Source organism: Xanthomonas sp. JAI131, from assembly GCF_013410075.1.
In the GTDB taxonomy this organism is placed as follows: domain Bacteria; phylum Pseudomonadota; class Gammaproteobacteria; order Xanthomonadales; family Xanthomonadaceae; genus Xanthomonas_A; species Xanthomonas_A bonasiae.
The window spans coordinates 803258-860928 of record NZ_JACCCN010000002.1; the positions used below are offsets into that span (position 1 = coordinate 803258).

At 69.6% G+C, this 57671-nt stretch carries 48 protein-coding genes (2 of these 48 running past the window's edge); 23 read left to right on the plus strand and 25 right to left on the minus strand.

Going from position 1 to position 57671, the window contains the following annotated elements; all coding sequences use genetic code 11:
• Positions 1-436 carry the 3' portion of a S1/P1 nuclease gene (locus HDC36_RS10150; RefSeq protein WP_179566837.1) on the plus strand. 377 nt of this gene lie to the left of the window's left edge, so only the last 436 of its 813 coding nucleotides appear in the window; the start codon falls outside the window, past its left edge; the stop codon is at positions 434-436.
• Positions 437-568: 132 nt separating this feature from the next.
• On the opposite strand, the gene trxC is transcribed toward HDC36_RS10150, so the two are convergent.
• The 4 genes from trxC to HDC36_RS10170 all read right to left on the minus strand — a co-directional run bounded on the left by trxC (position 569) and on the right by HDC36_RS10170 (position 5884).
• On the minus strand, positions 569-1006 hold the full coding sequence (trxC, locus tag HDC36_RS10155) for a thioredoxin TrxC (RefSeq protein WP_179566839.1): 438 nt from the start codon (positions 1004-1006) through the stop codon (positions 569-571).
• A complete protein-coding gene (locus HDC36_RS10160; protein ID WP_179566841.1) occupies positions 1003-1482 on the minus strand; it encodes an OsmC family protein in 480 nt (159 codons plus the stop codon). The genes trxC and HDC36_RS10160 overlap by 4 nt, the downstream gene beginning before the upstream one ends.
• A gap of 99 nt (positions 1483-1581) precedes the next feature.
• Positions 1582-4800 (minus strand): efflux RND transporter permease subunit, encoded by a 3219-nt coding sequence (locus HDC36_RS10165; RefSeq protein ID WP_255432673.1) that lies wholly within the window; start codon positions 4798-4800, stop codon positions 1582-1584.
• A 1-nt stretch (position 4801) separates the two neighbouring features.
• Positions 4802-5884 (minus strand): efflux RND transporter periplasmic adaptor subunit, encoded by a 1083-nt coding sequence (locus tag HDC36_RS10170; protein ID WP_179566845.1) that lies wholly within the window; start codon positions 5882-5884, stop codon positions 4802-4804.
• 137 nt (positions 5885-6021) lie between these two features.
• On the opposite strand from HDC36_RS10170, the gene HDC36_RS10175 reads away from it, so the two are divergent.
• From HDC36_RS10175 to HDC36_RS10205, 7 genes are all read left to right on the plus strand, one after another.
• Positions 6022-6384, plus strand: a complete 363-nt coding sequence (locus tag HDC36_RS10175; protein WP_179566847.1) for a rhodanese-like domain-containing protein — start codon at positions 6022-6024, stop codon at positions 6382-6384.
• A 5-nt stretch (positions 6385-6389) separates the two neighbouring features.
• Complete coding sequence (locus HDC36_RS10180) at positions 6390-6740, plus strand: metalloregulator ArsR/SmtB family transcription factor (protein WP_179566849.1); 351 nt, start codon at positions 6390-6392, stop codon at positions 6738-6740.
• Entirely contained in the window at positions 6737-7570 is an 834-nt protein-coding gene (locus HDC36_RS10185) for an MBL fold metallo-hydrolase (RefSeq protein ID WP_179566851.1), read from the plus strand. The genes HDC36_RS10180 and HDC36_RS10185 overlap by 4 nt, the downstream gene beginning before the upstream one ends.
• Before the next feature lie 117 nt (positions 7571-7687).
• Positions 7688-8464: a molybdate ABC transporter substrate-binding protein gene (modA, locus tag HDC36_RS10190; protein ID WP_179566853.1), complete on the plus strand. Its 777-nt coding sequence runs from the start codon at positions 7688-7690 to the stop codon at positions 8462-8464.
• A 10-nt stretch (positions 8465-8474) separates the two neighbouring features.
• Positions 8475-9170 carry a molybdate ABC transporter permease subunit gene (modB, locus tag HDC36_RS10195; protein WP_179566855.1) on the plus strand — a complete coding sequence of 232 codons (696 nt, stop codon included), beginning with the start codon at positions 8475-8477 and terminating at the stop codon, positions 9168-9170.
• An 85-nt stretch (positions 9171-9255) separates the two neighbouring features.
• Entirely contained in the window at positions 9256-9873 is a 618-nt protein-coding gene (locus HDC36_RS10200; RefSeq protein WP_179566862.1) for an ATP-binding cassette domain-containing protein, read from the plus strand.
• A gap of 68 nt (positions 9874-9941) precedes the next feature.
• A complete protein-coding gene (locus tag HDC36_RS10205) occupies positions 9942-10499 on the plus strand; it encodes a flavin reductase family protein (protein WP_179566864.1) in 558 nt (185 codons plus the stop codon).
• A gap of 197 nt (positions 10500-10696) precedes the next feature.
• On the opposite strand, the gene HDC36_RS10210 is transcribed toward HDC36_RS10205, so the two are convergent.
• Genes HDC36_RS10210 through HDC36_RS10220 form a run of 3 tightly spaced genes read right to left on the minus strand, consistent with a single transcriptional unit; the run spans position 10697 to position 13177 of the window.
• Positions 10697-11281 (minus strand): hypothetical protein, encoded by a 585-nt coding sequence (locus HDC36_RS10210; protein ID WP_179567992.1) that lies wholly within the window; start codon positions 11279-11281, stop codon positions 10697-10699.
• Between the two features lie 2 nt (positions 11282-11283).
• Positions 11284-12792, minus strand: coding sequence for a TonB family protein (locus HDC36_RS10215; protein ID WP_255432674.1), 1509 nt, complete (start codon positions 12790-12792; stop codon positions 11284-11286).
• Positions 12793-12808: 16 nt separating this feature from the next.
• Positions 12809-13177 (minus strand): BlaI/MecI/CopY family transcriptional regulator, encoded by a 369-nt coding sequence (locus tag HDC36_RS10220; protein WP_179566868.1) that lies wholly within the window; start codon positions 13175-13177, stop codon positions 12809-12811.
• 110 nt (positions 13178-13287) lie between these two features.
• On the opposite strand from HDC36_RS10220, the gene HDC36_RS10225 reads away from it, so the two are divergent.
• The 12 genes from HDC36_RS10225 to HDC36_RS10280 all read left to right on the plus strand — a co-directional run bounded on the left by HDC36_RS10225 (position 13288) and on the right by HDC36_RS10280 (position 31570).
• Positions 13288-15234, plus strand: coding sequence for an acetyl-CoA hydrolase/transferase C-terminal domain-containing protein (locus tag HDC36_RS10225; protein WP_179566870.1), 1947 nt, complete (start codon positions 13288-13290; stop codon positions 15232-15234).
• Positions 15235-15508: 274 nt separating this feature from the next.
• On the plus strand, positions 15509-16573 hold the full coding sequence (locus HDC36_RS10230; RefSeq protein ID WP_255432675.1) for a glycerophosphodiester phosphodiesterase family protein: 1065 nt from the start codon (positions 15509-15511) through the stop codon (positions 16571-16573).
• A 263-nt stretch (positions 16574-16836) separates the two neighbouring features.
• Complete coding sequence (locus HDC36_RS10235) at positions 16837-17907, plus strand: phosphatidylinositol-specific phospholipase C1-like protein (protein WP_255432729.1); 1071 nt, start codon at positions 16837-16839, stop codon at positions 17905-17907.
• Between the two features lie 111 nt (positions 17908-18018).
• The gene (locus tag HDC36_RS10240) at positions 18019-20736 is read left to right on the plus strand and encodes a TonB-dependent receptor (RefSeq protein WP_179566876.1); all 2718 of its coding nucleotides are present in this window, start codon (positions 18019-18021) and stop codon (positions 20734-20736) included.
• A gap of 357 nt (positions 20737-21093) precedes the next feature.
• A complete protein-coding gene (locus HDC36_RS10245; RefSeq protein ID WP_343204343.1) occupies positions 21094-22164 on the plus strand; it encodes a phosphatidylinositol-specific phospholipase C1-like protein in 1071 nt (356 codons plus the stop codon).
• 136 nt (positions 22165-22300) lie between these two features.
• Positions 22301-25024 carry a TonB-dependent receptor gene (locus tag HDC36_RS10250; protein ID WP_179566880.1) on the plus strand — a complete coding sequence of 908 codons (2724 nt, stop codon included), beginning with the start codon at positions 22301-22303 and terminating at the stop codon, positions 25022-25024.
• 176 nt (positions 25025-25200) lie between these two features.
• Positions 25201-26160 carry a L,D-transpeptidase gene (locus tag HDC36_RS10255; RefSeq protein ID WP_179566882.1) on the plus strand — a complete coding sequence of 320 codons (960 nt, stop codon included), beginning with the start codon at positions 25201-25203 and terminating at the stop codon, positions 26158-26160.
• Positions 26161-26164: 4 nt separating this feature from the next.
• Positions 26165-26875 (plus strand): M23 family metallopeptidase, encoded by a 711-nt coding sequence (locus HDC36_RS10260; protein ID WP_179566884.1) that lies wholly within the window; start codon positions 26165-26167, stop codon positions 26873-26875.
• Between the two features lie 269 nt (positions 26876-27144).
• A complete protein-coding gene (locus HDC36_RS10265) occupies positions 27145-27876 on the plus strand; it encodes a DUF3348 domain-containing protein (protein WP_179566886.1) in 732 nt (243 codons plus the stop codon).
• Between the two features lie 10 nt (positions 27877-27886).
• A complete protein-coding gene (locus tag HDC36_RS10270) occupies positions 27887-30223 on the plus strand; it encodes a DUF802 domain-containing protein (RefSeq protein ID WP_179566888.1) in 2337 nt (778 codons plus the stop codon).
• The gene (locus HDC36_RS10275; RefSeq protein ID WP_179566890.1) at positions 30220-30870 is read left to right on the plus strand and encodes an OmpA family protein; all 651 of its coding nucleotides are present in this window, start codon (positions 30220-30222) and stop codon (positions 30868-30870) included. The genes HDC36_RS10270 and HDC36_RS10275 overlap by 4 nt, the downstream gene beginning before the upstream one ends.
• Entirely contained in the window at positions 30860-31570 is a 711-nt protein-coding gene (locus tag HDC36_RS10280) for a DUF2894 domain-containing protein (RefSeq protein ID WP_179567994.1), read from the plus strand. Before HDC36_RS10275 ends, HDC36_RS10280 begins: the two co-directional genes overlap by 11 nt.
• A 221-nt stretch (positions 31571-31791) precedes the next feature.
• Here the strand turns inward: HDC36_RS10280 and tkt are convergent, their stop codons facing one another.
• The 13 genes from tkt to HDC36_RS10345 form a co-directional block, all read right to left on the minus strand.
• The gene (gene tkt / locus HDC36_RS10285; protein WP_179566892.1) at positions 31792-33792 is read right to left on the minus strand and encodes a transketolase; all 2001 of its coding nucleotides are present in this window, start codon (positions 33790-33792) and stop codon (positions 31792-31794) included.
• 132 nt (positions 33793-33924) lie between these two features.
• Positions 33925-35238 (minus strand): dicarboxylate/amino acid:cation symporter, encoded by a 1314-nt coding sequence (locus tag HDC36_RS10290; protein WP_179566894.1) that lies wholly within the window; start codon positions 35236-35238, stop codon positions 33925-33927.
• A 119-nt stretch (positions 35239-35357) separates the two neighbouring features.
• Positions 35358-37076, minus strand: coding sequence for a BatD family protein (locus HDC36_RS10295; protein WP_255432730.1), 1719 nt, complete (start codon positions 37074-37076; stop codon positions 35358-35360).
• A gap of 47 nt (positions 37077-37123) precedes the next feature.
• On the minus strand, positions 37124-38938 hold the full coding sequence (locus HDC36_RS10300; RefSeq protein ID WP_179566896.1) for a tetratricopeptide repeat protein: 1815 nt from the start codon (positions 38936-38938) through the stop codon (positions 37124-37126).
• The gene (locus tag HDC36_RS10305; RefSeq protein WP_179567998.1) at positions 38935-39951 is read right to left on the minus strand and encodes a VWA domain-containing protein; all 1017 of its coding nucleotides are present in this window, start codon (positions 39949-39951) and stop codon (positions 38935-38937) included. Before HDC36_RS10305 ends, HDC36_RS10300 begins: the two co-directional genes overlap by 4 nt.
• A gap of 11 nt (positions 39952-39962) precedes the next feature.
• Positions 39963-40418 carry a DUF4381 family protein gene (locus tag HDC36_RS10310; protein ID WP_179566898.1) on the minus strand — a complete coding sequence of 152 codons (456 nt, stop codon included), beginning with the start codon at positions 40416-40418 and terminating at the stop codon, positions 39963-39965.
• A complete protein-coding gene (locus HDC36_RS10315; RefSeq protein WP_179566900.1) occupies positions 40415-41344 on the minus strand; it encodes a DUF58 domain-containing protein in 930 nt (309 codons plus the stop codon). Before HDC36_RS10315 ends, HDC36_RS10310 begins: the two co-directional genes overlap by 4 nt.
• 122 nt (positions 41345-41466) lie before the next feature.
• The gene (locus tag HDC36_RS10320; protein ID WP_179566902.1) at positions 41467-42486 is read right to left on the minus strand and encodes a MoxR family ATPase; all 1020 of its coding nucleotides are present in this window, start codon (positions 42484-42486) and stop codon (positions 41467-41469) included.
• A gap of 178 nt (positions 42487-42664) precedes the next feature.
• Positions 42665-44557 (minus strand): type IV pilus secretin PilQ family protein, encoded by a 1893-nt coding sequence (locus HDC36_RS10325; RefSeq protein WP_179566904.1) that lies wholly within the window; start codon positions 44555-44557, stop codon positions 42665-42667.
• 20 nt (positions 44558-44577) lie between these two features.
• Entirely contained in the window at positions 44578-45117 is a 540-nt protein-coding gene (locus tag HDC36_RS10330; protein WP_179566906.1) for a pilus assembly protein PilP, read from the minus strand.
• On the minus strand, positions 45114-45788 hold the full coding sequence (locus HDC36_RS10335) for a type 4a pilus biogenesis protein PilO (protein ID WP_179566908.1): 675 nt from the start codon (positions 45786-45788) through the stop codon (positions 45114-45116). The genes HDC36_RS10330 and HDC36_RS10335 overlap by 4 nt, the downstream gene beginning before the upstream one ends.
• Complete coding sequence (locus HDC36_RS10340; protein WP_179566910.1) at positions 45785-46573, minus strand: PilN domain-containing protein; 789 nt, start codon at positions 46571-46573, stop codon at positions 45785-45787. The genes HDC36_RS10335 and HDC36_RS10340 overlap by 4 nt, the downstream gene beginning before the upstream one ends.
• Positions 46573-47631, minus strand: a complete 1059-nt coding sequence (locus HDC36_RS10345) for a pilus assembly protein PilM (protein ID WP_338123791.1) — start codon at positions 47629-47631, stop codon at positions 46573-46575. Before HDC36_RS10345 ends, HDC36_RS10340 begins: the two co-directional genes overlap by 1 nt.
• Before the next feature lie 217 nt (positions 47632-47848).
• Here HDC36_RS10345 and HDC36_RS10350 point away from each other — a divergent pair, with 217 nt between their 5' ends.
• The 3 genes from HDC36_RS10350 (at position 47849) to HDC36_RS10360 (ending at position 52014) form a co-directional block, all read left to right on the plus strand.
• On the plus strand, positions 47849-50284 hold the full coding sequence (locus tag HDC36_RS10350; protein WP_179566914.1) for a penicillin-binding protein 1A: 2436 nt from the start codon (positions 47849-47851) through the stop codon (positions 50282-50284).
• A 208-nt stretch (positions 50285-50492) separates the two neighbouring features.
• Positions 50493-51140 (plus strand): hypothetical protein, encoded by a 648-nt coding sequence (locus HDC36_RS10355; RefSeq protein ID WP_179566916.1) that lies wholly within the window; start codon positions 50493-50495, stop codon positions 51138-51140.
• A gap of 55 nt (positions 51141-51195) precedes the next feature.
• Positions 51196-52014: a DUF4375 domain-containing protein gene (locus HDC36_RS10360; protein ID WP_179566918.1), complete on the plus strand. Its 819-nt coding sequence runs from the start codon at positions 51196-51198 to the stop codon at positions 52012-52014.
• 372 nt (positions 52015-52386) lie between these two features.
• Here the strand turns inward: HDC36_RS10360 and HDC36_RS10365 are convergent, their stop codons facing one another.
• From HDC36_RS10365 to HDC36_RS10385, 5 genes are all read right to left on the minus strand, one after another.
• Positions 52387-53676 (minus strand): citrate synthase, encoded by a 1290-nt coding sequence (locus HDC36_RS10365; RefSeq protein ID WP_179566925.1) that lies wholly within the window; start codon positions 53674-53676, stop codon positions 52387-52389.
• A gap of 288 nt (positions 53677-53964) precedes the next feature.
• Positions 53965-54207, minus strand: coding sequence for a type B 50S ribosomal protein L31 (locus tag HDC36_RS10370; protein ID WP_046977672.1), 243 nt, complete (start codon positions 54205-54207; stop codon positions 53965-53967).
• A 163-nt stretch (positions 54208-54370) separates the two neighbouring features.
• Positions 54371-55309, minus strand: a complete 939-nt coding sequence (locus HDC36_RS10375) for a nucleoside hydrolase (protein ID WP_179566927.1) — start codon at positions 55307-55309, stop codon at positions 54371-54373.
• A gap of 132 nt (positions 55310-55441) precedes the next feature.
• Positions 55442-57592, minus strand: coding sequence for an ATP-dependent DNA helicase RecG (gene recG, locus HDC36_RS10380; RefSeq protein WP_179566929.1), 2151 nt, complete (start codon positions 57590-57592; stop codon positions 55442-55444).
• A gap of 9 nt (positions 57593-57601) precedes the next feature.
• Positions 57602-57671 carry the end of a RidA family protein gene (locus tag HDC36_RS10385; protein WP_053842173.1) on the minus strand. 314 nt of this gene lie beyond the right edge of the window, so only the last 70 of its 384 coding nucleotides appear in the window; the start codon falls outside the window, past its right edge — the gene reads right to left on this strand; the stop codon is at positions 57602-57604.

Here is a 57671-nt window from a genome sequence, read left to right on the forward strand (position 1 = left end):
GCAGGCCGCGCGGGCCCAGGCGCTGAAGTTCGTGGTGCATTTCGCCGGCGACATCCAGCAGCCGCTGCACGCCGGCTACGCCCACGACAAGGGCGCCAACACGTTCCAGATCCAGTTCGAGGGCAAGGGCAGCAACCTGCATTCGCTGTGGGACAGCGGCCTGCTGCGCAGCCGCGGCCTGGACGAGGCGCACTACCTGGCGCAGCTGCAGGCGCAACCGCTGCCGGCCCCCTCGCCTGCCGGCAGCGCGTTGCCGCCGCCGGCCGCGGCCTGGGCCGAAGCCTCGTGCCGGATCATGCTGCGCCCGGGCTTCTACCCGCCCGGCGCCAAGCTGCCGGCCGACTACGTGGCGACCTGGCGCCCGGTCGCCGAAGCGCAACTGCGCCAGGCCGGCGCGGATCTGGCGGCGACGCTGAACGCTGCGCTGGGGAAGTAACGCGCGGTCCCTGCTTTTTGTAGGAGCGGCTTCAGCCGCGACAGGCCTTCCCGATAGAGCCTGTCGCGGCTGAAGCCGCTCCTACAGGAATACAGGAATACAGGAATGCTGCGGGATTGCGCGGGGCCGGACCTAGCCGGCATGCCCTTGCGCCCAGCGCACGATCTCGGCAACACCGATCGCACCGCTGTGCCGCGCCAACTCGCGGCCATGCCGCAGCAAGGCCAGGGTCGGAATGCTGCGGATGCCGAAGCGCCCCGCCAGCGCCGGCTGCGCCTCGGTGTCCAGCTTGCCCAGGCGCATGCGCGGTTCCAGGTGTGCGGCGGCGGCCTCGAACTGCGGTGCCATGGTCCGGCACGGGCCGCACCACGGCGCCCAGAAGTCCACCAGCAGCGGAATATCGCTGCGCTCGGCATGGGCGGCGAAGGTGTCCGCGGTCAACGCCACCGGCGCGCCGACGAACAGCGCACGATGGCAACGCCCGCATTGCGGTGCCGCCGCCAGGCGTTCGCCCGGCACCTGGTTCAGCGCCTGGCAGTGCGGGCAGGCGATGTGCAGCGGATCGCTCACGCGCCGGCCTCGATGCTCTTGTCGCCGAGCAACACATTGCCGTGCGCGTCCTTGACCGTGACCTGCACGTCGATGCCCTGGCGCACGCTCTGGGTGACCACGCAGAACTGCTCGAACTGGTCGAGGATGCGCTGCAGCTGCGCGTAGTCCTGGTTGCCATCGGGCAGTTGCAGTTCCACCGATGCCTGCGGAATGCGCCAGAACCCTTCCGCGTTGCGCATCGGCGTGGCGGTGATGTGCGCGACCACCCCGACCGGATCGTTCTTGAACTTGCGCAGCGCGAACAGCAGGCTCGCCGCCAGGCAGTTGGCGATGCTGGCCAACAGGATGCGCGAAGGGTTGGGCCCGCGCTCGTGGCCCAGCGGCGCGGTCTCGTCGCCCAGCCACGGCGCCAGATCGGTTTCGTCGAACTGGATGCGGAACGCGAAATCCGCCTCCTGTTCGAGGGTGACGCGGATCGGATCGCCGATGCTCATGCAGAACTCCTCATGCAGGTCTCCAGTGACGCAGACAGGGGGAATGCCGACTCTACGCCGGCGCCGGAAAGACCGCGTGGACGCGCATGCGCATCTCGCTCACGCCGGCTTGGCAGCGCGGCGCGCCAACGGGTAGTACAGCAGCGGGATCACCAGCAGGGTCAGCGCGGTACTGATCAGGATGCCGAAGATCAGCGCCACCGCCAGGCCGTTGAAGATCGGATCGTCGAGGATGAAGAAGGCGCCCAGCATCGCCGCCAGCCCGGTCAGCACGATCGGCGGCGCGCGCACCGCGCAGGCCTCCACCACCGCCTGCTCGGCGCTGCGGCCCTGCGCCAAGGCCTGGCGGATGAAATCCACCAGCAGGATCGAGTTGCGCACGATGATGCCGGCCAGCGCGATCATGCCGATCATGCTGGTGGCGGTGAACTGCGCGCCGAGCAATGCGTGCCCCGGCAGCACCCCGATCACCGTCAGCGGAATCGGCGCCATGATCACCAGCGGCACCAGATAGCTGCGGAACTGCGCCACCACCAGCAGATAGATCAGCAGCAGGCCGACCGCGTAGGCGATGCCCATGTCGCGGAAGGTCTCGTAGGTGATCTGCCACTCGCCATCCCACTTGACCGCAAAGTCGCCGCTGTCGAGCGGTTGCGCGATGAAGGACTGCGCCACTGCCTGCCCGCCGACGCGCTGTCGGCGCAGCTGCCCGACCAGGTCGAACATGCCGTACAGCGGGCTGTCCAGGCGCCCGGCCTCGTCGCCGGTGACGTACACCACCGGCCGCAGATCCTTGTGCCAGATCGCACTGTCCCACGGCAGCCGCTGCACTGCGACCAGTTCCGACAACGGCACCAGCTGGCCGTCGCCGCCGCGCACATGCAGCGCCAGCATGCGCGCGACGCCGGCCTGCGCGGCCGCGGCCAGGCGCAGCCGCACCGGTTGCGGGTACTTGGAAGCGCCATCGTGCAGCCAGGTCGCGTCCACGCCCTGCACCGACGCCGCCAGCGCATCGGCGATCGCCGACTGGGTCACGCCCAGCCGCGCCGCGCGCACCCGATCGACCACGAGCGCCTCGCGCGTCGCCGCGCTTTCCACGCTGGTATCCACATCGACCACGTTCGGCGTGCGCAAGAAGCGCCGCTCCAATGCCAGCGCCAGCTGGCGGCTGCGCGCGTAGTCCGGGCCGTACACCTCGGCCACCAGCGACGCCAGCACCGGCGGGCCCGGCGGCACCTCCACCACCTTCAGCGCCGCGCCGTGGCGGCGCGCGATCGCCGCCAATGCCGGACGCAGTGCGCGCGCAATGGCGTGGCTTTGCCGCGTGCGCAGTTGCTTGTCGACCAGGTTCACCTGCAGGTCGCCGACGTTGTTGCCGCTGCGCAGGTAGTACTGGCGCACCAGGCCGTTGAAATTGACCGGCGCCGAGGTACCGGCATAGCCCTGGTAGTCGTGCACGTCCAGGGTGCGGTCGAGCACGCCGGACAGTTCGACCAGCAGCGCATCGGTGTCCTGCAGGGTGCTGCCTTCGGGCAGATCGACCACGATCTGCAATTCGGACTTGTCGTCGAACGGCAGCATCTTCATCACCACCCATTGCAACCCGACCAGCGACACCGCCAGCACCAGCAGCGCGGCGATGCCGGCGAACAGCCAGCCGCGCCGCCGCGCGCCGCGCTCGGGGGCGAGAAAGGGGTGCAACAGTCTCGAGAAGAAGCGCTGCAGGCGCGGCGATGCGGATGGCGTGGCGCCGTCGGCAGCGGCTGGCGCCGGCACATGCCGCGCCAGCAGCTTCAGCGACAACCACGGGGTCACGATCAGCGCGATCGCCAGCGACAGCAGCATGCCGACCGAGGCGTTGATCGGGATCGGCCGCATGTACGGCCCCATCAGCCCGCTGACGAAGGCCATCGGCATCAGCGCCGCGATCACGGTGAAGGTGGCGAGGATGGTCGGCCCGCCGACCTCGTCCACCGCCGGCGGGATCGCCTCGCGCAGGGTCTTGCCGCCGGCGCGCATGTGCCGGTGGATGTTCTCCACCACCACGATGGCGTCGTCGACCAGGATGCCGATCGAGAAGATCAGCGCGAACAGCGACACCCGGTTGAGGGTGAAACCCATCGCCCACGACGCGAACAGGGTCAGCGCCAGGGTCAGCACCACCGCGCTGCCGACCACGACGGCCTCGCGCCAGCCCAGCGCGAACAGCACCAGCAGCACCACCGAGCCGGTCGCGAACACCAGCTTGTGGATCAGCTTGGCCGCCTTGGCGTCGGCGCTGGCGCCGTAGTCGCGGGTCACCTCGGCGTGCACGCCTTGCGGGATCGTCTCGCCGCGCAGCTGCTGCAGGCGCGCGGCGACGGCGCGGGTGATCGCGGCGGCATCGCTGCCGGGCTGCTTGGCGATGGCGAGGGTCACCGCCGGCGCACGGCCCTGCGCCGGACCGCCGCGGCCCGCCGGTGCGCCGTACCAGACATAGCTGCTCGGCAGGTCGGCGCCGGCGCGCACCTGCGCCACGTCGCGCAGATGCAGCGGCTGGCCGTCGTGCACGCCGATCACCAGCCCCGCCACCGTGTCGGCATCGGCAAGGAAGGTGCCGGCGGCGACCGGGACCGCGCGACCGCCGCCGATGCGCTCGCCGAGCTGGCGCACCGCATTGGCCGCCTGCAACGACTGGCTCAGGTCGGACACGGTCAGGCCATAGGCGGCCAGCCGCGCCGGATCCAGGGTCAGCGTCAGCACCCGTTGCGGCGCGCCGATGCTGTAGATGTCGCGCGTGCCGGGGATGCGCTTGAGTTCGCTTTCCAGGGTGTGCGCGACCTCGCCCAGGTCCACCGCGCTGCGCTGCGGATCGTCGCTCCACAACGTCACCGCCATCACCGGCACGTCGTCGATGCCCTTGGGCTTGATCAGCGGCGTGCCCACGCCCATGCCCTGCGGCAAGGCATCCAGGTTCGAATAGACCTGGTTGTACAGCCGCACCAGCGCCGCCTGGCGCGGCACCCCGACCTGGAACTCGACGGTCAGCAGCGCCTGCCGCGGGCGGCTGACCGAGGTCACGTGCTTGACTCCTTCGATCTCGGCCAGCTTCTGCTCCAGCGGCGTGCTCAGCAATTGCTCCACTTCGCGCGCATCGGCGCCGGCGAAGGCCACCGACACGGTGGCCATGGTCACGTCGATCTGCGGCTCTTCCTCGCGCGGGGTGATCGCCACCGCGACCAGGCCCAGCAGCAGGCCCAGCAGCGCCAGCAACGGGGTCAGCGGATTGGCCTGGAATGCCGCTGCCAGACGCCCGGACACGCCCAGTCGCGCCGCCATCTCAGCGCTCCGCCAACGCGCGCCGCTGCGCGGCCAGCGCCTGTCCGGCGGCGACCGGATCGCGCGCCACGCGCTCGCCGGCCTGCAATCCAGCCAGTACCTCGACCCGCTGCGCATCCTGCCGGCCCACGCGTAGCTGGCGCAGGCTCAGCGTGCCGGCGGCGAGCACATAGGCCGCGCTGAGTTCGCCACGCTGCAGCAACGCCGCGCGCGGCATCCACAGCGTGGCCGTGGCCGCGTCGGCGCCAGCGTCGGGGACCGCGAACGCGACCTTGGCGGTCGTCCCCGGCGCCGGTGCCGGCGCCAGCGCGGGCAACGGCACGCGCACCGTCACGCTGTGGCTGTTCGGATCGGCGGTGGGGAACACCACCACCTGCGGCACCGTCAGCGCGCGGCCATCGTCCAGCCGCACCTGCGCGCGCGGCGCGGCGCGGATCGCCGCGGCGTCGGACTGCGGCACCTGCACGTCGATGCGCTGCGCGCCAGGCGCGTACAGCGACAGCAGCGCCTGGCCGGTCGCCACCGCTTCGCCCGGCTGCACCTGGCGCGCGCTGACCACGCCGGCGAACGGCGCGCGGATCACCGTGTAGTCGGCCGGCTGCCGCGCCTGCGCCAGTTGCGCAGCGGCGGACTGGCGCGCCGCGACCGCGGCATCGCGGGTGGCCCGGGCCTGGTCCAGTTGCGCACGCGACACGTACTGCGCGCCGGCCAGCGCGGCATAGCGGCGGTAGCTGGCCTCGGCCTCGTCGGCGCTGGCCGCGGCCGAACGCAACTGCGCCTGTGCGCTGTCCACGCTGGCGCGCTGCTCCACCGCGCTGAGCCGCAGCAGCACCTGGCCGGCGGCGACGCGATCGTTGACGTCCACGCGCACTTCGAGCACCCGCCCGTCGGTCTGCGCCGACAGGTCGGCATGCTCCACCGCGGCGACCACGCCGTCCCAGGCGCGCGCGGCGGGATCGGCGAACGCCACCGGGTCGGTCTGCAGCGCGGGCAGCGGCGGCGGCACCGCCGAGGCGGATTCGTGGCGGCACGCCGCCAGCGACAGGCTCGCGGCCAGCGCGATCGAGAGGGCAAACGGCTTCACGCGGCGGCTCCAGGACGAGGGTTCGACGGAACCCGGTCGGTGCCAGCGAACCGTCGCTGGCTGCGAGATAAATTAGAATTTTCTTATATTAGAGTCAACTGATATTATGAGCATCGTTCATCCACCGGAGCCCCCCAATGCCCCATTCCTCCGCACAAGCCCTGGTCGACAAGGCACGCCCGCAGATCCACGAGGTCGATACCGACGCCGCCGCCACGCCGCTGCCCGGCGAATGGATCATCGACGTGCGCGAACCCGGCGAGTTCGCCGTCGGCCACCTGCCCAACGCGATCAACATTCCGCGCGGCATCCTCGAATTCCGTCTCGACACCGACCCGGCGCTGGCCCGGCGCGACCAGCCGATCCTGCTGTACTGCGCCAGCGGCGGCCGCTCCACGCTGGCCGCGCTGAGCCTGCAGCACCTCGGCTACAGCGCGGTGCGCTCGTTGAACGGCGGCTTCCTCGGCTGGACCGCGGCCGGCCTGCCGGTCGCCTTCTGAGTCCAATGGCCCGCCGTCTGCAACCCGCGATGGATCCTGCGGCGATGCGCGCGCATGCCGGCGAGGCCGCGCGCCTGCTGAAGGCGCTCGGCAACGAGAAGCGGCTGCTGTTGCTGTGCCTGCTGGTGGACCACGAACACTCGGTGGGCGAACTCAACACGCGCCTGGACCTGAGCCAATCGGCGCTGTCGCAGCACCTGGCGGTGCTGCGCGAGGACGGCCTGGTGCAGACCCGCCGCGACGGGCAGACCATCTATTATTCGCTGGTCCCCGGCCCGGCGCAGCGCATCCTCGATACCTTGCACGGCATCTATTGCAGCGCCGGCCCTTCCTCTCCCGCCAAGGCAGGCCCATGAGCCAGGTTCCCCACGTCCACCCCTTCCACCACGCCGGTTCCGGCACCTGGAGCTATCTGGTCGAAGACGGCCACGACGCCGCGGTGATCGATCCGGTGCTGGACTTCGATGCGGACACCGCCACGCTGCGCGACGCGCCGGTGCAGGGCCTGGCCGAGCTGCTGTCCGCGCGCGGCCTGCAACTGCGCTGGATCCTGGAAACCCACGCCCATGCCGACCACGTCTCCGCGGCGCAGTGGTTCAAGCGGCGCTGGCCGCAGGCGACGCTGGCGATCGGCGCCGGCATCCGCGCGGTGCGCGCGCGCTTCGCGCCGCAATTCGGCCTGGCCGAGGACGCTGGCGACGGGCGCTGCGGCTTCGACCACCTGTTCGCCGACGGCGAGCGTTTCGCGATCGGTGCGCTGCAGGCGCAGGTGATCGCGGTGCCCGGACATACCGACGACAGCATCGCCTACCTGATCGGCGACGCCTTGTTTCCGGGCGATTCGCTGTTCATGCCCGACAGCGGCACGGCACGCTGCGATTTCCCCGGCGGCGATGCGGCCACACTGTTCCGCTCGATCCAAGCGCTCTACGCACTGCCGGCCGCCACCCGCGTGTTCGTCTGCCACGACTACGGCGCAGGCGGCCGCGCGGTCGCCTGCGAAACCAGCATCGGCGCGCAGCGCCGCGACAACATCCATGTGCGCGACGGCATCGGCGAAGCCGAGTTCGTCGCGTTGCGGCGCGCGCGCGACGCGACCTTGGCGCCGCCGCGGCTGATGCAGCCGTCGGTACGCGCCAACATCCAGGCCGGCCGCACCGACGACCTGCACGCCGCGCCGCAGTGAAGGCGGTAGGATGCGGGCATGCCCCGCACGATCGCATTGCGCTGGCGACGGCCTGCGCGCCGTGCGCGCCAGGCCAAGCCGATCGCCGCCCGTCCCCCTGATTCCCGGAGCGCCTCCATGTCCCGTTCGCTACTCCGCCTGCTGTGCCTGCTCTCGCTCGTCGTCGCCCTGGCCGTGCCGCCGGCCTGGGCACAGGCGCCGCTGACCGTGTTCGCCGCCGCCAGCCTGAAGGAATCGCTGGACGAGGCCGCGGCCGCCTACCAGCAGTCCAGCGGCACGCCGGTGCAGGTGTCGTACGCGGCCAGCTCGGCGCTGGCGCGGCAGGTGGAACAGGGCGCGCCGGCGGACGTGTTCTTCTCCGCCGACCTAGAGTGGATGGACTATCTGCAGCAGCGCCGGTTGGTGGATCCGGCGCAGCGCCGCAACCTGCTCGGCAACACGCTGGTGCTGGTCGCGCCGGTGGCGAGCGCCGCCAAGGTCGATCTGCGCAGACCCGGCACGCTCGCCGCCGCGCTCGGTGCGCAGGGCCGCCTCGCGGTCGGCCAGACCAGCAGCGTGCCGGCCGGCAAGTACGCGCGCGCCGCGCTGCAGAAACTCGGCCAGTGGGACGGCGTGCAGACGCGCCTGGCCGAATCGGAAAGCGTGCGCAGCGCGCTGATGCTGGTCGCGCGCGGCGAGGCCCCGCTGGGCATCGTCTACGGCTCCGACGCCAAGGCCGAACCGAAGGTGCGGGTGGTGGCGGTGTTCCCGGCCGACAGCCATGCGCCGATCGTGTATCCGGTGGCGGCATTGCGCGCTGGCAAGAATCCCGCCGCGGCCGACTTCGTGCGCTGGCTGGGGACCGCGCCGGCGCAGGCGATCTTCCAGCGCCGCGGTTTCTCGCTCGCGCGCTGAGCCATTGCCGTTGTTTGCATTCACGCCGCAAGAGCTCACCGCGATCGCGCTCAGCGTCAAGGTCGCACTGGTCGCGGCCTTGGGCAGCCTGCCGTTCGGCGTGGCCTGCGGCTGGCTGCTGGCGCGGCGCCGCTTCCCTGGCAAGGCGCTGCTGGATGCGTTGCTGCATCTGCCGCTGGTGATGCCGCCGGTGGTCACCGGCTATGTACTGCTGATCGTGCTCGGCACGCAGGGACCGGTCGGCGCGTGGCTGCTGGACCACCTGGGCGTGCAGTTCGCATTCCGCTGGACCGGCGCGGCACTGGCCAGCGCAGTCATGGGATTCCCGCTGATGGTGCGCGCGATCCGCCTGGCGCTGGAATCCACCGACCGCCGCCTCGAGGCCGCCGCGGCCACGCTCGGCGCCGGGCCATGGCGGGTGTTCTTCAGCATCACCCTGCCGCTGGCCTGGCCGGGGCTGGTCGCCGGCACCGCGCTCGCCTTCGCCAAGGCGCTGGGCGAATTCGGCGCCACCATCACCTTCGTGTCGAACATTCCCGGGGAAACCCAGACCCTGTCGTCGGCGATCTACGGCCTGCTGCAGGTGCCCGGCGGCGAATCGGGCATCTGGCGGCTGGCGGCGGTGGCCCTGGCGATCTCGCTGGCGGCGCTGCTGCTGTCCGAATGGCTGGTGCGGCGCCAGCGCGGGCCGGAGGCGGACGCGTGAGCCGGCGCAGCGCCGCTGCAGGCGGTCGGCCAGCGTGGGGTGTCCGCGCCGCGCCGCATTCGCCACACGATGCGAGCGTGCGCCAATGCTGAGCATCGATATCGAAGTGCAGCGCGGCCGCTTTCAGCGCCGCTTGCGGGTCGAGGAGACGGCGCGGGTGGTCGCGCTGGTCGGCCCGTCCGGCGCCGGCAAGACCAGCATGCTCAACGCCATCGCCGGCGTGCTGCGGCCGCGCAGCGGACGCATCGTCATCGACGACCGCGTGCTCTACGACAGCGCCGCCGGCATCGACGTGCCCACCCACCGCCGCCGCATCGGCTACGTGTTCCAGGACGCGCGGCTGTTCCCGCACATGGACGTCCGCCGCAACCTCGGCTACGGCCGCCACGGCCGCGGCCAGGCCGAGCGCTTCGGCTTCGAGGCGGTGGTGGAACTGCTCGGCATCGCGCCGCTGCTGGCGCGGCGCCCGGGCAATCTGTCCGGCGGCGAGGCGCAGCGCGTGGCGATCGGCCGCGCGCTGCTGTCGCAGCCGGCGATCCTGCTGTTCGACGAACCGCTGTCGGCGCTGGACGCGCAACGCCGCGGCGAACTGATTCCGTACCTGCAGCGCGTGCGCGACGAGGTGCGCCTGCCGATGCTGTACGTCAGCCACCAGGCCGAGGAAGTGGAACGCATCGCCGACGCGATCCATCGGCTGGAGTAGCGCGCCGACGCCGCGTTCACCGCCGATGGCCAGACTGTGCGCCATCGCAACGAAGCCAGGCCGCCGCCATGCGCCGCTACCGCAAGCACGATTTCCCGCTCGACCAGGTGCGCCGGTTCCTGGAACCCGGCCCGGTGGTGCTGGTCGGCTCGGCGTGGAAAGGGCAGCGCGACATCATGACCATGGGCTGGCACATGGTGCTGGAGTTTTCGCCGTCGCTGATCGCGTGCTGCATCTCCAGCGCCAACCACAGCTTCGAACTGGTCCGGCGCAGCAAGCAATGCACGATCAACCTGCCGACCGCGGACCTGCTCGACACCGTGGTCGGCATCGGCAACAGCAGCGGCGCGCAGCTCGACAAGTTCGCGCACTTCGGCCTGACCGCGGTGGCCGGCACGCACGTCGATGCGCCGTCGATCGCCGAGTGCTATGCCAGCTTCGAGTGCCGCCTGCACGACGGCCGCCAGATCGCCAGGCACAACCTGTTCGTCTGGGAAGTGGTCAAGGCGCATGTCGCCACGTCGCCGAAACTGCCCAGGACCCTGCACTACCGCGGCGACGGCAAGTTCATGCTGTCCGGCGCGGAAGTCTCGCGGCGGCGCCTGTTCAAGCCGGAGATGCTGTAGCGCGGCGGCGATCCTGCCGCCGCCCACATGGGGCATCTCTCTCAAGACGCTGCCCTTGTAGGAGCGGCTTCAGCCGCGACAGGCTCTACCGGCAACGCGTATCGCAATCGATGGTCAGACACCGACCGAATCACTTCAGCGACCCGCAACCATGCGAGCAAGACCTTCCTGTCACGGTTCGGCATCTGCTCACGCACTCAACGCCCACCGCGACCGCCCACGCGCCCTGCCTGCACGCTGGCCTTGCCCTCGCGCACCTCGAAGGTGAACGCGTAGGCCAGCGTCACCGGCACCTCTTCCACCGACACGGCATCGTCGCAGCGTCCCTCCATCGCCGGCCGCTGCGCCGGATCGGCATAGGTGCAGATCGCCGCGGGCACGAAGCGCCAGCGCGCGACCTCCTGCTGTACCGCCTGCAGCAGATCGGCGTTGTCCGCCAGCGCGCCGGCACGGCATTCCTCGCGGTCGCGCAAGGGCTCGCTGCGCTGCACCGCGCCTTGCGCGGACAGGATCACGCGCACGCACACCGTGGTCGGCGCCAGCGTGCGCCGTGGCGAATCGGCCGGCAGTTGCGGCGTCGGCGCGTCCAGTGGTTGCGGCATGCGGAACACCTGCTGCGGCTGCATCGTGTAGGCGGTGATGGCCCCACCCGGGGCACCATCGCCGCGTGGCGCCAGCAGACGCTGGTCCACGGAATCCAGCCGCTGGGTCTGCTCGCGCTGCGGCTGGCTGGCGCAGCTGGCCAGGCACAGGCACGCGCTGGCCAGGCAGATCCTGTGCAGGCTCATCGCTTGGCCGTCTTGATGGACATGCCGCAATACACGCGCCGGGTCGGCCTTTGCTCGACGACAGAGACAACGTCGCAGGTTTGCTCAGGCGCATCATCCGCTTCCGTATCCACCAGATACCAGCGGTAGTCCGATGCATTGGGGACCCCAGATGGCGCATCCACAGGCTCCCTTCCGGATTCGAAGTTGACCGGTATCTGCAGCCGCGACGCGACCGGCCGTCCCTGCTTCTGCGCCGGAACGAAGCGCCACTGCCTGGCGGCGGCAATCGCCGCCTGATCCAGCGCGGCGTTGCCGGTGCCACGACCAAGCAACTGCACATCGCTGACGGCGCCGGCGGCATCCACGCTCACCAACAGCGACAGTTTTCCCGAGGCGCCCTCGTCCAGGGCGTCGCGCGGATAGGCCGGTGGCGGCATGGCCAGCGGTTTGGCCGGTGTGGCCGCATGCTTGGCGGATGTGGTCGCAGCCTCGGCTGCCGACGCGAGCAGCATTGGCGAGCGCGTTTCAGCGTTGGCCGGCGCCGTGCCTACCGCGGAAGCGGTCCCCGCCCGCGCGCCCGCATCCGGTGCTTGCGCATCCGCCAGCGCGGGCGCACTGCCGCTTCCTGCCAACGCGGACGCCGGCAGCGGTTGCAACGCCCATGCCGCGCCACCGCCGCACAGTGTCGCCATCGCCACCACGGCGATGCCCGCACGCCGCCGCCAGCCGCTCACGGCCGGCCGCTGCAGCATCCCGATCCGCTGCCGCAAGGTATGCCCCGCCTGCCAGTGGCAGCCGACCGGCAACGCGATCGCATCCAGCTGGGTCTGCAACATCGCCTCGGCGTAGCTGCGCCGCGAGGCCGGGTGCCGCACCAGTACCGCCGCATCGCAGGCCAGCTCCTGGTCGAAGCGGAACCGCGCCGCGGCCCAGTGCAGCAAGGGGTTGAACCAGTACGCACAGCGCAAGGCGGCCAGCAACAGGTTGTGGCGGGTGTCGCCGCGGGCGATATGCATGCGCTCGTGGGCCAGCACCAGTTGCGCCTGCGCAGACGGATAGCGCTGCGCGAAATCCATCGGCAGCACCACCCGCGGGCGCCAGGCGCCGAGCACCAGCGGACCGTGCTGGGCGTGCTGCGCGTACAGGACCCCATCGGCGCCGGGCGACAGCCGCCCCAGGCTGCGCCGGTAACGCCGCTGCTGCAGCCACAGAACGACCGCCATCGTCGTTGCGCCCAGCGACCACAGCGCAACCACCCACAACGCGACCCAGTTGCCTGCGATCGGCAGCGCACCCGCGGTTTCCGCCGCTCCCTGCGGCGCACTCACCCAAACCTGCGGCATCGCCAACGCCGTCGGCAGCGCCGGACGCACATCGCCAGGCAGCAACACGGCGAGCATGGCCAACGGCACCATCCCCCATGCCGCGTAGGCGACGCCGGCACCGAACGCGCGCCGCAATGGCGCACGCAGCGCCAACACCAACAGGATCGCCGCGCTGCCCGACAGCGCCGTGGCCCACATTCCCGCTACGAAGGTATCAACGCTCATCGTCCAGCTCCTGGATCAGTCGTTTGAGTTCGGCGATATCGGCGTCGCTGAGCTTGCCGCGTTCGCTGAAATGGGCCACCAGCGGCGCCACACGGCCGCCGAACAGGCGTTCGAGCAGGCCTTCGCTCTGTTGCTGCACCCACTGCTCGCGTTGCAGCAGCGGCGAATACAGATAACGGCGGCCTTGTTTTTCGGCGCGGATCGCGCCCTTGTTGAGCAGCCGATTGAGCAAGGTCTTGACGGTGGGTTCGGCCCAACCGCCATGCCCGGACAGGGCCGCGAACACCTCCTCCGCACCGAGCGGGCTGCGGTCCCACAGCACCTCCATCACCACGGCTTCGGCATCGCTGATCGACATGTCGTTTACGCCTGTAATTTTTACCGATTACATGAGTAATCGAAACCATTGTCAAGCGCTTTCGCCAACCGCGGAAGCTCGCGATCGCGGCGCTCGCCTAAGCTATGCCGATGACCGACTCCCTCGAAGACCTCGACGCCGCTGCCGAGCTGATCCTGCAGCGCATCCCCGGCCCACTGCGCATCGGCGCGCCGCTGGGCATCGGCAAGCCGCACCGCCTGCTCAACGCGCTGTACGACCGGGTCGCCGCCGATCCGCAGCGGCCGATGCAGCTCTACACCGCGCTGTCGCTGAACCCGCCGGCGCCCGGCGGCGGACTGGAAGGCCGCTTCCTGCGCCCGTTCGTGCAGCGCCATTTCGGCGACGACTTCCCGCAGCTCAAGTACGTGCAGGCCCTGCAGCGCGATGCGCTGCCGGCGCATATCCAGGTGGAAGAGTTCTACATGCAGTCCGGCGCGCTGCTGCGCTCGACGCAGGCGCAGCGCAACTACACCAGCCTCAACTACACCCATGCGGCCGATGCGGTGGCGCAGCGCGCGCCCAACCTGATCGTGCAGAAGGTGGCGCGCGACCCCGACGGCACCCGCCTGTCGTTCTCCTGCAACAACGACATCACCCAGGACACGCTGGACGCAGTGCGCCGGCGCGGCCTGCCGCGGCCGCTGCTGGTCGCCGAGGTGGATCCGCAGCTGCCGTGGATCGGCGGCAGCGCGGCGGTGGAGCCGTCGTTCTTCGACGTGGTGGTGAACCCGCCGGGTCCGTATCCGCGCCTGTTCGGACTGCCGCGGCAGCCGGTGGCCGACGCCGACTATGCCATCGGCCTGTATGCGAGCGCGCTGGTGCGCGACGGCGGCACGCTGCAGATCGGCATCGGCACCCTGGCCGATGCGCTGTGTCACGCGCTGGTATTGCGGCACACCGACAATGCGCGCTACCGGCAGGTGCTTGCGGCGCTGGATCCGGAACTGGCAACGCACCCCGCGGTCCAGGAATGCGGCGGGCTCGCACCGTTCTCGATCGGCCTGTTCGGCTGCAGCGAGATGCTCAACGAAGGCTTCCGCCAGCTGGTCCAGTGCGGGGTGATCAAGCGCAAGGTGCTCGACGACGCCGCGCTGATGCAGCGCGTGGCCGACGGCAGCGCCGATGCCGACGACCAGGCGCGGCTGCAGCGCGACGGCGAATACCTGCAGGGCGCGTTCTACCTCGGCTCGCCCGAGTTCTATGCCTGGCTGCGCGAGATGGCGCCGGAGGCGCGCGCCGGCATCGGCATGCACCGGATCAGTGCGATCAACCAACTGTACGGCGACGAGCGCCTGCGCCGCCTGCAGCGGCGCGAGGCGCGCTTCTTCAACTCGTGCATGATGGCCACCGTGCTGGGCGCGGCAGTCTCCGACGCGCTGGACGACGGCCGCGTGGTGTCCGGCGTCGGCGGCCAATACAACTTCGTGGCGATGGCGCACGCGCTGGACGACGCGCGCAGCGTGCTGATGTTCCGCGCCGTCCGCGGCGAGGCGCCCGCGCTGCACTCCAACGTGCGCTGGAACTATGGCCACACCACGATTCCGCGCCACCTGCGCGACATCTATCTCAACGAGTACGGCATCGCCGACCTGCGCGGCCTGACCGACGAAGACTGCATCGTCGGCATGATCGGCATCGCCGATGCGGCGTTCCAGCCTGCGCTGCTGGCCGAGGCCAAACAGGCCGGCAAGCTGTGCGCCGACGTCCTCGCGCGACCGCACTGGCAGCGCAACCGCGCCGAACGCGTGGGCGCCGCGCTGGCCCCGTTCCGCGCCGACGGCACCCTGCCCGACTATCCGCTGGGCAGCGACTTCACCGAGGTCGAACAGCGCCTGCTGCGCGCGCTCACCTGGCTCAAGCGCAACACCGCCAGCACCGGCACGAAGCTGGCCACCGTGGCGCGCGCGCTGCTGTCGCGCGACCCCGGCGATCCGGCCAGCCTGCAACGCATGGCGCTGGATGCGCCGCGCGGCATCGGCGAGCGCATGGAGGCGCGCCTGCTGGCCTACGCCTTGCAGCAGACCAGGCCGCACTGAACATCGCGCCGCCGCGAGGCGGCGAAGCCGGCACCACTGCCGCACACCTCGGCCATCGCCGAGGTCACCGCATCGCCACATCCGCTGCGTAGGGTGGCCTCGCCCGCAGGACGCGGCAACCAACGCCCGTCCACCACGACGGCCGCTCCATCGGCATGCCGGTCGCGCTGCGCAACGTTTCGTTGCGCGTTCGCTGGCGTGCCGGATGGCGACCGGATGCCGGACGGGGGCGGCACTTCGCCCATCTCCCCCAAAGACCAAAGGCACCTCGTTCATGCGCGGATTCCGATCGCTCGCTGTGTTGCTTTCCCTGTTGTCGTGCAACTGCCTACCCGCCTTCGCCGGCACGCAAGCCAATGGTCCCGATTCCTACAGCGGCAGCTACGACCGCCCCGGACGCCCGGCCATCGTAGGCCATCGCGGCGCGGCGGGGATTCGTCCCGAAAACACCTTGTCCTCGTTTCGCGAAGCGCTGGAACTGGGCGCGGACGCGCTGGAGACCGACGTGCACCTGACCCAGGACGGCGTGTGGGTCATCAACCACGATTTCTTCCTGAATCCGGATGTCGCACGCGACGGCGACGGCCAATGGAATGCACCCAAGACCCCGCTGTCGGCCATGACCTATGCGCAGATCGAACGCTACGACATCGGCCGCGCACGCCCGGGGTCGGCCTACGCCAGGGAGCATTCCGCGCTGGTGGCGGTCGACGGCGAGCGCGTGCCCACGCTCGATCAGCTGATCGCGCTGATCCGCGGCCACGACGACACGACCCAGTTGTTCCTGGAAATAAAATCCTTGCCGATCGTTCCCGGCTTGAGCGCCGGCCCCGAGGTGCTGGCCCGCAGGGTGGTCCAGGCGCTGAACAAGAACGACTTCAAGCAGCGCACCTATGTGCTGTGCTTCGACTGGAACGTGCTGCGCGCGATCCATCGTCTCGACCCGGCGATCCGGCTGGTGTTCCTGACCCAGGACGTCAAGCGCGCGCTCGCCCGCGACGACGCGCGTGCGCTGACCAACAAGGACGCGCACAGCGTGATGCAGCAGATGAGCGGCCTGGACGGACTGGGCGGACGCTCGGTCGGCGAGGCGGTCCGCGACGAAGGCGGAACCATCTGGGACATCAACTATGCCGACATCACCGCCGCCGACCTGGCCCAGGCACGCCACGACCATCTGCGACTCGGCGCGTGGACCGTGGACGATGCCGACACCGCACGCCTGCTGTACAACCTGGGCGTGGACTACATCACCACCAATCGCCCGGACGTGATGCTGCAGGCGTTCGGCAAGGATGCCGCCGTGAACGCTCCTCTGCCGCCTGGCGCCTCGCGCTAGCCGACAACGCATCCCGCCCGTTGCGCCAGCGCGGCGCAGCGGGCCATGCAGAGGGTGAACATGGCAACGTGTGACGCGGCGCGGCAACAAGACGGAAAGCATTGCGTCAAGCTGCATCGGGATGATCATCACATCCTGTTCTTCGGTCTAGCCGCATGCACCTCCGTTCATCCGCCCATCCGACGCCGGATAGGGCCTGTCGCTCTGCGGCGCGTGGCGCCCGGGCCAAACGTATCGAACGTATCAAACGTGCACTGCTTGGCCTGTTGGCGCTCGCGCCGCTCGCGTTGCACGCCGCACCGCGGCTCAACGAGCTGCAATACATCGGCAGCCACAACAGCTACCACGCCGGCTTCGCGCCCAGCGAAGCCGAACTCTGGAAACGCACGGATCCGGCCATGTTCGCGACGCTGGATTACCGCCATCCGCCGCTGACGCAGCAACTCGACGACGGCGTCAGGCAGATCGAACTGGACATCTATGCCGATGCCAAGGGTGGCCGCTATGCGCACCCGGCGATCGTCGGGCAGATCGCCGAGGCCGGCCTGCCGCCGGCGCCGGCCATCGCCGCGCCCGGGGTGATGGAAACGCCGGGATTCAAGGTCATGCACGTGCAGGACCTGGACCAACGCAGCACCTGCCAGCCGCTGGTCGCCTGCCTGCAGGAAGTGCGCGCATGGTCCACACAGCATCCGGGCCATCTGCCGGTGTTCGTGCTGCTGGAAACCGAGGAGTCGTCGTTGCAGTTGGCGTTCCCGACCGTGCAGCCCGAACCTTTCGATGCCGCCGCGATGGATGCGCTGGATGCGGAAATCCGCTCGGTCTTCCGGCCCGACGAGTATCTGAGTCCGGACCAAGTGCGCGGCACGGCGCCGACGCTCAACGCCGCAATTCTTGCGCACGGCTGGCCGTCCCTGTCCGAAGCGCGCGGCAAGATCGTGTTCCTGCTCGACCAGCATTCGGTGGGCCGGCATTACCTGCCCGGCCATCCTTCGCTGCGCGGCCGCGTGTGCTTCACCAATGCCATTCCGGGCGAAGCCGATGCGGCCTTCACCGAGCGCAACGACGGCAGCGCGGAAGAGATCGCACGCCTGGTGAAGGCGGGATATCTGGTGCGTACGCGCACCGATGCGGACCTGAAGGAGCCGGCGCGCGGCGACACCACACGCCGCGACAGCATGCTGGCCAGCGGCGCGCAACTGCTCAGTACCGACTATCCGGATCACGAACCGGCCGCCTCCGGCTATGTGCTGCGCTTCGCCGGCGACGCGGCGGCGCGCTGCAATCCGCAATTCCCGGCGGCGCACTGCGCCGGCTACGACCTGACGCACTAACCGCAGCGGCCGTTGCGCAACGCACGCGTGATCGCGATGGCGATCGCCGCTGGACGCGTGCGCGCGATCGGGTCCGACCGATCTCCCCAGACTCCCACCCGAGCCACCGACATGCAGCGCACCCACACGATCAGCCGCTTGGCCTGCTCCATCGTACTGGCGCTGTCCGCGCCGGCATTTGCGGATACCCCGGACCAGAATCCTAAGACCCTGGCGTCGGTTAATGTGGAAGCGGACCAGACCCCGGCGCCGGGGTCGATCAACGAACAGCGCCTGTCCGACAGCGTCAACAGCGTGATGGACAAGGAGCAGATCGACGCCATTCCGTCGGCCGGCATCGCCGACGTGCTCGCGCACATGCCGGGACTGTCGGCCTACAGCGACATGCACCTGGGCCAGGCCGCCACCGGCGAGAATGCCTACGTCAGCATCCGTGGCATGGACGCCAGCTACAACGCCTACACCCTCAACGGCTTCGGCATGCCCGAAACCGACTCCTCGACCCGCGCGATTTCGTTGAACATGCTGGCCCCGTTCGGCATCCAGTCGGTGCAGGTGTCCAAGGCGCCGACTCCCGACATGCCCGGCGATGCGATCGGTGGCGCCATCGACATGCGCACGCCCAGCGCGTTCGACTTCGACCGCGATTTCTATGCCAAGACCACCGCCCAGGGCAAGCTGAGCGCACTGGCCTCGGACCTGGGCACGAAGGACAAGGGCGGCACGCTGCAGCAGGAACTGGCCTGGAAATTCGGCGAGCACCAGGCGTTCGGCCTCTACCTCTCCGGTTACTACGGCAAGTCGAACACCCTGGCGCAGGCCACCTCGCCCAACACCCCCTACACCCCGGTCGATCCGGCGCAGGCCGATGCCACCGACCTGCGCGATGTCGGCCCGCTGGTCGACACGCAATACAAGTACAGCCTCTATACCAACCAGATCGAACGCTACGGCGGCAACCTCGCGCTCGATTGGCAGGGCGAGCACAGCACGCTGTACGCCCGCGCGATCTATGGCGCCTACAACGTCACCGGACAACAGGATCAGGCCGGCGCCGCATCGGCGAGCAGCGGCGGCGCGCCGATCGCGGTACGCGGCGAATACTTCAACACGCGCGACATCCAGGAAAAGCTGGCGACGCTGCAACTCGGCGGCAAGACCACGCTCGACAAGCTGCAGTTCGACTACGGCACCTCGTTCGGCCGCGGCACCCGCAACCGTCCGGACTACGTCGAAGCGAGCATGTATGCGCTGACCGCCGGCAACTACGCGTTCGACCTCAGCGACCCGACCTATCCGAACCTGGCGCCCAGCTCCGACGCGCTGAAACGCTATTTCTACGATCTGGACACGCCACACTTCTGGAAAGTGCAGGGCCACGACGCCGGCAGCCACGACAACCGCGCCAACGCGCATGTCGACATCGCCTACCGCGTGGACGACAGCGTGCTGGAGAGCGTCAAGGTCGGGCTGTCCGCCGACCATTCCGAGCGCGGCGCCTACGATCACGCGTTCTTCCACAACGACAACAACTTCGTCTACGGCGGCCCCTACTTCGGCGGCCCCGACTATCCGTTCTATGCGGCCGGCGGCCCCACCCTGGCCGCGTTGCCCGGCAAGATCGTCAACGGCGGCTTCGACGGCAGGTTCGCCGGTCCGCTCAAGATCGTGGACCGCAACTGGGTGCTGGCGCAGGCCTTGCCCTACAAGTACGTCGACGATCCCAACGGCGCAGGCGTCTACACCGCCAACGACTACAACGCCAACACCACCTCCAGTACCGAAGCGACCTATTCCGGCTACGCGATGGCCACGCTGCACCTTGGCGAGGTGACCGTGCTGCCTGGCGTACGCTACGAACTGACCCGCTACTCGGCCGATTCCTGGCAATCCAACGGCGACGATGCCACCGGCCGCTTCGTCGGCACCGGCCGCACCTATGGCGAAGTGCTGCCGGGGATCAGCCTCAACTATCGCCCGGACGATCTCACCGTCTATCGCGCCTCGCTGCGGCGCAGTTTCAGCCGTCCGGCCTTTGGCCTGATTTCCGGCGAGACGGTGTACTCGATCGATGACACCAGCGGCAAGCTGCTGGGCATTTCCAAACCCAATCCGGATCTGAACCCGAGCAAGGCCGACAACGCCGATCTGTCCGCGGAGTTCTACGACGCGCACGGCGGCGTGCTCAGCGCCTCAACCTACTACAAGCGCATCACCGGCTTCGTCTACACCTCGCAATCGTCCACCAGCAACGACAACACCCTCGGCGGCCTGGTCCCTACCGGCACCACACTGGAAAACGGCGTACCGGTGACCATGCCGCAGAACGGCGGCACCGCCAAGCTCTACGGCGTGGAATTGGCGGCCAGCAAACGCCTGCAGGATCTGCCCGGCATCTGGGGCAATTTCGGCGCCACCGCCAACCTGACCCTGCAGCACAGCTCGGCCGACAGCAAGCGCGCCGACCAGCCGGAGAACACCTGGTTGCCGCGCGCACCGGAGCGCATCTACAACCTGGGCCTGTTCTACGACGACGCGCAACTGCGCGCCGACCTGAGCTACAACTACACCGGCCTGCAGCTGCTCGGCCTGACCAGCGACCGCCTCAACTACTACCTGCAGCCGGTGAAGTCGCTGGACTTGAACGCCACCTACCACCTGCCGCACGGTATCGACGTCGGCGTGTCGGTCAAGAACCTGCTCGACGAAGCCACGTTCTACGAAACCCAGGGCAAGTCCAAGCGTTACCTGGCCTACGATCCCGGCGCCGACGGCGCCTACGTCGAGACCGGGCGGGTGTACATGCTGACGCTGGGCTATACCTACTGAGCGAGGCGTGCAGGCGCTGCAACGCGCTCGCGTTGTCGCGCAGCACACAGCACGCGCGAGGCGGATCTTGCGGCGATCGCTTGCCACGGATGGCACGCGCGCCGATCGAGCGGCGCCATCGCAACTGCGGCAGCGGCCTTACGCATGGCGAACTGTCGCAATGCATGACGCCGTGTGGCAACAAGATGGAAAGATGCGCGTCAAGCTGGCGGCCGATGATAGTGGGGTCTTGTTTTCCGGCTTTGCCGCATGCGCCCCTTTTCATCCGTACTGCAGGCGCTGGAATCGGTCTGTTTCACCGCACCGCCAGCCGCGAGTTCCCAATCTCGCAAACGTATCGAAGGCATCCTGCTCGGTCTGTTGACGATCGTCCCGCTCGCGCTGCACGCCGCACCCAAGCTCAACGAACTGCAGTACATCGGCAGCCACAATAGCTACCACGCCGGTTTCGCGCCCAGTGAAGCCACGTTCTGGAAGCGGATGGACCCGGCATCGTTCGCGATGCTGGACTACCGCCATCCGCCATTGGCGCAACAGCTCGACGATGGCGTCAGGCAGATCGAACTGGATCTCTATGCCGATGCCAAGGGTGGCCGCTATGCGCACCCGGCGATCGTGGAACAGATCGCCAAGGCTGGACTGCCGCCAGCCCCGGCCATCGCTCCCGCCGGCGTGATGGAGAAGCCTGGAATCAAGGTCATGCATGTGCAGGACCTGGACCAGCGCAGCACCTGCCAGCCGCTGGTCGCCTGCCTGCAGGACGTGCGCGCCTGGTCCAGGCGACACCCGGGGCATCTTCCGATCTTCATCCTGCTCGAAACCAAGCAATCGCCGCTGCAGCTCGGCTTTCCCACCGTGCAGCCCGAACCGTTCGATGGCGCCGCGATGGATGCGCTGGATGCGGAGCTGCGCTCGGTGTTCGCGCCCGGCGAGTATCTGAGCCCGGACCAGGTGCGTGGCGATGCGCCCACGCTCAATGCCGCCATCCTCGCCCGTGGCTGGCCAGCCTTGGCCGAGACGCGCGGCAAGGTCGTGTTCCTGCTCGACCAACGTTCGGCCGGCAACAGCTATCTGCCTGGCCACCCTTCGCTGCGCGGCCGGGTGTGCTTCACCAATGCCGTTGCGGGCGAAGCCGACGCCGCCTTCACCGAACGCAACGACGGCAGCGCGGAAGAGATCGCGCGCCTGGTGAAAGCCGGATATCTGGTGCGCACGCGCACCGATGCGGACCTGAAAGAACCGGCGCGCAACGACACCACGCGCCGCGACGGCATGCTCGCCAGCGGCGCACAGCTGCTCAGCACCGATTTCCCCACTCACGAAGCGGCCGCTTCCGGCTACGTGGTGCGTTTCGATGGCGACGCGGCCGCCCGCTGCAATCCGCAACTCCCGAACGCACGCTGCGCCGGCGTCGATCTGACGCATTGAATCGACGCCGCTCGCCCCGTTTCGTACCGCACCACCTCCACACACCTGTCGCAATGGAACGCATGGGCGATGCAATCGCCTGCGCCCGCATCGCCGGGGCCAGGGTACCCAAGCTCACCAACCGCGAGTTCTCTACATGCAGTCCACCCGTTCCATCAGCCGCCTGACCTACGCCATCAGCATCGCCCTGACGTTCTGCGCACCCGCGTTCGCGGAGGACGCGAGCCCACGCACCCCCACCACGCTGGATTCGGTCAACGTGCAGGCCGACCAGGCGCCCGCGCCCGGTTCGATCAACGAACAGCGCCTGTCCAACAGCGTCAACAGCGTGATGGACAAGGAGCAGATCGACGCCATTCCCTCGGCCGGCATCGCCGACGTGCTCGCGCACATGCCGGGACTGTCGGCCTACAGCGACATGCACCTGGGCCAGGCCACCACCGGCGAGAACGCCTACGTCAGCATCCGCGGCATGGACGCCAGCTACAACGCCTACACCCTCAACGGCTTCGGCATGCCCGAAACCGACTCCTCGACCCGCGCGATCTCGTTGAACATGCTGGCGCCGTTCGGCATCCAGTCGGTGCAGGTCTCCAAGGCGCCAACGCCCGACATGCCCGGCGACGCGATCGGTGGCGCGATCGACATGCGCACGCCCAGCGCGTTCGACTTCAACGGCGATTTCTACGGCAAGACCACCGCGCAGGGCCAGTTCAACGCGCTCGCCTCGGACCTGGGCGGCAAGGACAAGGGCGGCACGCTGCAGCAGGAACTGGCCTGGAAGTTCGGCGACAACCAGGCCTTCGGCCTCTACGCGTCCGCCTATTACGGCAAGAACAACAACATGGCGCAGGCGCCCGCGCCCAACAGCAAATACGTTCCGGCCGATCCGGCGCAGGCCAATGCCGTCGATCTGCGCGACGTGGGACCCCTGGTCAGCACCCGCTACAAGTACAGCGTCTACACCAGCCAGATCGAACGCTACGGCGGCAACCTCGCGCTCGACTGGCAGGGCGAGCACAGCGCGCTGTACGCCCGCGCCCTCTACGGCAGCTACCGTGTCACCGGGCAGCAGGACCAGTCCAGCGCGCGCCTGGAAACCTATCTGAACCAGCCCACGGCCGTGCGCGGCGGCTACTTCAACACGCACGACATCGGCGAGAAGCTGGCGACGCTGCAAGTGGGCGGCAAGACCACGCTGGACCGCCTGCAGTTCGACTACGGCAGCTCGTTCGGCCGCGGCACCCGCAGCCGGCCGGACTACGTCTCGGCCAGCCTGTACGGCTTCACCCCCGGCAGCTTCGCCTTCGACCTCAGCGACCCGACCTATCCGAGCATCGGTCCCAGCTCCGACGCGCTGAAGAACTATTTCTACAACCTGGATTCTGCATTGCTGTGGAAGGTGCAGGGCCATGACGCCGGCAGCCACGACAACCGCGTCAATGCGCACACCGACATCACCTACCGCGTGGACGACAGCGTGCTGGACAGCGTCAAGGTCGGGCTGTCGGCCGACCACGCCGACCGCGGCGCCTACGACCATCCGTTCTTCCACAAGGACGGCAACTTCGTCACCAACGGTCCCTACTTCGGCGGCCCCAACTACGCCTTCCCCACCGCCGGCGGCCCGCCGCTGAGCGCGATCCCGGGGCGGGTGACCTACGGCGCCTTCGATGGCCACTATGCCGGCCCGTTCAAGATCCTGGACCGCAACTGGATGCTGGCGCAGGCCGTGCCCTACAAGTACATCGACGATCCCAAGGGCGCCGGCGTCTATACCGCCAACGACTACAACGCCAACACCACCTCCAGCACCGAGGCGATCTATTCCGGCTACGCGATGGCCACGCTGCACGTCGGCGACGTGACCGTGCTGCCTGGCGTGCGCTACGAGCTGACCCGCTACTCGGCCGATTCCTGGCAATCCAGCGGCGACGGCATCAATGGCCGGTTCGTCGGCACCGGCCGCACCTATGGCGAAGTGCTGCCGGGGATCAGCCTCAACTATCGCCCGGACGATCTCACCGTCTACCGCGCCTCGCTGCGGTGCAGCTTCAGCCGCCCGGCCTTCGGCCTGATTTCCGGCGAGACGGTGTACACCATCGACCCCAACAACACGGTCATCGGCATTTCCAAGCCCAATCCCGACCTCAATCCGAGCAAGGCCGACAACGCCGACCTGTCCGCGGAGTTCTACGACCACCACGGCGGCGTGCTCAGCGCGGCGACCTACTACAAGCGCATCACCGGCTTCGTCTACACCTCGCAGTCGGCCACCAGCAACGACAACACGCTCGGCGGCCTGGTTCCCACCGGCACCACGTTCGAGAACGGCGTGCCGGTGACCATGCCGCAGAACGGCGGCACCGCCAAGCTCTACGGCGTGGAACTGGCGGCCAGCAAACGCCTGCAGGATCTGCCCGGCATCTGGGGCAATTTCGGCGCCACCGCCAACCTCACGCTGCAGCACAGCGAAGCGGACAGCAAGCGCCCGGATCAACCGGAAACGACTTGGTTGCCGCGCGCGCCGGAACGCATCTACAACCTGGACCTGTTCTACGAGGACACGAAGCTGCGTGCGGACCTGAGCTACAACTACACCGGCCTGCAACTGCTCGGCCTGACCAGCGACCGGCTCAACTACTACCTGCAGCCGGTGAAGTCGCTGGACTTGAATGCCACCTACCACCTGCCGCACGGCATCGACCTCGGCGTGTCGGCCAAGAACCTGCTCAATGCGGCCACCTTCTACGAGACCCAGGGCAAGTCCAAGCGCTACATGGCCTACGATCCGGGTGCCGACGGCGCCTATGTCGAGACCGGCCGGGTGTACATGCTGACGGTGGGCTACACCTACTGAGCGCGGCCTGCCTCCGGCGAAGCGCGCCGGAGGCGTCGCGGCTGGGTTCTTGGAAGCGAGACGGATGCGCGGCCCGGCAGTGCCGGCCGCGCTGCGGTCAGCCGGCAGCCAGACATTTCACGCTGGCTAGTCGCGGCGCTTAGGCATGGTGGCTGCAATTCATGCCGGAGTCGCCGATGTCCCGCCTATCGCTTCCACTCGCCTGCCTCGCCGTGCTGTTCGCGAGCGCCGTCGGCACTGCATCGGCGCAGCCGCCCGCCAAGGCCGCGGCCTCCACCGCGGCCCCGGATAGCGGCGAACGTTCGCCGCTGCGCGCACAGGTGCTGCTGGACCGCGCGCACTTCTCCCCGGGCGAGATCGACGGCCAGCCGGGCTCCAACCAGCGCCGCGCGGTCTCCGGCTTCCAGCAGGCGCGCGGACTGACCGCAAGCGGCGAACTCGACGATGCCACCTGGCAGGCGCTGGCGCAGGACAGCGCGCCCGCGCTGATCGCCTACACGCTCACCGCCGAGGACGTCGCCGGTCCGTTCCCCAAGATCCCCGAGGACACCGCGGAGAAGGCCAAGCTGACGGCACTGGGCTACGAATCGGTGGAAGAGCGCCTGGGCGAACGCTTCCACGCCGCGCCTGCGCTGTTGCGCGCGCTCAACCCGTCGGTCGACTTCAGCCAGGCTGGCGCCAGCGCGCAGGTGCCGAACGTGCTCGGCACCGCGGCGCTGCCGAAGGCAGCCAAGCTGGTGGTCGACAAGTCCGACTCCACCGTGCGCCTGCTCGACGCCGGCGGCGCGATCCTGGCCCAGTTCCCCGCCTCCACCGGCAGCGAGCACGATCCGCTGCCGATCGGCGACTGGAAGATCAAGGGCGTGGTGCGGCAGCCGACCTTCCACTACAACCCCAAGCTGTTCTGGGACGCCGACAAGTCGGACAAGAAGGCCACGTTGGCCGCAGGCCCGAACAATCCGGTCGGCGAGGTGTGGATCGACCTGTCCAAGGACCATTACGGCCTGCACGGCACGCCGGATCCGGCGCGGGTCGGCAAGGCGCAATCGCATGGCTGCGTGCGCCTGACCAACTGGGACGCGCTGACCGTGGCCGCCGCGGTGAACGCGTCGGTGCCGGTGACCATGCAGGAGTGAGCGGATGAAGACCGTGCTCAGTCTGGCGGCGCTGGTAATGGCGGTAGCGCTCGGCTACTGGGTGCTGCGCGCCGGCGTACAGGTGCGCCCCAGCGCAGCCGCGGCCGGCGACGCAGCGGCCACGCCCGCGATGTCCCCTGCCACAGCGCCAGCAGCGGCACCGGCACAGCGCGAGGCGACCGCGCCGGCGCCTTTGCCTATGGCGATGGACACCCCGCCGGCGGCGGCGCCTGCCGCGGCCGCAGCGCCCCCCGCGGCCGCGCCGGCGAACGCTTCCGACGACCTGCTGATCCCCGTACAAGGCGTGCGTCGCGACCAGTTGCAGGACACCTTCACCGACGCGCGCAGCCAGGGCCGGCGCCACGACGCGATCGACATCCTGGCGCCGGCCGGCACGCCGGTGCTGGCGGTGGCCGACGGCAGCGTGGAAAAGCTGTTCGACAGCGAGCGCGGCGGCCTCACCGTGTACCAGTTCGAACCCAGCGGCCGCTACGCCTACTACTACGCGCACCTGCAGCGCTACGCGGATGGACTGGCGGAAAAACAGACGCTCCGCCGCGGCCAGGTGCTCGGCTATGTCGGCAGCACCGGCAATGCCGATCCCGGCGCGCCGCACCTGCATTTCGAGATCCACCGGCTGGGCCCGGAAAAGCAGTGGTGGAAGGGCGAATCGCTCAATCCGTATCCGCTGCTGCGCGGCGAGCAGCGCCTGTAGGCGCAGGCGCGGCCCGACGCTGCGTCTCGGGAGGCTGCGCGATCGCAGGCGCCTCCGCCTCGTGCCTGGACCTGCCGACGGCTCGATGCCTTGACCCGCGGGCCTCAGCCCCACCCCGCCAGGCCGGGGCGTGCCAGGGCTGGCGGCAACCCGGCAACGGCAGCTTGAACCGCACCGGACCGGCGGGGCGGCTTTCGGGCCGCCGCCGGGGTTGCCGGCCGGCCCGCCATGTCATTCGCGTGTAAAATTCCCGGTTTTACCCAGAAGCAATGGCGAAAGCTCTTCCACGGCCGCCTGTCCCGGGCCCGGCGTTCATTCGCCTCCTCGCACGTCTCACCGACGCCGACATCGCGCCGTCCAGCCCCGCGCTGGCCGACCGGCTCGGCCAATGGATCGACTGGACGCGCGCCGTGGCCGTGTCCAGGGCGCTGGATGGCAGGCTGCCCGCGATCGACGCCGACGCGCCATTCGAGGGCGTCGACGCGCACGAGTGCGCACGCGTGCGCCGCGCGCTGGAGGAGGCGATTTCCAGCGACACCGCCGCGGACGCCGGCAAGCAAGGCCCCCGGCCTGGCCAAGCCGCCGACGCGAACGCGCCGCTCGACTACGCGCCGTTCCGCCAGCGCTACCTGTCGCTGCAGCGGACGATGCTGACCGCGACCGGCCGCCTGCGCGGCCAGCTGCGCGACACGCTGGCGCGGACGTCGGCGGACATGGCGCGGCTGGCGGAGGTGGATGCGGTCATGGAGCTGACCCTGAGTCCGCGCGAACAGACCCTGCTGGCTGCCGTGCCGGCGCTGCTGCAACAGCATTTCGAACGCCTGCGCGAGACCGAGCCCACCGCGGCGGCCGACACGCACACGGCGGACACCGCTCAGGCACCGACCGCCAACGCCTGGCTGGACGTGTTCCGCCAGGACATGCGCAGCGTGCTGCGCGCCGAGCTGGATGTCCGCTTCCACCCCATCGACGCGCTGCTCGCAGCGCTGCGCCCCCGCTGACCGAGACCTCATGTTCAAGAACTTCTTCAATTCCGTCGTGTTCCTGGCCGGCCTCGCCGCCGTGTGCTGGATCGGCGTGGGCTATCTCGGCACCAATCCGCTGGGCGTCGGCTTCGCGCTGCTGATCGGCGCGTGCTACGTGGCCGGCGCGCTGGAGCTGTACCGCTACCGGCAGGCCACGGCCACGCTGGTCCACGCCGTGGCCGACGCGGACGCGGCGCAGTCCGACCTGGGCGGCTGGCTGCAACGCCTGGACCCGAGCCTGCGCAATGCGGTGCGCCTGCGCATCGAGGGCGAGCGCGTCGCCTTGCCGGCGCCGGGACTGACCCCGTACCTGGTCGGCCTGCTGGTCCTGCTGGGCATGCTCGGCACCTTCCTGGGAATGATGGCGACCCTGCGCGGTACCGGCCTGGCGCTGGAAAGCGCGACCGACCTGCAGGCCATCCGCGACTCGCTGGCCGCACCGGTCAAGGGCCTGGGCTTCGCGTTCGGCACCTCCATCGCCGGCGTGGCCAGTTCGGCGATGCTCGGCCTGCTCGCCGCGCTGTGCCGGCGCGAGCGGCTGCAGGCGGTGCAAGGGCTCGACCTGGCCATCGCGACCACGCTGCACGTCCATTCGCAGGCGTTCCAGCGCAGCGAAGCGTTCAAGCTGCTGCAGCGGCAGACGGAATTGATGCCGGCATTGATCGACCGGCTGCAGGCGATGGCGACCGGTATCGAGCAACAGGGCGCCGCCAGCGGCGAACGCCTCGCAAGCAATCAGGACGCCTTTCACGCCAGGACCGAGGCCGCCTACACGCGCCTGGCCGGCGCGGTGGAGCAGTCGCTGCAGGCCGGCGTCGCGGAGAACGCGCGCGCGCTCGGCGCGGCGCTGCAGCCGGTGGTGCAGGCCACCCTGGACGGCCTGGCGCGCGAAACCGCCACGCTGCACGAGCACGTCGGCCAGGCCGTGCAACGCCAGCTGGACAGCCTGACCAGCGGCTTCGAGAACGCCGCCGCGCGCGCCGCACAGGCGTGGGATGCCGCGCTGGCCGGCCAGCGCGACACCAACCAGGCGCTGGTCCAGGATCTGCGCAGCGCGCTGGACGGCTTCGGCGACAGCTTCGCGACGCGCTCGAACGGCGTGCTGGATGCCGTGTCGGCGCGCCTGGACGCCACGGCGGATGGCGCCAAGCAGGCCTGGAACGATGCGCTGTCGCGCCAGCAAGAGATCAACGCGCAATTGGCGGCGCGCAACGCACAGGCGCTGGATGCGATCTCGGTACGACTCGACGCCACCGCCGATGGCGCCAAGCAGGCCTGGAGCGATGCGCTGTCGCGCCAGGAAGCGATCAACGAACAGCTGGCAGCGCGCAACGCACAGGCGCTGGACGCGATCTCGGTACGCCTCGACGCTACCGCCGATGGCGCCAAGCAGGCCTGGAGCGATGCGCTGTCGCGCCAGGAAGACGTCAACGCCGCCCTGGCCGAGCGCAACGCGCAGGCGCTGGACGCGGCCGCAGCGACGCTGGAACAACGCGCGGCGGCGCTGGTCGAGGTCATGCAGCACTCCCACGCGCAATTGCAGGACGCGCTGCAAGCGCGCGATCAGGCGCGCCTGGCCACGTGGACCGACACGTTCGCCGCGATGGTCGCCGCCTTGAACGCGGAGTGGGAACGCAACGGCGAGCGCATCGCGCAGCGCCAGCAGGACATCTGCGCCACCCTCGAACGCACCGCAGGCGCGATCGCGGCGCAGACCCAGGCGCATGCCAGCGAGACCATCGCCGAGATCTCGCGCCTGGTGCAGACCGCGTCGGAAGCGCCGAAGGCCGCCGCCGATGTCGTCGCCGAGCTGCGCCAGAAACTCTCCGAGAGCATGGTCCGCGACACCGCCATGCTGGAAGAGCGCAGCCGCCTGCTGGACACGCTGCACACCTTGCTCGACGCGGTGAACCACGCCTCCACCGAGCAACGCACCGCGGTGGACGCCCTGGTCACCACCTCGGCGGATCTTCTCGAACGGGTCGGCACCCGCTTCACCGACCACATCGAAGCCGAGACCGGCAAGCTCGAATCGGTCGCCGCGCAGGTCGCGGTCGGCGCCACCGAAGTGGCGAGCCTGGGCGATGCGTTCGGCGGCGCGGTGGAGGCGTTCGGCCACTCGAACGCGGCGCTGCTGGAGCGCCTGCAGGGCATCGAACAGGCGCTGGACAAGTCGCTCGCGCGCAGCGACGAGCAACTGGCCTACTACGTGGCCCAGGCGCGCGAAGTCATCGACCTGAGCATGCTGTCGCAGAAGCAGATCATCGAGGAACTGCGCCAGCTGTCGGCCGGGCCGGCGCATGACGGAGCCGAAGCGGCATGAGCGACGAGCTCGAGATCGAAGCCGACGCCGGCGCGCCGATCTGGGCCGTGTTCGGCGACCTGATGTCGGTGTTGTTGGGCGCGTTCGTGCTGATCCTGATCGGCGTGATCGGCGTGCAGCTGCAGCTGTCGCACAAATTGGACGAGGAAGTCCGGCAGCGGCAGGCCGAGGCGCGGCAACGCAAGACCCTGGAACAGGCGCTGGCCGCGCCGCTGGCGGCAGGCCGGGTGACCCTGGTCGATGGCCGCATCGGCATCCGCGGCAGCGTGCTGTTCGCGCTCAATTCCGATCAGCTGCAGCCCGAGGGACGCGAAGTGCTGAAGAGCCTGGCCGCGCCGCTGGCCGGCTACCTCAAGGCGCGCGGCGAGATCCTGATGGTCAGCGGCTTCACCGACGACCGCCAGGTGCGCGACAGCAATCGCCAGTTCGCCGACAACTGGGAACTGTCGGCGCAGCGCGCACTGACCGTGACCCGTGCGCTGATCGACGAAGGCGTGCCGGCCGATGCGGTGTTCGCCGCCGCGTTCGGCGCGCAGCAACCGGTCAGCCCGAACACCGACGAAGCCGGACGCGCCAGCAACCGGCGCGTGGAAATGGCGCCGCTGCCGAAGCTGTCCACGTCTGCCGCGAAACCGCATGCGCGATAACGCGACACCCGCGAGCGAATTGCTCGGCGCATGGCGGCAGCGGCAGGCCGAGCGCCTGGATCCGCTGCGCTTCCGCTTCATCGAAGCGCTGGCGCGGCGCGTCGATGCACATCATGGCCAAGCGCGGCGCCTGCTGGAGCAGAAGCTGTCCGCGCTGCTCGACGCCTATGCCGCGGATCTGGCCAGGATGCCGGCCGCGACAACCGCCGATGCCCAAACCGATACCGACGACGGTGCGGCCATCGCCGATACCGATACCGCGCCTCCCGCGACCGCGACTGCGACCGCACGCAGCCCGCTCGGCGAACTGCTGCAGCGGTTCGCCGGCGCCGCCGCGCATGACGCGCATGGCGCGAACGACACGGCAAACGCCATGCCGCCGCAGCCTGCGCAGCAACTGCCCGCACTCGACGATGCGCGCAGACTGTGGACCGAGCTGCGCAGCCGCAGCCAGCTGCGGCAATCGCTGCAGCAGGCCCCTGCCGATGCCGGCCCGCTGAATTCCGGCGTGCTGGTGCATCGCGCGCTGGCACTGATGCGCACCCTGTCGCCGGGCTATCTGCAGCATTTCCTCGCCTACGTCGACGCGTTGTCGTGGCTGCAGCGGATGCACGACGATGATGTGCTCGCGACGCAGCAGAAACCCGGCGCGGATATCGGCAAGAAGCCGACGCGCGGCAAGCCGCGCAAGCGCGGCTGAAACCCGGCCCACGCGCTGGCCGCAATGCGTGCCCGGCGCACAATCCAATCCAGGCCGATAACGCCCCTGCAGGAGCGGCTTCAGCCGCGACAGGCTGCATCCGTAAAGCCCGTCGCGGCTGAAGCCGCTCCTCCAGGGGACGCGCCTGAATTGCGCAACAGCGCACGCAAGAAAAAGGCCGGCTTGCGCCGGCCTTTTCCGTTGCCGCCGAAGACGCTGCGTTACAACGCCTTCGCCGCCGCGACCACGTGCTCGGCGGTGATCTCGAAGTACTTGTACAGCTCGTCGGCCGGTGCCGAGGCGCCGAAGGTGTCGATGCCGACCACCGCACCGTCCAGGCCCACGTACTTGCGCCAGAAACCGGTGACGCCGGCCTCCACCGCCACCCGCTTGCGCACCGCGTTCGGCAGCACCGATTCACGATAGGCCGCATCCTGGCGGTCGAACACGTCGGTCGACGGCATCGACACCACGCGGGTCTTCAGGCCCGCGGCATCCAGCACCTTCTTCGCGTCCACGGCCAGCCCAACTTCCGAACCGGTGCCGATCAGGATCACGTCCGGCGCGCCGCCCTCGGCATCGGCCAGCACGTAGCCGCCGCGTTCGATCTGCTTGATCTGCGCGTCGCTGCGCGCCTGGAACGGCAGGTTCTGGCGGCTGAACACCAGGCAGCTCGGGCCGTCCTGGCGGGTGATCGCGGCCTTCCAGCTCACCGCCGATTCGACCGTGTCGCACGGGCGCCACACGTCGTTGTTGGGGATGTAGCGCAACGAGGCCAGGTGTTCCACCGGCTGATGGGTCGGGCCGTCCTCGCCCAGGCCGATCGAATCGTGGGTGTACACGTGGATCGCATGCGCCGGGTTCAACGCGCTCATGCGCACGCCGTTGCGCGCGTAGTCGCTGAACACCAGGAAGGTGGCGTCGAACGGGATGAAGCCGCCATGCAGCGCAAGCCCATTGGCGATCGCGGTCATGCCGAACTCGCGCACGCCGTAGTACACGTAGTTGGCGTTCGGGTCGTCGGTGGCGACCGACTTGCTGGCCTTCCACAGGGTCAGGTTGGAATGCGCCAGGTCGGCCGAGCCGCCGACCAGTTCCGGCAGCAGCGGCGCGAAGGCTTCGATCGCCATCTGCGAGGCCTTGCGCGAGGCGATGGTCTGCGCCTCGCTCGCCTGCTTGGCGATGTAGGCGTCGGCCTGGGCGATGAAGTCCTCCGGCAGCTCGCCATGCGAGCGGCGGGTCAGCTCCGCGGCCTCGGCCGGGAACTGCTTGGCGTACTTGTCGAACGCCTGCTCCCACTCGGCCTGGCGCAGCGTGCCGGCGCCACCGGCGCGCCAGCCGTCGTAGATCTCCTGCGGGATCTCGAACGGGCCGTACGGCCACTGCAGCGCCTTGCGCGCGCCTTCCAGCTCGTCCTTGCCCAGCGGCGCGCCGTGCGAGGATTCCTTGCCGGCCTTGCTCGGCGCACCGAAGCCGATGGTGGTGCGGCAGCAGATCAGGGTCGGCTTGTCGCTCTCGCCGATGGCGGCCTCGATCGCGGCCTTGATCGCGTCGGCATCCTGCCCGTCGACATCGCGCAGCACGTGCCAGCCATAGGCCTCGAACCGCGCCGGGGTGTCGTCGCTGAACCAGCCGGCGGTGTTGCCGTCGATGGAGATATGGTTGTTGTCCCAGAACGCGACCAGCTTGCCCAGGCCCCAGGTGCCGGCCAGCGAGGCGGCTTCGTGGGAGATGCCTTCCATCATGCAGCCGTCGCCCATGAACACCCAGGTGCGGTGGTCGACGATCTGGTGCTCGGGGCGGTTGTAGCGCTGCGCCAGCAGCTTCTCGGCCAGCGCGAAGCCGACCGCGTTGGCGAAGCCCTGGCCGAGCGGACCGGTGGTGGTCTCCACCCCGGGGGTCTCGCTGCGCTCGGGGTGGCCGGCGGTCTTGCTGTGCAGCTGGCGGAAGCGCTTCAGCTGGTCCAGCGGCAGGTCGTAGCCGGACAGGTGCAGCAGCGCGTACTGCAGCATCGAGCCGTGGCCGTTGGAGAGCACGAAGCGGTCGCGGTTGAACCACTTCGGATTGTTCGGGTTGTGGCTGAGGAAGTCGTTCCACAGCACTTCGGCGATGTCGGCCATGCCCATCGGCATGCCGGGATGGCCGGACTTGGCGGCCTCGACCGCATCGGCGGCGAGGAAGCGGATCGCGTTGGCGAGCTGGCGGCGGGTAGGCGTCGTCATGTGGGTTCTATTGGACCGGGAGCGGGCGCGGGGGCGTCGGGTCCACCATTGTCCCACAGCCCGGGGCGCAGGACAGTCACCGGACCTGGACCCGCGGCGGCGGCGGCCTGGAACGCCGCCGCGACCGGCCGATCAGCCGACCGCAGCCGCCCGTGGCGCGGCGTCGTCCCCCTCACCCTTCGCCACCAGGGTGGTCAGCGCCAGGTCGCCGGTCACGTTCAGCGCGGTGCGGCACATGTCCAGGAAATGGTTGACGCCCAGGATCATGCCGATGCCGACCGGGTCCACCCCGACCATCGCGCAGATCAGCGCCACCACCGGCAGCGAGCCGGACGGCACCCCGGCGGTGCCGATGCCGCCGAGGATGCACACCAGCATCACCATGAACTGCTGGGCGATGCTCAGCTCCACGCCGAAGAACTGGGCGAGGAAGATCACGGTGACGCCCTCGAACAGCGCGGTACCGTTCTGGTTGGCGGTGGCGCCGACGGTCAGCACGAAGCGCGACACCTTGCTCGGCAGGCCCATCTCGTCGGCCACGCGCAGCGCGGTGGGCAAGGTGGCGTTGCTGGAAGCGGTGGAGAACGCCATCACCGTGGCCTCGCGGGTGGCACGGAAGAACGCCAGCGGCGAGCGCCCGGCCAACTTCACCGCCAGCCCGTAGGTCACCACCATGTGCAGGCCCAGCGCCAGCACCACCACGCCGACGTAGGCGCCGAGCCGGATCAGCAGTTCGAAGCCGAACAGCGCCGCCAGGTTGAACATGAAGCAGGCCACCGCGTACGGCGCCAGGCGGATCACCAGCCCGATCAGGGTCATCGAGATCTCGAAGATGCCCTCGATGCCGCGCCGCAGCGTCGCCACCTTGGCATCGTCGCTGAGCACCATGCCCACGCCGAACATCACCGCGAAGAACATCAGCGACAGGATCGCGCCGTTGCTGGAGGCGGCGGCGACCACGTTGTCGGGCACGATCGCCAGCAGCATGTCCATGCCGCGCGGCTGCTGCTTGCTCTGGTCGACGATCTGCGCGGCGCGCTCCGCGTTCTGCTGCAGCAGTTGCTGCGCCAATGCGTGGTCCACGCCGATGCCCGGCTTGAGCACGTTGACCAGCACCAGCCCGAGCAGCACCGCAATGCCCGACAGCACCACCGTATAGCCGAGCGTCTTCCAGCCGATCCGGCCCAGCGCGCGGATGTCGCCCATCTCGGAAATGCCCATCACCAGCGCCGAGAACAGCAACGGCACGATCAGCATGAAGATCAGGCTGAGGAACAGCTTGGACAACGGCGTGGTCAGGTAGGTGGTCAGCGCCTGCACCCAGGCCGCATCGCCGCCCACGCTCATGTGCACGGCCAGACCGAACACCAGCCCGACAGCGAAGCCGATCGCCATTTTCCAATGCAAAGGCATGCCGGTCTTGGCCTTCACGGGGGTGTCGGTCATGGTGTGCGCCTTGCAGAAGGGAACCCCGAGCTTAACAAACCCGCACCGGCGGGCCGCAAGCCCGCGCCACAGGGCGAGTGCACTGCGCGCCGCGTCGCCCAGGCCCGCGCCGACGCTGCTTACGCGTCGCGCGGATACAGCGGCGGCAGTTCGTCCTTGCCGTGCTTGCGCGGCGCATCGCGCCAGCGCGGCCCGGCCCAGAACGCCTGGCGCAGCGCGGCGCGCGCGCCAGGCACATCGCCGGCACCGCCCCAACGCGCGCGTTGCAGGCGCAGCACCGCCTCGCGTTGCGCCGGATCGTCCAGGCGGGTCAGCAGCGCATCGAGATCGGCGACGCCGGCCTGCGCGCACAGGATCGCCGCGACCTCGTCCAGGCCGCCGGCATCCAGTGCCTTGCGCAGGTCGGGCAGGCCGTAGCGGGCGCGTGGCGCAGCGCCCGCCGCAGCCGGCGCAGCGTGTGCGCCGGCCGGTGCACGCGCACCGCGGCTGCGGCGCCAGGCCCAGACCAGCGTCGCCAGCCACAACAGCGCGAACAGCGCGGCAAGCGCCATCCACAGCGGCAACGACCCGGCCCACCCGGACACCGCGTGGGTCGGTGTCACCGCGTTGCCGGCCGGCGCGGCGTCCACGCGCGGCACCGCTGCGCTGGCCGGCGCGGCCGGCGCGACGGGTGCGGCACGCCCGGGCAGCACCTGCAGGTCCAGATCGGGCAAGCTGGCCTCGCGCGCGCTGCCGGCCGCCACGTCCCACCATGGCACGCGCAGCCCGCTGACCCGCAACGGCCCCGCGGTTTGCGGCACGATCGAGTAGCGCCGGGTGATCTTCAGTTGCGGGCTGCCGTCGACGAACGTCTCGTCGAACTGCGGCGGTTCGGCGAACACCTGCGCGCCATCGACGCTCGGCGTCGGCAGTTCCGGGAACTGCGCCTGGGTGGCGCCGCGCGCGCTGGCCTCGACCACGATGTCGGCCGCCTCGCCCACCGCCGCACGTTGCGGCGTGGCGGTGTAGCGCAGGCGCAGGTCGTGCAGCGGCAGCCACGGCTGCGGCGCATTGGCCGGTTGCGCGCGCACCTGCAGGGTCTGCGCCGCACTGCGCGCGCTGAGGTCGCCGCCGCGGCCGAAATAATCGTCGAAGAAGCCGCTGGGACCGCGGCCGCGGAAGCGCGCGCCGGGCAGCGTCAACGGCCCGCTGCGCTCGGGCACCAGCAGATAGCGGCGCTCGACGATGGTGAACATGCGTCCGTCGATCTCGCGCCGGCTCTGGACATCGTCGCCGATGCGCTGCAGCGCGGCGCCGGCCGGCGGATCCAGGTCCAGTTCGCCCGAGGTCAGCGGCACGCCCAGATACAGCCGCACCACCACGCCCACGCTCTGCTGCACATACGGCTGCGCGTCGTCGGCCACGGTCTGCACGAACACGTCGGCGTTGCCGAGCTGCGCCGGATCGCCGGCGCGGGTGCTGCCGGCCGGCGCCGGCGCGGCCGCGGCGACCTGCAGCCGCAGCGGTGCGGTGCGCTCGTTGCCCACGCGCAACGACGGGATGTCGAGCGTGCCGGTGCCGCGCGGGGTCAGCGCCACGCCGAACAGCGACTTGGCCGTGACCTGGCCGTTGACCATCTGCATCTGCCGGCTGTTGACCTCGTCGCTGAGCGCGAACTGCGCGCGCAGCGGCGCGTACTCCGGCGCCGCCAGGCCCTGGTCGGTCTCGATGTTGAGGGTGACGCTCTCGCCGGCGCCGATGCTGTCGCGGTCCAGCCAGGCGCGGGTGGCGGCCGCGGCCGGCAGCGCCAGCGCGGCCAGCAGCAGCCCCGCCCACAGGGTCAGCATCGCCGACCGCATCCGCGTGGCGGACGCGTCCCGGCGCCAGCGGCGTTGCTTGCGTTCGATCATGGTCCTTCCCGCTGCCTGCGTTCGTGTTCGAGCTTGAATTTGGCGCGCAGCAGGTTGCCCGGATCGTCCGGTACCCGCCGCAGCCATGCCTCCACCGCCTGGCGCTGTTCGCGCTGCTGCGGGGTTTCCGCGGCGACCGCGGCGGCGCGTGCGGCCGCCTCCTTGCCTGCCGCGCCCTGCTGCGCCATCGCCTGCTGCATCTGCTGGCGCTGCGCCGCGTCGGCCTGCTGCTGTGCCTGCGCATCGCCCGGCTTTGGCGTCCCCGGCGGCGGCGCATCCTTGTCCTTGGACCCCGCCTGCGACGGCGCATTCTTCTGTCCCGGCTGGCCTTGCGCATCCGCCGGCGACGGCGCCTTGGCCTGCGACGGGTCCTGGCCCTTGGGCGCGCCACCGGCGCCCGGCTGCGGCTGGCCCTTCTGGTTCTGCTGCGATTGGTCCTTGCCCTGCTGTCCCGGCTTGTTCTGCCCGGAGTCGTTCTGCCCGGACTGGCGCTTGCGCGCGGCATCGACCGCGGCGCGGTTGGCGATCGCATCGGCCATCTGCGGATGCTGCCGCAACGCCTTGTCGTAGGCGTCGATCGCCTCGTCGTAGCGGCCCTGGCGGGCCAAGGCATTGCCTAGGTTGTACCAGCCCTGGTCGCTGTCGATGCCCTCGAACTGCTGTTGCGCGGCGGCGAAATCGCCCTTGCGATAGGCCTGCACGCCCGCGTCCAGACGCTGCTGGCGCACCTGGTCGGCACGCCGCCACCAATCGCCGCCGACCGCCTCGGCCGCCGCCGCACGCGCCGGCAGCGGCATCGCCAACGGCAGCAGCAACACCAGCAGCAACGCAGCGCCACCGCGGCGGCGGAACGCGAACAGCGCCAGCAGCAACAGCGGCGGCAGCAGCCAATAGCCCTGATCCACCCAGACCCGTCCACTGTGCTCGCCGGCGGCCGTCGCGTCCTGCTGCTGCGCCGGTTGCAGCACGCCCAGCTCGCGCAGATCGGCATCGGTGGGCGTCAGCGCGGCGTAGCGGCCGTTGCCGGCGCTCGCCAGCGCTTGCAGCGAGCCCGGATCCAGTTGCGCGTGGCCGACGCCGCCCTGGCCATCGCGATAGGCCGCGCCCTGCGTGGTTCCCAATCCCAGCGCCGACACCCGGTAGCCCTGCCCGGCCGCGCGCGACGCGGCCTGCTGCGCCTGCGCGTCGGCCTGGTCGCTGAGCAACAGGATGTCGCCGCGGGTGAAACCGGCCTGGCGCAGCAGCTGTGCCGCCCAATCGATCGCCAGGTCGGTGCGCTGCCCAGGCGCCGGCATCACCTGCGGCGACAGCGCATCCAGGAACAGGGCGACGTTGGCCGCGTCGTCGGTCAGCGGCGCGACGGTGTAGGGTTCGCCGGCGTAGGCCAGCAACGCGACTTCGCCGCCGGCACGCTCGCGCAGCAGCGTCGCCAGCTTGGCGCGCGCCTGCAGCAGGCGCGACGGCGGCAGGTCGCCGGCCTCGATCCGCGGCGACAGATCCAGCGCGATCACCAGCGGCGTGCGCGACTGCCACAGCGGCTGCTGTTCCTGGCGCCAGCTCGGCCCGGACAGCGCCACGACCGCAAGCACGTAGCCGAGCGCGGCCAGCCACAACCCGGACAGCGATTGGCGGCCATCCTCCTTCGCCAGCAGATGCGGCAGCAGATGCGCGTCCACATTGTGTCGCCACACATTGCGGCGCCGGCGCCGGCGCAGCCAGCTCCAACCCAGCAACGGCAGCAACGACAACGCCCACAGCCACTGCGGACGCAGCAGGTGCAACGCCTCCAGGAAACCGAGCACCGCGTTCATTGCCGCCTCCAGGGCCACACGAAGGCGATCAGTCCCAGCAGCAGCGCCGCGCCCAGCGGCCACGCATAGCGCTCGATCCGCGGGCGTACCGCCGGGCCGGCCGAACGCACCGGTTCCAGGCGCTCCAGTTCCGCATAGATCGACACCAGCTGGTCGGTATCGCGGGCGCGGAAGAAACGGCCGCCGGTGTCCTGCGCGATCTTGCGCAAGGTGTCCTCGTCGACCTGGTCGTCGCCGCCGCCACCGGGCATCGGCAAGCCGAACAGCGAATAGCCGCCGGTGCCGCCGAAGGCGATGGTGTAGACACGCACGTGTTCGGCCTTGGCCAGCTCCGCCGCCTTGATCGGTTCCAGCACGCCGGCGGTGTTGACGCCATCGGTCAGCACGATGAGCACCCGGTCGCCCTGCGGCTGCTCGCGCAGGCGCTTGACCGACAGCGCGATCGCGTCGCCGAGCGCGGTCTCGCGTCCGGCCAGGCCGACCACGCTGTCGCGCAACTGATCGCGCACCGTCGCCAGGTCGGCGGTCAGCGGGGTCAGCGCATACGCCTGCTGGCCGAACACCAGCAGGCCGATACGGTCGCCGTCGCGGCGGTCGAGGAAGTCGGCCAGCACCGCCTTGGCCGCGGTCAACCGATCCACCACACGCCCGCCCAGGGTCATGTCCGGTTCGCTCATGCTGCCGGACAGGTCCACCGCCAGCATCAGTTGCCGCGCCTGCTGCGGCGGCGAGATCGGCTCGCCCAGTTGCAGCGGCCGCGCCGCCGCACCGCACAGGCAGAACCAGGCCAGCCATGTCAGCCACAGGCCGACCCGCCACAGACCGCCGCGCGCAGGCGCAGCCGCCACCGCCTGCAACTGGGCGCCGTACGGCACGCGCAAGGCCGGCGCGCTGCCGCGCTGCGCCGGCAGCAACAGGCGCGCCAGCAGCGGCAACGGCATCGCCAGCCACATCCACGGCCAGGCGAACCCGGCAAGCAGATCGCTGAGATTTTGCCAGTGCAGCGAAAGCATGCTCATCGCCATCACGCGCGACGCCCGCCCATCAGCTCGAGGAAGCGGCGCCGCGCCAGCGGCAGCAGCGCTTGCAGTTGCGCATGATCCAGTTCGCGCCGATAGCCGCCATCGAGCAGCACGCGGCCCGGTCCCGCAGAGAAGTCCTGGCGCTTGCCGCCGTCCAGGAAGCGCAGCCATGGCTCGCCCTGCAACGCGGCGGCGCCCGGGTCGCGCCGCCGCGCCGCGCGGCGCAGCAGTTCCGACACGGCGGCCACTTGCGCCGGCGCCGCGCCGGTGGCGAGCGCCGCATCGAACTGGCGCTGCCAGCGGCGCCGCCGCGCGCGCCGCCAGGCCCACAGGCCGAGCGCGATGCCCAGCGCCAACACCACCGCTGCGCCAAGCAGCAACCAGCCTGGCGCCGGCGGCCACCACGGCGGCGCCGGCGGCAGATGCACGTCGCGCAGCGGCAGTTGTTGCGGCGTCATCGCGGCGCGCTCCCGCCGGGCACCGGCAGCAGCCAGGATTCGCTGGCCGCGTCGCTGCGCAGCACGCGCACCTGCACGCCGCGGCCGGGCAGTTCGGCCACCAGGGTTTCCAGCGGCGCGACGAATTGTTCGTGCCAGCGCTGTTGCGCGCTGGCCGCCTGCAAATCGATTTCCACCCGGCGCCCGCCGGCCCAGAACGGCAGCGCCGCCCGCGGCGGCTGCAGTTCCAGCGCGTCGGCCAACAGCAGCAGCACCACGTCGTTGTGCAGCGCCAGCCCGGCCCAGCGCGACGCCGGAATCGCATTCGCGCTGGCCGGATCGGCCAGCACCACCAGCCGCGAGCCCGGCCGCAGCAGCTTGGCCGCGTGTTCCAGCGCCACGCCGAGGCCGGCATCGTCCTGCGGCGGCTGCGCGTACCAGCGCGCCAGCGCGTCGAGCACGCGCAAGGCGCCGCGCGGCCCGGCCGCCGGCGGTACCGGCGCCTCGCTGCGGCTGCCGCGCAAGGCGGCCAGGCGGTCGCCTTGGCGCTGTGCGGTCCACGCCGCCACCGCCCCCGCACGCGCCGCCTGCACCGACTTGAAGCGCACGCGGGTGCCGAAATACAGCGTCGGCGCGGTATCGGCCACGATCAGGCTGAGCCGCTCGCGCTCGGCCTGGAACAGCTTGGTATGGGTGCGCCCGCTGCGCGCGGTGAGCCGCCAGTCGATGTGGCGTACATCGTCGCCGGCCACGTATTCGCGCGACTCGGCGTACTCCATGCCGCGACCGCGCAGCGCCGCCGGCGCACTGCCGCTGAGGCCATGGCGGCCACGCCGCGGCGGCGGCACCCGCGCCACCGTCGCGCGCAGCGCCACCAACTCGGCCAGCGTCGGCCGCACGCCATCCGCGCCGGTCGCGGCGTCGGCGCGCAGCGTCTGCGGAGGCATCACCTGCACCGCCATCGTCGCTTACCTCGCCTGCGCCACGCTGCCGCGCGCTGGCCGCACGGCGGCGCGGTGCACCGGCGTGCTGCGGCGCTGCGGCCGCCCGGATTGGCGCTGCCGCTCGCTCAAGGCGGCGGTACCTTGTCCAGCAGCGCGGCGACCAGACGATCGCCATCCCAGCCCTCGGCCGTGGCCTCGTAGCTGGGCAGCACGCGATGGCGCAACACGTCCGGCGCCACCGCACGTACGTCGTCCGGGGTCACGAAATCGCGTCCCGCCAACCAGGCACGTGCGCGCGCGCAGCGCTCCAGCGCGATCGAGCCGCGCGGGCTCGCGCCCCAGGCGATGCGCCGTGCCAGTGCCGGGTCGTAGCCGCTGGCATCGCGCGAGGCCAGCACCAGTTCGATCAGATAGCGCTCCAGCGGCGGCGCCATGTGCAGCGACAGCACCGCGCGCCGCGCAGCGAACACGTCGTCCAGCGGCATCCGCGGCGGCGGCGCCTCGCCATGGTCCAGGGTTTCGCGCGCACGCTCGCGCGCCAGGCGCAGGATCTCGGCCTCGGCGGCGGCCTCCGGATAGCCGATCCGCACGTGCATCAGGAACCGGTCCAGCTGCGCTTCCGGCAGCGGGAACGTGCCTTCCTGCTCGATCGGGTTCTGCGTGGCCATCACCAGGAACAGCTTCGGCAGCGCATAGGTATGCCGGCCGACGGTGACCTGGCGCTCGCCCATGGCTTCCAGCAACGCCGACTGCACCTTGGCCGGCGCGCGGTTGATCTCGTCGGCAAGCAGGATCGGATGGAAGATCGGCCCGGGCAGGAACTCGAAGCGGCTTTCCTGCGGACGCCACACCTCGGTGCCGGTCAGGTCGGCCGGCAACAGGTCCGGGGTGAACTGGACACGGGCGAAATCCGCTTCCAGCCGCGCTGCCAGCGCGCGGATCGCGGTGGTCTTGGCCAGACCCGGCGCGCCTTCGACCAGCAGGTGGCCGTCGGCGAGCAGCGCGATCAGCAGGCGCTCCACCAACGCGGACTGGCCGACGATGGTTTCGGACAGGCCGTCGCGCAGGGCGAGGAACGCCGCATGCAGGCGCTGCTGCTCGGACGCGGCGGGAGTGGGATCGAAGCTGGAGGGCGTGGTGTTCATGTGCCGAGTTTGACCCATCGGCGGTGAAATGGTTCTGCGTCCGGCGCAACAATCGGCCGCAAATTCAGATTTGCCTCATCCGCCGGCACAAACGACGACGGGAGAAGCAGAGGCTTCTCCCGTCTCGAGACTACCGTGGTTGTTGGCAGGCGCGCCGTCTTTCGGCACGGCCGGCGCGTCAGCCGGCGGCAGGCGCGCGCTTGGCCACGCGCATCACCTTCGGGGTCACGAAGATCAGCAATTCGGCCTTGCTCTTGCTGCGGCCGCGCTTCTTGAACAGATTGCCCAGGAACGGGATATCGCCCAGGAACGGCACCTTGGAAATGCTGTTGCGGTCGGTGAACTCGTACACGCCGCCGATCACCACGGTCTGGCCGTCGTCCACCAGCACCGCGGTATTGATCTCGCGGCGGTTGATTTCCGGAACGGTGCCGTAGTCGTCGAGCGTCACGTAGTGATCCACTTCGTCCTTCTTCACGTTCATGTTCAGGAACACGCGGCTGTCGTCGGTGATGGTCGGGGTGACCTTCAGCTCCAGCAGCACTTCCTTGAACTGCACGTTCGGCGTCGCCGCGGTCCCGGCGGTGCCGCCGGTAATCGTGACGTAGGCGATTTCCTTGCCTTGCTTGATGACCGCCTCGCGCTGGTTGGAGGTCACGATGCGCGGATTGGAGATGACCTCGCCGCGGCCCTCTTCCTGCAGCGCCGTCAGCTCCAGATCCAGGTTGAAGTTGCTGCCCAGCAGGGTATAGGCCAGGCCCGACATGGTGCCGGTGGTGAAGGTGCTGCCGCCCAGATCCACGTTGAGTCCGCGCGTGGCCGCGGCGCCGCCGCCGGTCGCGCCGCTGCCGATGGTCGCCGTGTTGCCGCCGTAGGTCTTGGTGCCGCCGATGCCGAACTTGGCGCCCAGGTCGCGGGCGAAGGTATCGGTGGCGATGACGATGCGGCCCTCGATCAGCACCTGGTCGACCGGACGGTCGATCACGTTGATCAGCTCGCGCATCTGCGCGATCTTCTTCGGGATGTCGCTGATCATCAGCGTGTTGGTGCGCTCGTCGGCGACGATGCGCCCGCGCGGCGACAGGAACCCATTGTCGTTCTGGCTGCTGCCACCGCCACCGCCGCCACCGGAGCCGCCGCCGATTCCCTTGGCCTCGGTCAGCGCTTTGAAGATCGTGGTGGCGCTGTGGTAGTTGATCTGGATGTAGTCGGTGCTCAGGTCCTCGCGGTTCTCGATCGCGATCCGCGCGTCTTCCTTGTCCTGCTCGAACTTGGCCAGTTCCTGCTGTGGCGCGACCCAGACCACGGCGCCGTCGCGGCGCTTGTCCAGGCCCTTGGCGCGCAACACGATGTCCAGCGCCTGGTCCCACGGCACGTTGACCAGGCGCAGGGTGACGCTGCCCTGCACGGTGTCGGAGGCGACGATGTTGAGGTTGGATTCCTCGGCGATCAGCTGCAGCACGGTGCGCACCGGCACGTCCTGGAAGTTGAACGTCACCGGGCGGCCGCTGTAGCCGCGCGCGGCGACCTGCGCCGCCGCCTGGCTGACCGTGGCCGCGCTGACCGCGCCCACCGCCGGCGCCGAGGTCCGCGGCGAAATCTCCACCACGTACTCGTTCCCCGACTGGTAAGCCAACGACTCGAAGGCGCCGTTGGTGCTCAGCACCAGCTGCGCGCCACCGGCGTACGGCTTGGCGTCGATGCGCTGCACCGGGGTGGCGAAGTCGGTGACGTTGAGCGGACGCTGCAGTTCCGCCGGCAACGAGGCGTTGCCGACGTCGACCACCACGGTGTTGCCCTGGGTGCGCAGGTCGGGACTGGCGCCGGCGCCGCTGAAGTGCAGGATCAGCCGCCCCGCATCGCCGTCGCCGCGCTTGAAGTCGATCTTCGACACCGTGAGCTTGGCCGGTGCCTGCGCCGTCGCCTGCGCCGGACCCGCCGCCGGCGTTGCCGCCAGCGCCGCGCCCATCGCGGCCGAACTTCCCAGCAGCGCCGCCAACCCCAATGCGCGTAGCCGCACCGTCGCGTGGCGCCGGATGGGACGCAGGCTCAGGGCTTTGGAAAAAGTCATCGTGCTATCCCCATAATCAATCATTGATCGTCCAGCGCCACGGCGGCCGGACGTTCCAGCCAACCGCCAGCGCCATCCGGCACCAGTTCAATCAAATCGATGCGATCCTCGTGCACCCCGGTCACGCGGCCATCGCTCTGCCCCATGTAGATGCCGGGACGGACCCGATACGTCACCTTGTCCGGCGCCATCACCAGCGCCACCAGGCCCGCGCCGTTGCCCAGCGTGCCGACCATCTTCAGGCCGTCCAGCGGGAACTGCTCCAGCGGCTCCTTGCGCCGGTTCGGATCCGGGCGCAGCCCGTTGTTGCCGTCCGGACTCGACCAGGCATCGCTGAACGGATCGCGCAGGCCCTGCGCCGCATATTCGAAGGTCTCGAACTGCTGCATCACCGGCAGCGGCTCCAGCGGCTGCGCCGGCCGCGCGCGCACTTCCTTGACCCAGTTCTCCAGGTTCGGCGCGTCACCCGGCGTGCTGGTCACGCCACGGCCGCAACCGCCGAGCAGCGCCACCAGCGCCAGCCCTGCCAAGCACTCGAATGCCCTGGTCCGCCGCTTCATGCGCCACCGCCTTGCTTGGAACCCTTCTTCGCCGCAGCCGCCGCCTTTTCCTGGTCCGCCATCTCCTTGTCGTCCAGATAGCGGTAGGTCTTGACCGTGCCGGACAGCTCCAGTTCGCCGCGCGTGGTGATGCCGGCCTTCTTGTCCTTGGGCTTCAAATTGATGTCGTGCATGGTCAGGATCACCACCCGCGGCAGCGACGCCACGCCGCTGACGAAGGCGCCGAACTGGTGGTAGCTGCCGACCATGCGCAGCGCGATCGGCTTCTCCGCGTAGAACTCCTTCGGCGACTCCGGGCCCGGCTGGAACAGTTCGTTGGCCAGGCCGCTGGACAACGCGGTCTGCGAGATGTCGATGATCAGGTCCGGCATCTCGGTCTTGCTCGGCAGCTGCCGCAGCATCTGTTGCAGCACCTGCTCCATCTGCGCCAGCTGCTGCTTCAGCGGCTGCAGATTGACCGCTCGGCTCTGCTCCTTCTCGAACGAAGCGCGCAGCTCGGTTTCCTTCTGCTCCAGCGTTCCCAGCTCGTCGCGCTTGTCGCTGAGCAGCAGGAACCAGGACAGGATCAGGATGAACAGCGTGACCAGCACGCAGAAGCCGATCTTGGCCTGCTGCGGCCAGTTGCCGAGATTGTTGAAGTCCAGGTCTTTTACGTTGAATTTCTTGCTCATGACGCCGGTCCCTGTTGCGCTGGCGTGGCCGCTGGCGTCGCCGGCGCGGCGGCCGGCGGCGTCGCAGGTGCAGTCGGTGCAGTCGGTGCAGTCGGCGCGGCAGGCGCGGGAACGGCAGCGGGTGCCGGCGCGGCGGCGGCGCCCGGAACCGGGGCTGCGGCAGGTGCGCCTGGCGCCGGCGCGGCAGCGCCCGTCGCCGCGTCCGAGCCATCGCCCGGCACCGGCAGCTTGACCTTGAGGGTGAACACGTAGGGCAAGGCCTTGGCGTCGACGATCGGCCCCTTGACCTCCTTGTCCTGCGCCTTGGCCTCGATCACCGACAGCTCCGGATTGGTCATCCAGCCCGAGCCCTCGAGGTTGCGCATGTAGGCGCTGACCCGCGCATTGGATTGCGAGCGCCCTTCCAGCGTGAGGATGTCGCCTTCCTGCTTGACCGCGGTCAGCACCACGCCGTCGGGGATCGTGCGCACCAGCGAATCGAACAGGTGCACCATCTGCGAGCGCTTGGCCTGCAGTTCCTCGATGACCCGCTTGCGCGCCAGCAGGCGCCGCTTCTGCTCGTCGAGCTTGTCGATTTCCTTGTTCTGCGCCTTGACCTTGTCGATCTCGGTCTGCAGGTAGGCATTGCGCTCGTTCTGCCCGGTGATCTGGCGGTCGTAGTAGAACCAGATCAGCAGCGCCAGCAGCACGCCGGCCAGCGCGGCGAAGCCCAGCATCGAGTAGAACTCACGCTCGCGCTGCTTGCGCCGCTCCGCCCGCCAGGGCAGCAGATTGATTTTTGCCATCAGTCGAAGCTCCTCAGAGCCAGGCCGGTGGCGATCATCAGCGCCGGTGCGTCCTGGGCCAGCGCATGCGCCTGGACCTTCGGCCCCAGGGTCATCTGCGCCAGCGGGTTGGCGACCACGGTCGCCACCCCCAGTTGTTCCTCGACCATCTCCGGCAGCCCGGCCAGCGCCGCGCAACCGCCGGCCAGCACGATATGGTCGACCCGATTGAATTCGCTGCCGGCGTAGAAGAACTGCAGCAGGCGGCTGATCTGCTGCACCGTGGCTTCCTTGAACGGCTCCAGCACCTCGATCTCGTAGCTTTCCGGCAACCCGCCCTGGCGCTTGGCCATGCCGGCTTCCTCGTAGGTCAGGCCATAGCGGCGCATCACTTCGTCGGTCAGCTGCTTGCCGCCGAACACCTGTTCGCGGCTGTACAGGCTGCGTCCGCCGCGCAGCACGTTGAGCGTGGTCATGGTGGCGCCGATATCGACCAGGGCGACGACGCCGTCGGCCGCCACCGGCAGCTCGCTGGCGACCAGCGCGAACGCGTTCTCGACCGCGAAGGCCTCCACGTCCATGACCTTGGCGACCAGGCCGCCGAGCTCCAACGCCGACTGGCGCAGCTCGACGTTCTCCGAGCGCGACGCGGCCAGCAGCACCTGCACCATTTCCGGGTTGTTGGGGATGATCCCCAGCACCTCGAAGTCCAGGTTCACTTCGTCGATCGGGTATGGGATGTAGTTGACCGCTTCCAGCTCGACCTGCGCTTCCAGCTCGTTCTCGTCGAGCTCGGCCGGCATCGGGATCAGCTTGGTGATCACCGCCGAGCCGGCCACCGCCGCGGCGGCATGCTTGGCGCGGGTGCCGGAACGGGTCACGGCGCGGCGGATCGCCTCGCCCACGGCCTCGACCTCGACGATGTTCTTCTCGACCACGGCGTTGGGCGGCAGGGGTTCCACGGCGTAGTGCTCTACGCGGAACCGGTTGCCGCTACGGGACAGCTGCAACAGCTTGACCGCGGTCGAACTGATATCGACACCGATCAGCGGTTGCTGACTCTTTGGAATAAGCCCCACGGATTTTCCCCTGCCGACGGGCACTTGGACGGCAATGCTGCGCCCACGCATTAATAACAAATTTTTTGCAATTGGCAACCGCCCTGGACATGTCGCGACTTACGTCACAACGCATCCCGTGGCAGCAAACCCGTCGCATCCCCGGAATCGGCCCCAGCCTTTCCCCGGCGTACTCTATACTCTGCGCCCAAGAAATCTGCAATCGGAATCTCTCTCGATGCCCCGTTTTCGTCGTTGGCTGCGCTGGGCGCTGGTCACGTTCGTCGTTCTCGCCCTGATCGGAGCCGCCGCCGCCGGCGGTCTGTATTACGTCGTTTCCTCCAAGCTTCCCGACGTGCAGACGCTGCGTCAGGTGGAGCTGCAGGAGCCCATGTACGTCTATGCCAGCGACGGCAAGCTGATGGCCCTGTTCGGCGAGACCCGGCGCTATCCGATCACCATGAAGGACGTGCCGGAGCGGCTGAAGCAGGCGTTCCTGGCCACCGAGGACGCGCGCTTCTACCAGCACGGCGGGGTCGACTACAAAGGCATCGCCCGCGCCGTGTGGCTGCTGGCCACGACCAACGACAAGCGCGTGCCGGGCGGCTCGACCATCACCCAGCAGGTCGCCCGCCAGTTCTTCCTGAGCTCCGAATACAGCTATACCCGCAAGCTGGCCGAGATCCTGCTGGCGCGCAAGATCGAGGCCGAGCTGAGCAAGGACGAGATCTTCGAGCTGTACCTCAACAAGAGCTTCTTCGGCAACCGCGCCTACGGCATCGCCGCCGCGGCCGAGTACTACTACGGCAAGAAGCTCAACGAACTGAGCCTGGACGAGATGGCCTCGCTGTCCAGCATCCCCAAGTTCCCGTCCAGCGGCAACCCGATCAGCAATCCCGAGCGCGCCAAGCAGCGCCGCGACAACTACGTGCTCAGCCGCATGGCCGCGCTGGGCTTCGTCACCCAGGCCGAGGCCGACGCCGCCAAGGCGGTGCCGATGCACGCGACCCCGCACGAGCGCCCGGTCCAGGTCGAATCGCCCTACGTGGCCGAACTGGTGCGCCAGGAGATGATCGCGCGCTTCGGCGGCGACGTGCTCGACAAGGGCTACCACGTCACCACCACCATCGACACCGAGCTGCAGACCGCGGCCAACCATGCGGTGCGCCAGGGCCTGGTGATCTACGACCGCCGCCATGGCTGGAACGGCGTGGAGAAGCATTTCGACGTCGCCGCCGATGCCGACGCGGCCGCGCTGGCCAGCCACCTGGCCGGGATCAATGCGCAGGGCGGCATGCTGCCGAGCATCGTCGCGGCCACCGGCAGCGACGGCAGCGCCACCGTGGTGCTGGCCAACAAGAGCGAACTGGTGCTGCCGGTCGCGTCCAGCCGCTGGACCGGGCGCAGCCCCGCCACCCTGCTCAAGCGCGGCGACCTGGTGCGGATCCAGGCCGGCGACAAGCCGGGCGAGTGGGAAGTCACCCAGCTGCCGCGCGGGCAGTCGGCGCTGGTGTCGCTGGACGCCAGCAACGGCGCGCTGCGCGCCCTGGTCGGCGGCTTCAGCTATGCCGGCAACAAGTTCAACCGCGCCACCCAGGCGCGGCGCCAGCCGGGTTCCAGCTTCAAGCCGTTCCTGTACGCGGCCGCGTTCGAGAAGGGCTTCAACCCGGCCTCGATCGTGCTCGACGCGCCGGTGGTGTTCCGCGACCGCCGCGGCAAGACCTGGTCGCCGCAGAACGACGGCGGCGGCTTCCGCGGCCCGATGCGCTTGCGCGAAGCGCTGGTGCAGTCGCGCAACCTGGTCTCGGTACGCCTGCTCGACAGCATCGGCGTGGACTTCGCGCGCAAGTACATCAGCCAGTTCGGCTTCCAGGAGGCCGAGCTGCCGCCCAACCTGTCGATGTCGCTGGGCACCGCGTCGCTGACCCCGCTGTCGGTGGCGCGCGGCTATGCGGTGTTCGTCAACGGCGGCTCGCGGGTGGATACCTGGATCATCGACAAGGTCACCGACCGCGACGGCAACGTGCTGTTCCAGGAGCACCCGCCCACCGCCTGCCGCAGCTGCGGCAGCGTCGGCGGCAGCGCCACCCCGGCCAGCCAGGTCGTCGACGGCTTCAACTTCGGCAGCGCCGCGCCGCCACCGCCGCCCAAGCCCGCGGCCACCGCCGCCGCCACTCCGACCCCGGCCGACACCGCGCCGGCGACCGACCCCGACGCCAAGGTGGCGCCGCGCGCGATCGACGAGCGCACCGCCTACCAGCTGGTCTCGATGATGCGCGACGTGGTCCAGCGCGGCACCGGCACTGCGGCCAAGGTCCTGGGCCGTGCGGACGTCGGCGGCAAGACCGGCTCCACCAACGACCATCGCGACGCCTGGTTCTCCGGCTTCGGCGGCCCCTACGTGACCACCGTGTGGGTCGGCCGCGACGACTTCCGCTCGCTCGGCTACCGCGAGTACGGCGGCAAGGCGGCGCTGCCGATCTGGATCGAGTACATGCGCGTGGCGCTGAAGGACAAGCCGATCGCCAGCAACGACCCGCCGGCCGGCATGGTCCAGGCCACGCTCAACGGCGCCACCGAGTGGGTCAAGGTCGAGGACATGGATCGCATCCAGGAGTTCGACTACGGCCTGCAGGACCAGAAGACCGACGACGCCGCGTTCGATATTTTCTGAGGCGCGCGGGACTCGGGACCGGGGACTCGGGACTCGGCGGGTCCCGCTGCCGAGGCGGCGCTGGCTGGCGGGATCGCTACGGGGCGGATGCCGCGTCGCCGCGGCCGGTCGAGCGGACTGCAGCGGCTGTCCAGCGCGTCAACCGCGCCGCATGCCGATGTCACCGCGCTGTTGTACAGTCGGGGCAGGCTTTCAGGGAGGCGGCCCCATGCACCACGCTCGGCAACATGCCCAGACCCGCACGCACGAACGCCGCCGCCGGCTGGCCCACGAAGCCGCCCGGCTGATGGCCGAAGGCGGCATCCGCGACTTCCACCAGGCCAAGCTGAAGGCCGCCGAGCGACTCGGCATCCACGACGACGCCTCGCTGCCGCGCAACCGCGAGATCGAGGATGCGCTGCGCGAGTACCAGCGCCTGTTCGCCGGACCCGACCACGCCGGCGGCCTGCGCCTGCGCCGCGAGGCCGCGTTGCGCGCGATGGACTTCCTGCATGGCTTCGCCCCGCGCCTGGTCGGCCCGGTGCACGACGGCACCGCCGATGCCAACAGCCCGGTGCAACTGCACCTGCACAGCGACGACGCCGACGCGGTGGCGCGCTTCCTCGAAGAACACCGGATCCCGGCCGAATCGCGCACGCGCCGGCTGCGCCTGGACCGCGAACGCAGCGAGGACTTCCCGGTGTGGCTGTTCGCCGCCGAGGAACTGACCTTCGACCTGACCGTGCTGCCCTACGATGCGCTGCGCCAGGCGCCGCTGTCGCAGGTCGACGAGAAGCCGATGCGGCGCGCCTCGGAAAGCCAGCTGCGGCAGCTGCTGACCGAACAGGACATCGCCGACTACCAGCAGCGCCGCTGAGCGCCCGCGCGCCGCGCCCGGCGCACCGCTTCCTTTCCGCCAACGGACCCGCTGCATGCCCGCCATTCCGCCCGACGCCATCGTCGTCTCGCGCAACAGTCTCGACAGCGACGACGCCTACGCGCCGATCCAGTCCAACATCAGCTTCATCAACGCCCAGCTCGACCAGTGGCTGCGTCCGGACGAGATCGCCGCCGATGCGATGTGCAGCTACTACGTCGACTTCTACGTGGCTCAGGTGGAAAACGGCGGCTTCGCCCAGTTCGTCTACAACTGCAACGCCGATCCGCTGGTGCTGGACCAGGTCGGGCGCGGACTGCAGGCGATGCGCGCAACCCGGCATGCGGCGCTGTACGCGGCCAGCCGCGCGCTGCTCGAACAGATGGACGACGCCACGTTGCAGGCGTTCATGGACGGCCAGTACTTCGGCGACAACCCGGCGCGCGATGCGCTCGACCGGCATGGCGACGCGTTCTTCGCGCTGGCGGAAGAAGAGGATCTGATCGCACTGAATTCGGCCTGGCTGCGCGCGCATCCGCAGCTGGTGGCGCTGTCGATTCCGGAGATGCAGGCCGAGGTCGAGCGCCGCGGCGCCGCCCTGCCCGATCGCCTCGAGCGCATCGCCGCGGCGCTGGAGAGCGAACCGCGCTACATGAAACTGATCCGCCGCCTGTGCGCCGACAGCGGGCACACGCTGGACCGCGTCACCGCCGGCGATCCCAGCCATGTGCACGACGGCAGGCAGGTACTGGCCTGGCACTTCCTGACCGACCGCGGCCACTTCTACCTGCTCGACCTCGACGGGATCGCGCGCATGCACGACGCCGACAGCCATGCGTTGGTGGCGCAGATCGACGTGCCGGCGCAGTTGTAGGGCATCTCGATCCAGGTCATGCACTCCACGCCGCCCCGCGGAAACGGCGCCGGGTGGCCTCGGGCCATCCGGAGCTGCTGCCGCAGTGCACCCAGCGAGTTGGCCGCACGTCTCTGCAGGAGCGGCGTCAGCCGCGACGAACGCAGCGGCAGACCTTCCGGCCGCAGATCCTGCCGGAGCCGAAGCCCCTCCCACATGAAAAGCGCTTCAGCGCGTTGCATGCATGCAGGTTTATGGGAGCGACTCCGGGTGACATCGGGCCATCCGTCGCGACGAGAGGCTTCCGGAAAAGCCGTCGCATCGCGCTTCGCCGCATAAAAAAACGCCCCGCGAAGCGGGGCGTTCGATTGCGACAGACCAGCGGCAGCGCGATCAGCGCTGGCCGTCGGCCTTGTAGTCGCGCTTGTCGTAGCCGGTGTAGATCTGGCGCGGGCGGCCGATCTTCATTTCCGGATCGACCTGCTGCTCCAGCCAATGCGACACCCAACCCGCGGTGCGCGCGATGGCGAACATCACGGTGAACATCTCCACCGGAATGTTCAGCGCCTTGTAGATGATGCCCGAGTAGAAGTCGACGTTCGGGTACAGCTTGCGCTGCACGAAGTAGTCGTCCTTCAGCGCGGCCTCTTCCAGCTTCAGCGCCACTTCCAGCAGCGGATCGTTGACGCCCAGTTCGCCCAGCACCTTGTGGGTCATCTCGCGGATGATCTTGGCGCGCGGATCGAAGTTCTTGTAGACGCGGTGGCCGAAGCCCATCAGGCGGAAGCTCGAGTTCTTGTCCTTGGCCTTGGCCACGGCGCTCTCGACGTTGTCGGCGGTGCCGATCTCTTCCAGCATCTTCAGCACGGCTTCGTTGGCGCCGCCATGCGCCGGGCCCCACAGCGCGGTGATGCCCGCGGCGACGGAGGCGTACGGATTGGCGCCGGTGGAACCGACCAGGCGCACGGTCGAGGTCGAGGCGTTCTGCTCGTGGTCGGCGTGCAGGATGAACAGCAGGTCCAGCGCCTTGGCCACGACCGGATTCATCTCCAGCTGCTCGCTCGGCACTTCGAACATCATGTGCAGGAAGCGGTCGACGTAGCCGAGGTTGTTGCGCGGGTAGCGGATCGGCCAGCCGATCGAATAGCGGTGCGCCGCGGCGGCGATCGTCGGCACCTTGGCGATCAGGCGGATCGCGGCCAGGCGCCGCTGTTCCGGATCGTTGAGGTCCAGCGTGTCGTGGTAGAACGCCGACAGCGAGGCCACGGTGCCGGCCATCATCGCCATCGGGTGCGCGTCGTGGCGGAAGCCGCCGAGGAAGTTCTTCAGCGACTCGTGCATCATCGTGTGATGCGTCACTTCGTGGTCGAACTTCTTGAATTCGTCGGCGGTCGGCAGCTCGCCGTTCATCAGCAGGTAGGCCACTTCGAGGAAGTTGGACTTCTCGGCCAGCTGCTCGATCGGGTAGCCGCGGTACAGCAGCACGCCGTTGTCGCCGTCGATGTAGGTGATCGCCGACTTGCAGCTGGCGGTCGCGGTGAAGCCCGAGTCGTAGGTGAACAGACCGGTTTCTTTGGTCAACTTGGAAATGTCGACGCAATCGTTGCCCAAGGTGGGTTTGAGTACCGGCAGAACGACCGACTTGTCGCCGGCATTCAGCGTGACCTGATCAAGATCGGACACAGTGTGCGCTCCTCAGTGGAAGGCGCCTGCCCGTACTTTGCGAACAGACGCGTGAAGGAAGTCCACGGCAATTACCACGGATCGCGTCATTATCGCACAGCAACATTTGAGTAGTCGCTCGTACTGATGTCGTAGAGCGAGGGCTGGGCGGCGACACAGCGTTGCATCCTCGCCATCGCCAGGACGGGAGAATCTACGCCGGCATCACAGCCGGGAATCGATGCATCGGGGACGCCAAAAAAGAAGGCCGCGCAGGGCGCGGCCTTCTTTACCACTTCGACCGCTCGATCAGCGCGCGTAGCGCTTCTGGAACTTGTCGATGCGGCCGCTGGTGTCGATGACCTTGTGCTTGCCCGTATAGAACGGGTGCGAAGCCGAGGAAATTTCGACCTTGACCAGCGGATATTCTTCGCCGTCCTCCCACTTGACCTTGTCCTTCGAGGACATGGTCGAACGGGTCAGGATCTTGAAATCGGAGGTGACGTCGTGAAACACGACGTTGTGGTACTTGGGATGGATGTCGGCCTTCATGGGCTCGCACCGTAGGGGGCTGCTGGACAAGAGGGAAACTATAGCAACTCACCCGGCCTGCACGCAAGAACAACTTGCGCGGAATTCACCCCCGCCGACGCCAGGGCGCGGGCGCGGCGTCCCGGCCACGCCCTGCCGCACCGGGGCGGCCGCCCTGCCCGGCTCAGCCGGCGCCGACCGCCGCACGCGCCAGCGCCTGGAAACGGGCCTGGTCGTAGCGGATCAGCATGGCCGCGTTGTCGGCTAGGCCCAGCTGGCGGTTCCAGTCGACCAGGGTGGCGCCGCGGCTGTGGACCCCGGCCAGTTCGACCTGCAGCGGTCGCGACTGCACCTCCAGCGCGCCCTCGGGCTGCAGCGCCCAGGCCATCGCCAGCGCATCGGCGGCATACCAGTGCTCGCCGCGCGAATCCTCCGACCACAGCCGGGTCTTGCGCGAGATCTCCTCGTAGAAGCGCGCCTTGTCGGCATCCGCGGCCAGCCACTGCTCGACCTCGCGATGCGGCAGGCCATGGGCGACGGTGGCCTCCCAGTCGGCGACCTCGATGTGCGGGAACCCGGAAAACACGATGTGCGCCGCTTCCGGATCGAAGGCGATGTTGAACTCGGCGGCCGGGGTGATGTTGCCGTGGCAGGTGATCGCCCCGCCCATCACCACGAAACGGCGCACCCGCTGCGGCAGGGTCGGATCCAGCTTCAGCGCCAGCGCGATGTTGGTCAGCGGACCGAGCGCGACCAGCAGCAGCGAACCGGCGTACCGGTGCGACAGGCGCAGGATCGCCAGGGCCGCGTGCTCGGACTCGGCGGCGCGCGCCGCCGGCGCCAGGCCGACATCGCCGAAACCGTCCAGGCCATGCACGTGGGCGGCGTCCACCGCCGGATGCAGCAACGGGTCGGCGCAGCCGGCGAACACCGGCACGTCCTCGCGCCCGGCCACTTCGCACAGCTTCAGCGCATTGCGCACGGTGTGCTGCAGGCCGACGTTGCCGGCGGCGATGGTCAGGCCGACCACGTCGTGGCGATCGTCGGCGAAGGCCATCAGCAGGGCCAGGGCATCGTCCACGCCGGGATCGGTGTCGATCAACAGGGGAATCTTGTCGCTCATGCGTGATTCTTCGTCATTCCGTTCGGCCGCCGAGTCTGGCATTGCGGCGCGGACCTGGGAAGCCGGGGCTTCCGCGGCCTGGGCGAATCCCCAATTCCCAATCCCCAATCCCAGCCGTGGCGCCAGCCACGGCTAAGCCCCCGCGAACCGCGCCGCGCCGCCCACCCAGCGCGCGACGATGCGATCGGCCAGGACCGGCGACTCGGCCAGCAGCCGTTCGGCCAGCGCATGCACCCGCGGCAGCAGGCCGGCGTCGCGCGCCAGGTCGGCGACGCGGAACGCGGCCAGGCCGGTCTGGCGGGTGCCGAGCAGTTCGCCGGGGCCGCGCAGCTCCAGGTCCTTCTCGGCGATGACGAAGCCGTCGTTGGTCTGGCGCATGGTCTGCAACCGCTGCCGCGCCATCGCCGACAGCGGCGCCTGGTACATCAGCACACAACTGGAGGCGGCCGCGCCGCGCCCGACCCGGCCGCGCAACTGGTGCAACTGCGCCAGGCCCAGCCGCTCGGCGTTCTCGATGATCATCAGCGACGCGTTGGGCACGTCGACGCCGACCTCGATGACCGTGGTGGCGACCAGCAGGTCGATCTCGCCCTGCTTGAACGCACGCATCGCCGCCTGCTTCTCGGTACCCTTCATGCGCCCGTGCACCAGCCCCACCTTCAGCTCCGGCAACTGCGCCGACAAGGCTTCGTAGGTGGCCTGCGCAGCGCTGGCGTCGATGCGGTTGCCCGCACCGGCGCCCTGCCCCGGCTTGTCGCTGTCTTCGGTTTCGTCGATCAGCGTGCACACCCAGTACGCCTGGCGGCCTTCGGCGCAGGCCACGCGGATGCGCTGCACCAGCTCCGGGCGGCGCTCGGCGCTGAGCACGATGGTCTGCACCGGCGTGCGCCCGGGCGGCAGTTCGTCGATCGCCGACACGTCCAGGTCCGCGTACGCGGCCATCGCCAGCGTGCGCGGGATCGGGGTGGCGGTCATCACCAGCTGGTGCGGCACGCCGGCGCCGGTGGCGCCCTTGTCGCGCAGCGCCAGGCGCTGGTGCACGCCGAAGCGGTGCTGCTCGTCGACGATGGCCAGGGCCAGGTCGTGGAAGGCCACCGCGGCCTGCATCAGCGCATGCGTGCCGACCACCACCTGCGCCTCGCCCGAGGCGATCTGCGCCAGCACCGCGGCGCGCGCCTTGCCGGTGACCTTGCCGGCCAGCCATGCGACGCGGATGCCCAGCGGCTCCAGCCAGGCGCGCAGGTTGGCCAGGTGCTGTTCGGCGAGCAGTTCGGTCGGCGCCGCCAGCGCCGCCTGCTTGCCCTTGTCCACCGCCAGCATCGCCGCCAGCGCCGCGACCACGGTCTTGCCGCTGCCGACGTCGCCCTGCACCAGGCGCAGCATCGGCGAGGGCTTTTCCAGGTCGGCGCGGATCTGCGCGAACACCCGCTGTTGCGCGCCGGTGAGCTGGAACGGCAGCGACTGCTGCAGGCGCTTGGCCAGCAGGCCGCGCCCGCGCAGCGACGGCGAACGCTGCCGCTGCAGCGCGATGCGCTGGCGACGCAGGCTCAGGTGGTGCGCCAACAGCTCTTCCAGCGCCAACCGCTGTTGCGCCGGATGCAGGCCGGCGGCGAGCGCGCCCAGGTCGGCCTGCGGCGGCGGCCGGTGCGCGATCAGCAGCGCGCTGCGCAACGACGGCAGCCCCAGTTCGGCCAGCATCGCCGCCGGCAGCAGCTCCAGCGACGCTTCGTCGGGCAATCGGTCCAGCGCCTGCCCGATCAGCTTGCGCAGCGTCGCCGGGCCGATGCCTTCGACCGCCGGATACACCGGGTCCAGGCTGTCGTCCAGACCCGCGGCTGCGTCGCCACCGAGGATCTGGTAACTCGGGTGCACGATCTCCAGGCCGTGCTGGCCCGGCTTGGGCGTGCCGAACGCGCGCAGCCGCGCGCCCACCGCGAACTGCGCCACCTGCGCGGCACGGAACTGGAAGAAGCGCAGTACCAGGGTGGCGCGCGAGTCGTCGGCGACCGCCACGCGCAGCATCGGCCGGTAGCGGAAACCGCGATCCACCGCCTCCACCCGCACTTCGACCTGCGCCGGGACGCCCGGCTGCAGCGCCGCCACCGGGGTCAGCCGGGTGCGGTCCTCATAGCGCAGCGGCAGGTGCAGCCACAGGTCCTGCAGGGTCAGCAGGCCGCGCACGGCGAACTTCTCGGCGACCTTCGGGCCGACGCCCGGCAGCGCCGACAGCGGCGCCTCGCCTGCCGCCGACAGCGCCGGCGCCGGAACCTGCACGCGCGGCACGGGCGAGGGTCAGTCGAGCACCATCACCGCATCGACCTCGAAGCCGACGCCCTTCGGCAGCGCGGATACTTCGACGGTG

What these genes read in the sequence shown, in the direction of transcription:
- HDC36_RS10160 (WP_179566841.1), bottom strand. Translation starts at nt 1,482, where the DNA reads ATGAGCATCGGCGATCCGATCCGCGTCACCCTCGAACAGGAGGCGGAT.
- HDC36_RS10165 (WP_255432673.1), bottom strand. Translation starts at nt 4,800, where the DNA reads ATGGCGGCGCGACTGGGCGTGTCCGGGCGTCTGGCAGCGGCATTCCAG.
- HDC36_RS10175 (WP_179566847.1), top strand. Translation starts at nt 6,022, where the DNA reads ATGCCCCATTCCTCCGCACAAGCCCTGGTCGACAAGGCACGCCCGCAG.
- HDC36_RS10180 (WP_179566849.1), top strand. Translation starts at nt 6,390, where the DNA reads ATGGCCCGCCGTCTGCAACCCGCGATGGATCCTGCGGCGATGCGCGCG.
- HDC36_RS10185 (WP_179566851.1), top strand. Translation starts at nt 6,737, where the DNA reads ATGAGCCAGGTTCCCCACGTCCACCCCTTCCACCACGCCGGTTCCGGC.
- modA (WP_179566853.1), top strand. Translation starts at nt 7,688, where the DNA reads ATGTCCCGTTCGCTACTCCGCCTGCTGTGCCTGCTCTCGCTCGTCGTC.
- HDC36_RS10200 (WP_179566862.1), top strand. Translation starts at nt 9,256, where the DNA reads ATGCTGAGCATCGATATCGAAGTGCAGCGCGGCCGCTTTCAGCGCCGC.
- HDC36_RS10205 (WP_179566864.1), top strand. Translation starts at nt 9,942, where the DNA reads ATGCGCCGCTACCGCAAGCACGATTTCCCGCTCGACCAGGTGCGCCGG.
- HDC36_RS10215 (WP_255432674.1), bottom strand. Translation starts at nt 12,792, where the DNA reads ATGTGGGCCACGGCGCTGTCGGGCAGCGCGGCGATCCTGTTGGTGTTG.
- HDC36_RS10220 (WP_179566868.1), bottom strand. Translation starts at nt 13,177, where the DNA reads ATGTCGATCAGCGATGCCGAAGCCGTGGTGATGGAGGTGCTGTGGGAC.
- HDC36_RS10225 (WP_179566870.1), top strand. Translation starts at nt 13,288, where the DNA reads ATGACCGACTCCCTCGAAGACCTCGACGCCGCTGCCGAGCTGATCCTG.
- HDC36_RS10230 (WP_255432675.1), top strand. Translation starts at nt 15,509, where the DNA reads ATGCGCGGATTCCGATCGCTCGCTGTGTTGCTTTCCCTGTTGTCGTGC.
- HDC36_RS10240 (WP_179566876.1), top strand. Translation starts at nt 18,019, where the DNA reads ATGCAGCGCACCCACACGATCAGCCGCTTGGCCTGCTCCATCGTACTG.
- HDC36_RS10250 (WP_179566880.1), top strand. Translation starts at nt 22,301, where the DNA reads ATGCAGTCCACCCGTTCCATCAGCCGCCTGACCTACGCCATCAGCATC.
- HDC36_RS10255 (WP_179566882.1), top strand. Translation starts at nt 25,201, where the DNA reads ATGTCCCGCCTATCGCTTCCACTCGCCTGCCTCGCCGTGCTGTTCGCG.
- HDC36_RS10260 (WP_179566884.1), top strand. Translation starts at nt 26,165, where the DNA reads ATGAAGACCGTGCTCAGTCTGGCGGCGCTGGTAATGGCGGTAGCGCTC.
- HDC36_RS10265 (WP_179566886.1), top strand. Translation starts at nt 27,145, where the DNA reads ATGGCGAAAGCTCTTCCACGGCCGCCTGTCCCGGGCCCGGCGTTCATT.
- HDC36_RS10270 (WP_179566888.1), top strand. Translation starts at nt 27,887, where the DNA reads ATGTTCAAGAACTTCTTCAATTCCGTCGTGTTCCTGGCCGGCCTCGCC.
- HDC36_RS10275 (WP_179566890.1), top strand. Translation starts at nt 30,220, where the DNA reads ATGAGCGACGAGCTCGAGATCGAAGCCGACGCCGGCGCGCCGATCTGG.
- HDC36_RS10280 (WP_179567994.1), top strand. Translation starts at nt 30,860, where the DNA reads ATGCGCGATAACGCGACACCCGCGAGCGAATTGCTCGGCGCATGGCGG.
- tkt (WP_179566892.1), bottom strand. Translation starts at nt 33,792, where the DNA reads ATGACGACGCCTACCCGCCGCCAGCTCGCCAACGCGATCCGCTTCCTC.
- HDC36_RS10290 (WP_179566894.1), bottom strand. Translation starts at nt 35,238, where the DNA reads ATGACCGACACCCCCGTGAAGGCCAAGACCGGCATGCCTTTGCATTGG.
- HDC36_RS10295 (WP_255432730.1), bottom strand. Translation starts at nt 37,076, where the DNA reads ATGCGGTCGGCGATGCTGACCCTGTGGGCGGGGCTGCTGCTGGCCGCG.
- HDC36_RS10300 (WP_179566896.1), bottom strand. Translation starts at nt 38,938, where the DNA reads ATGAACGCGGTGCTCGGTTTCCTGGAGGCGTTGCACCTGCTGCGTCCG.
- HDC36_RS10305 (WP_179567998.1), bottom strand. Translation starts at nt 39,951, where the DNA reads ATGCTTTCGCTGCACTGGCAAAATCTCAGCGATCTGCTTGCCGGGTTC.
- HDC36_RS10310 (WP_179566898.1), bottom strand. Translation starts at nt 40,418, where the DNA reads ATGACGCCGCAACAACTGCCGCTGCGCGACGTGCATCTGCCGCCGGCG.
- HDC36_RS10315 (WP_179566900.1), bottom strand. Translation starts at nt 41,344, where the DNA reads ATGCCTCCGCAGACGCTGCGCGCCGACGCCGCGACCGGCGCGGATGGC.
- HDC36_RS10320 (WP_179566902.1), bottom strand. Translation starts at nt 42,486, where the DNA reads ATGAACACCACGCCCTCCAGCTTCGATCCCACTCCCGCCGCGTCCGAG.
- HDC36_RS10325 (WP_179566904.1), bottom strand. Translation starts at nt 44,557, where the DNA reads ATGACTTTTTCCAAAGCCCTGAGCCTGCGTCCCATCCGGCGCCACGCG.
- HDC36_RS10330 (WP_179566906.1), bottom strand. Translation starts at nt 45,117, where the DNA reads ATGAAGCGGCGGACCAGGGCATTCGAGTGCTTGGCAGGGCTGGCGCTG.
- HDC36_RS10335 (WP_179566908.1), bottom strand. Translation starts at nt 45,788, where the DNA reads ATGAGCAAGAAATTCAACGTAAAAGACCTGGACTTCAACAATCTCGGC.
- HDC36_RS10340 (WP_179566910.1), bottom strand. Translation starts at nt 46,573, where the DNA reads ATGGCAAAAATCAATCTGCTGCCCTGGCGGGCGGAGCGGCGCAAGCAG.
- HDC36_RS10350 (WP_179566914.1), top strand. Translation starts at nt 47,849, where the DNA reads ATGCCCCGTTTTCGTCGTTGGCTGCGCTGGGCGCTGGTCACGTTCGTC.
- HDC36_RS10355 (WP_179566916.1), top strand. Translation starts at nt 50,493, where the DNA reads ATGCACCACGCTCGGCAACATGCCCAGACCCGCACGCACGAACGCCGC.
- HDC36_RS10360 (WP_179566918.1), top strand. Translation starts at nt 51,196, where the DNA reads ATGCCCGCCATTCCGCCCGACGCCATCGTCGTCTCGCGCAACAGTCTC.
- HDC36_RS10370 (WP_046977672.1), bottom strand. Translation starts at nt 54,207, where the DNA reads ATGAAGGCCGACATCCATCCCAAGTACCACAACGTCGTGTTTCACGAC.
- HDC36_RS10375 (WP_179566927.1), bottom strand. Translation starts at nt 55,309, where the DNA reads ATGAGCGACAAGATTCCCCTGTTGATCGACACCGATCCCGGCGTGGAC.